Genomic DNA, 57,281 nt, shown 5'->3' with positions numbered 1-57,281 from the left:
TTAAAAGCCTGGGGAAGTATGACTCTCAACAGCTGCTGGGGATAGCTCATTCCCAGTGACATGGCAGCCTCCCACTGTCCCTTTGGTATGGACAGGATGGCGGCCCTGATTATTTCTGAACTGTAGGCGCCAATGCTTAAGGTGAAAACCAATATTCCTGAGGGCATTGGATTAATCACAACCCCTATTTTGGGAAGTCCGAAAAACACAAGGAACAACTGTACGAGAAGAGGAGTGCCGCGTATAATCCATACATATAATTCGCATATTTTGTTTAATACAGGTACTTTGGATATACGGATGATGGCTACGAATACCGCTAACGTTGTTCCAAGGGCGAATGAAATCAATGTCAGAGGTATCGTAAAGGAAATTCCGGCTTTTAAAATAGGCCAAAATGACGAGGTTAATATTTCGATTGAACGTGCATCCATTTCATTCACCCTCCTGATATGTTACTGCTGGATTTCTTCCAAGGTAAGTTCTTTGGAGAAGTCCTTTCCTAAATATTTGTTGGAAAGTTCGGTAAGTGTTCCGTCTGCCTTAAGCTCTGCAATTGCTTTGTTGACAGCCGCCACCAGGTCATCATTTCCCTTTGGAATCGGTACGGCTACCGTGTCGGCCTGCTCCTGTACAGCGGCAATCCTGATTGGAGTATCGGGCTTCTGTGTCAGGAAATCATTAAATGCGATGGTATTGTTGATGACGCAGTCTGTTCTTCCGGCTAATAATAATTCGATATCCTTGCTGAATGTGTCGGAAGCAGTGATGTCCATGTTATACTTTTCTGCAATTAAAGCATAGTTGCTGGATACATTTAAGGATGTCTTTTTTCCACTGGCACTGTCCCAATCAGTGATGTCGCTGTTATCTGTCTTGGTGATAAGGGCAATGTAGCTGTAGAGGTAGGGGTCGGAGAAATCATATTTTTCTTTCCTCTCGTCTGTGACACCTACCTGGTTTAATACCAGGTCAACCGTACCTGTGTCCAGTGAGGTCAGAAGGCCTTCCCAGGTGATTTCGGAGAATTCGGTTTTAACGCCCATTTTTTCGCCGATGGCTTTTGCTACCTCCACATCATACCCGCACAGCTCATTGTTGTCGTCATGATAAGTAAATGGCTTATAAGTTCCTTCTGTACCTACCTTTAATACGCCGCTTTCGAGGATTTTTTCATACCTTGTTTTTTCGGCGGAGACAGCAGCGGTTTCTTCTGCCTTCTGTTCTTCTTTGGTTTCCTCCTTTGGTTCCTCACTCTTTGCTTGCGCCTCGGTGTCTGCTGCAGGCTGGGGATCTGCAGGTTTCTGTCCGCCGCATGCTGTCAGGGAAGCAGTCATGGCAAATAACGCAGCTGTCAGGATTAGGTTTCTTTTCTTCATGGATAAGTCCTCCTTAGTTAAAAATATGGTTTATTTTGTTTAATAAAGTATCAATGGTGGAATGGGGTACTGCTACATTCATGCGTATGAACCCGGCTCCGTTTTCCACGAATTGGTCCCCGCCTTCAATTATCAGTCCGTTTTCGATAAAGCGGTTCTCGACTTCGAGATGGTCTGAACCAAGACTGCCAATGTTAATCCAGGCAAGATAGGTTGCCTCAGGAATCCGGAAATCCATTGCAGGGAGGTTGGCTTTTAAGTACGCCTCCATATTGCGGAAGGTTTTTGCCAGGTATTGGTTCAGCTCTTCCAGCCAAGTTTCTCCTTCGTCATAGGCCGCTGTGGCAGCTGCTACGGAAATAGGGTTGGGCAGGTAGTGATACGTGGAGTTCCACTGGCTGCGGATGATGGGGTCCGGTATGATGATGTTTGCCAGGTGGTTTCCTGCCAGGTTAAAGGTCTTACTGGGAGCAGTGCATGTGATGAGGCGCTTCATGTCCGGATGAAGGCTGGCCAGAGGTGTATGGCAGACGCCTGGCCGGAGTATATCGTTGTGAATCTCGTCGCAAATGATGAACAGGTTATATTTTCGGCAGATATCCATGATATGCCCCAGTTCTTCCCGGCTCCAGACGCGCCCGGTAGGATTATGGGGACTGCATAGTATAAGTACTTTATTATGTTCGTCCTTGGCTTTCTGTTCCAAATCTTCAAAATCAATGATAAACCGTCCGTGTTCGCAGCAAAGTCTGGAAAAAACAGGTATCATTCCCGTTTTCTTAATGGAATTAAAAAACGGTTTGTAGGCCGGAGTATGTATGATGACACCGTCTCCCGGTCTGGCCACCAGTGACAGAGCGTGGGACAGAGCGGGAACCACGCCTGAATCCACCACGATTTCATCCGGCGTTATGTGCCAGTGATGACGTCTTTCCATCCAGTGACAGACGGCCTGATAATAGGAAGCATCGTAAATATCCGTATAGCCAAAGATGCCTTGGTCCACACGCCGGTGCATGGCGGCTATGATTTCAGGTGCTGTCTTAAAATCCATGTCTGCAATCCAGAGGGGGATGCTGTCCTCCGGGGCATCTGGGGCAAATTTTTTTAAACCATCGTACTTTTCGCTGTCTGTGTGCCATCTGTTGATGACTGTGTCAAAATCATATAACATAATAGTCCTCTTTTTGTATTAAGCATATTTATTGTTAATTAGATTAACTGTTAACTAGCTTAATTATAAACACATCATACAAAATAAATCAATACTAAATTTTAATTTTGTCCATAGTGCACAACACAGGCGCTGATAACTGTGCATTATGTTGAAAAGGGAGGGGTATTTCTATTGAAGACCCGGCTGCGGGAAATGTATAAAAAGAATAGCACGGTAAAAAATACAAAGAAGAACCCAGGCCCATCTTGCAACATCTTCAATTATCCGATATAATAAACTTTGGGGTTCGCGCATGTCGCGTGAGAATGAAAATCAATATAATGGGGAATACATATTGTACGGGCATTTCCCCTAAAAACAAGGAGGATTTAAAATGAACGTAATCAGCACAGAAAAAGCACCAGGCGCAATCGGACCATACTCCCAGGGATTTGAGGTTAATGGAGTAATCTACACGTCCGGTCAGATACCGGTAAATCCGGCAGACGGCAGCGTTGCAGAGGACATTGCAGGACAGGCTGAGCAGAGCTGCAAGAACGTAGGCGCCATCCTGGAAGCAGCAGGCAGCGGCTTTGACAAGGTATTTAAGACCACCTGCTTCCTGGCAGACATGGGCGATTTTGCTACATTTAACGAAGTATATGCCAAGTATTTCACTTCCAAACCAGCCAGAAGCTGTGTGGCAGTTAAGACCCTTCCAAAGGGCGTTCTGTGTGAAATCGAGGCAATTGCTGTTAAATAAGGATTGACCTGACATACGCAATAAAAGCCGCAAATCTCTGCATTTTGCCGGGAAGAGCGGCTTTTTTGACCCCGTCGGCGTTCCGTAAGAGAAGGAAGAGTGGAATGGATAAAAAAACGATTCTGAAAAAAGCGGTTAAGGTACTTCTGGTATTGGGACTGGCAGGCTGTCTGGTCCTGTTCCTCGTTAACCTGTACATCATCAGGAAGGAAAAGCCGAATATCATCAGTTCAGATGATGCGGCAGCCCTTGGTGATGTGGACTGCATCATGGTGCTGGGCTGCAGCGTAAGGCCTGACGGCACGCCGTCAGGCATGCTCCGGGACAGGCTGGATAAGGGAATCCAGCTGTACGGGGATGGTGTATCAGACCGTCTTCTCATGAGCGGAGACCATGGGCGCAAGAATTATGACGAGGTAAACCGGATGAAGCAGTACGCCATTGACGAGGGCGTTCCTTCCGGGGACATCTTTATGGACCACGCAGGTTTTTCCACCTATGAGAGCATGTACCGGGCCAGGGATATTTTCCAGGTCAAGAAAATCATCATCGTCACGCAGCGCTATCACATGTACCGCGCCCTTTATGTGGCGCAGGCCATGGGTATGGAGGCATACGGCGTGGAATCAGAGCCAAGGCAGTATGGCGGTCAGAAGATGCGGGATTTGCGGGAGCTGCTGGCCAGGCCCAAGGATTTGCTCTACACGATAGTGATGCCCAAGCCCACCTATCTGGGCGACGCCATACCGGTCAGCGGGGACGGTAATGTTACCAATGATAAGGAAGAAAACCGGGATAAGAATAGGTCTGGCCAGGAGTAGGAAATATCCTGCCAGAAGCCAGATACATCCGGAGGACATGAAAATGCCCCTGAAAACAGCTTATGGGTATGAATCAGCTGTTTTCAGGGGTATTTTATATAAAAAGGAAAATAAGGAGGCTAAAGTTTGACAAAATAGCTGGCATCCTTGCCGCAGACCGGACAGATGAAGTCAGGGGGCAATGTCTCGGATTCCAGAATGTATCCGCATACGGTACAGCGCCATCCGGTCACCTTATCGGTGTCTGCCTGATAGGAAGGGGCCTTTGGCGGAGTGGTTCCGTTTTTCTTCAGATGGTAATTGGAATAGGTGAGGGCTGGTGTCTGGGAATCCAGGACTTCTGCTTCCACTACCTCGCCCACTATAAGCATATGGGTTCCCACATCCATGGAGGATACAACGCGGCAGGTGAACCGTGCACAGACTCCCTCTGTGGGATATGGGTTATACAGACTGTCCCGTCCCTGTGCAATACCGTCAAATTTCTTTACATCCTTGCCGCACTGGAAACCAAAGCGTTTAATCAGGTCCATCTCCACATCGTCTGAAAGCACGACCGCGGAAAAAGTGCCGGATGTCTCAATCAGCCGGAAGGTATAGTTTTCCTTGTTGAGAGCAATGGATACCCTAGCGGGAGATGAGGTGACCTGGGTCAATGTGTTGATGACACAGCCGCTTTCCTTGCCGTCTGCGCTGGTGGAAATGATGTAAACGCCGTAACTTAATTTGAAAAATGCTTTTGAATCCATAAAATGTACCCCTCCTGTGTTTCATTTGCCTTTTCGGCTATAGTTTGATTTTACCACGTATAATTGATAATATGTAAGATATTTGTATTGTACCATAGAAATTCCATAAAATCAATAATAATTACTATTATTATAAAAAATATTGTACACAGATAGTTTCTTATTTGGAGCCTATCTGCTACAATCATAGAAAAGCAGTATGAGAAGTATCTAATACAGTATGATAAATCTAGTCAGCAGTATGAGGAATATGGATAACAGCATGTATGAAAGGCAGGCGGTGAATCGGTATGCTTACACGGGATAAGATTGTCATTATGAATTTTACAGGAGCCTATGAAAAACAGTCATTTTACAGGGGATTGAACGCTGTGTGGCTGGAGCTTAAAGATTTAAAGGGCACCAATTGTTACTGTGACCAGGAGGCGGAAGCAGCCATCAGGAAGAGAATCCGCTTTATGGAGCCCTCCGGAATCCATTTCCTGGACTCCGGGAATTACCATTATGTGAGTAAAATCTGGCTGGATAAGATAGAAGGGGAATTTGAACTGCTGGTATTTGACCACCATACGGACATGCAGATGCCTATGTTTGGAGATATCCTGTCATGCGGCGGGTGGATTCAGTCAGCTCTGGATACGAATCCGGGATTGAAAACGGTCTATCTGGCAGGACCGCCATGTATGGAGGAGGAAACTGACGGGGAACGGGTCATTGGAATCAGGGAAGAGGAATTGAAGATACCGGGGTGCATCAGCAGTCATCTGAAGAACTCCGGACTCCCCCTGTATATATCACTGGATAAGGACATCCTGGGCCAATCCTGGGCTGTCACAAATTGGGACCAGGGAGAGGTCCGGCTGGGGGATGTGCTGGCATGCATAAAAGAGGCTGCGTCCTGCCGCAGTATAATAGGGGTGGATGTATGCGGGGAAGACCCGGAGAACTTGGAACATGAGGGAAGCAGGGCTATTGGCATTAATCAGAATACGAACAGAGATATTGTTTGTAAATTATTGGAAGTCTGTGATATACTGTCTCTATGATAAGGGCGGCAGGACCGGATGATGCTGAACCAACATGGTAATGAAACAGTGTGACGATGAAACAGTGCGGCAATGAAACAGTGCGGTAATGAAACCGCGCGTCATAGGGTATAACAGCAATCAAGGAGGAACGTCGATGAGGAAGATTTTCAGGCAGTATATGTTACAGGCCATAATCTGTATGATTATCATGTGTGTATTGTTTTTCTGGCTTCGCGGCATACCTCTGATGGGACTGCCGGATGCGGATGAAATATCCAGTGTGGAAATTCTGGACAGAGATGCGGGGCAGGAGCCCCGTTTGTTTCAGACCCGGGACAAAATAGATTTGGCTTCAAAGATACCTGGTTTTCTGAACTATGAACTGGGAACCCCGGACAAAGGGGAAGCGGTAATTACGGTTACATATCATAAAAAGGATGGCAGTACTGTGGAAATCTCGGCCAATGAGTCTACTGTGTACTGGCACGGGAGGGCATATAAGATTAAGGGGGAAAATGGCCGGACATTCATCAATGTAACAAGGGGAATATTTTTTCCGGATATATAGGATGAGATGAGGACAGCTATGAAGACGCAGTCATAAAGAGATGAGGTAAGTACACATGAAACGAGGTAAATACACATGAAGCCAGTGATAGGAATCATACCATTATATGACGAGGATAAGGACAGCATATGGATGGTGCCGGGATATATGGAAGGAATCCGCCGGGCGGGTGGAATCCCCATGATACTGCCGCTTGTATGTGACGAGGCGGATTTACGCCAGATAAACAGTATGTGCAGCGGGTATCTGTTTACAGGTGGACATGACGTGGACCCATCCCTATACGGGGAGGAAAAGAACGCTCTGTGCGGACCTGCCTGTATGGAACGGGACAGGCTGGAACAAACCGTGTTTTGCATGGCATGGGAGGACCGCAAGGCGGTGCTTGGAATCTGCCGGGGCCTGCAGCTGATAAATGTTCTTATGGGAGGCACCCTGTTTCAGGACCTGCAGTCCCAATTTCAGGGTACCTGCAGCGTCGGGCACCACATGGAACCGCCCTACAGCCGGTCCTGCCATCAGGTGGAACTGACGGCTGACGGACCGCTATGTAAGCTCTTGGGAAAGAGTACCATGGGAGTGAACAGTTACCACCACCAGGGAATCAGAAAACTGGCTCCCGGGCTTAAGGCCATGGCTGTGGCAGAGGACGGACTGGTGGAAGGAGTATATGCGCCTGACAGGGAATACATACGGGCTGTACAGTGGCATCCTGAGTTCATGCCGCCAGAGGACGCAGATGCAGGAAAAATATTCCAATCATTCATAGAGGGATGTAAGAGACATGCATAGGGATTTGACTACAGGTTCCATCACGGGAACCATGCTGCGGTTCGCACTTCCCATGATAGCGGGGAACCTTCTGCAGCAGTTTTATAATATTGCAGATACACTGATTGTGGGCCGGTATCTGGGAGTGCAGGCATTGGCAGCAGTTGGCGCTGCCTATGCGCTGATGTCATTCCTTACTTCCATTCTCCTGGGCCTGTGTATGGGAAGCGGAGCTGTATTCTCCCTGCGCTTTGGAGAGAAGAATGAGAAGATGCTTAAATCCAGTATGTTTGTATCGTTCGTGCTTGTGGCGGCAGTGGCCCTGATACTGAATACAGCTGTATTCCTGTTCATAGACCCAATCATGCGCCTGTTATGTGTACCTGCGGAAATCTATGGGCTCATGAGAGAATATCTGTGGGTTATTTTCTTTGGTATCAGCGCTGTATTCTTGTACAATTATTTTGCGTGTCTTCTTAGGGCGGTGGGAAATTCCTTCATACCGCTGGTATTTCTTGGCATATCAGCCCTCCTGAATGTGGGACTGGATTTGGTGTTTGTTCTGGTCTTTCAATGGGGTGTGGCCGGCGCTGGTGCGGCGACTGTTATTTCCCAGTTTGTGTCAGGCATTGGAATCTGCCTGTATACATTTTTAAAAATGCCGGAATTCAGGATAAACAGAAGCCATATGAAAATGGACCGGAAGGTTCTGGCGGAAATATCCGGTTTCTCATTTCTGACCTGCGTCCAGCAGTCAGTGATGAATTTTGGTATATTGATGGTCCAGGGATTGGTCAACAGCTTTGGCGCGGCAGTCATGGCGGCGTTTGCCGCAGCGGTGAAAATAGACTCCTTTGCTTATATGCCGGTACAGGACTTCGGAAATGCATTTTCCACTTTCATAGCCCAGAACTATGGAGCTGGCAGGCATGACCGGGTGGAAAAGGGAATTAAAAGCGCTGTCGCTGCTTCCGCCTTGTTTTGTCTGGTGATATCATTCATTGTGTGTGTGTTTGCAAGGGAGCTTATGCTTATCTTTGTACAGCCACAGGAAACCGAAATATTGGCAGTGGGGGTGCAGTATCTTCGGATTGAGGGAACATTTTACTGCGGTATCGGCTGTCTGTTCCTGCTGTATGGCCTGTACCGTGCTGTGAGAAGGCCGGAGATGTCCGTGGTTCTGACGGTTATATCGCTGGGAACCAGGGTAGCCCTTGCCTACGTCCTGTCTGCGGTTCCTTCTATCGGTGTTGCAGGTATATGGGCGTCAGTGCCCATTGGGTGGTTTCTGGCGGATTGTACCGGGTTTGTGTATTATTGGATGAAGCGGAAGGTGATATTGAGCTAAGGGGAAGCTAAAGCCAAACAGGGACCAAACGTGAGCCAAACGTGAAAATTTTCTTGACTTGAAGTTAACTCCAGATGATAAGATACTGGAAGAAAGTTTAATGAGAGGAGATTTACATATGAGTAAAAAAGTATTGGTTTTATCAGCAAGTCCAAGGAAGGGCGGAAATTCAGACACCCTCTGTGATGCGTTTATCCGGGGAGCACAGGAAGCCGGGAACCAGGCGGAAAAGATTTTTCTGGCGGGTAAGAGTATCGGATATTGCAAAGGGTGCGGTGTCTGTAACACAACTCATAAGTGTGTCCAAAAGGATGATATGGCAGAGGTGCTGGATAAAATGGTTGAGGCAGATGTCATCGTGCTGGCCACCCCTGTTTATTTTTACACCATGGACGCACAGATGAAGACATTGATTGACCGTACAGTGCCCAGATATACGGAAATCCAGAATAAAGATTTTTACTTCATAATGGCTGCCGCGGATACGGAACAGAAGATGATGGAGCGCACCATAGAGGGATTCCGGGGATTTACGCAGGACTGTCTGACAGGAGCCAGGGAAAAGGGAATCATTTATGGAACAGGTGCATGGCAGGCGGGAGAGATTAAAGGGTCCCCGGCCATGGGTCAGGCATATGAGATGGGAAGAAATGTGTAGTTAAAATAAAATGCATGATGGCCTCAGGGTGCGTCATGCATTTTTTGATGCTTGTCTGGCGGTTGTAAATGCAGGGATTCCTTAACCAGATATGTTGTTTTAGGAAAGATAAACAGTGGATTAAAGTGGTTATGCGGTCGGGAATGATGAGTACTAGATGAATGTAATTCTCAGAAAAAATTCGACGAGTTTAGTCCGGACGAAATAAAATATTTGAAATGTATGGATATATGTGACTTATAGTCCGTTGATAAATAAGTCACACTCCGCTACGCTTACCTACAAGAGGTGAGTGCGATGGAGTTTTCTGGTGATATAAAAATGGAAGTTGGAAACAGAATACGCCAATTGAGAAAGGAACGATTATTAAGTCAAGAGGCATTGGCATTCAAGGCAGGTCTGGACCGGACCTATATTGCATCCGTAGAAAATGGAAAACGGAATTTATCAATTATGAGTCTTGAAAAGATTACAATGGCATTGGGCTGTTCCATGGCTGAATTTTTTGAGATATTTGAGTAAATATTCTATACTGAGGATGCAATATGAATGGTTGTTTAGAATTATATAGATAGTCTTTTAGTAACTACATGATAAAAAATCGGAGGGCTTCCCATGAGCCAGATTTGGTACGCTGCTTTCAGCGAAGATTTTGTAGAGCAGGCACAGCAGATATTCAAAAAATTGGATAAGGACGTAATTGTCACGGTATGGGACCCGGAGCTGGTTCCGGAAATGCTGAGGCGCGGGGTGAGCGTCATATTGGGGCGGGGGGCCACGGCTTTGCGAATCCGCAAGGTAGTGGACCTGCCGGTGGTGGAAATTCCCATTCCGTTTGAGGATATGGCAGACACCCTGATTGAGGCCAGCCATTACGGCAGAAACATCGGTGTTATTGGCTATAACAATCTTCTCAGCGGTCTGGAACGCTTAAACCCTATCCTGAATGTAAATATACGGCAGATATTTGCCGTGGATGCAGATGATACCTATCATCAGATCCAGAAGCTTAAAGATGAAGGGGTGGACGTGATTGTGGGCGGCCTTATCCAGACCCGTTATGCAAGGGAATTAGGGCTGCCGGCAGTCCGCATTGAGCTGACGGACAAGTCCCTGTCCTATGCGTGCCAGGAGGCAGAGAAACTGATTGCCACGGTCAAGGCGGCGACCAGAAAGGCGGAGGAGCTTAAGACCATACTGAATACCACCAATGAGAAGTATATAGCAGTTGACATAAAAGGAAATATTACCTGGATGAACCGGGTGGCCAAACCCTATCTGCCCAATCCGGGCGGCCGCGTTTATGACATGCCCATAACGGAGGTATTTCCTGCCTTTGAGGCGGTCTGTGACGTACTGGCGACCGGGGAGGAAATCATACAGGAGACAGGCTCCATCAATGGGGCTGATATTCTCTATGACATGATTCCCCTGACATATAAAAACGAGGAGATACTGGGCGCGGTCATCACCTTCAACGATGCGGGGACCATTACAAGAGGGGAACATAAAATCAGGGATAAAGGCATAAAGGGATTCCAGGCAACCTACTCCTTTAAGGACATATGCGGAAGCAGCCAGCAGATGAATCAGTGCATCCAGCATGCAAAGCGGTACGCCCACACGGACCTGACCGTACTTTTGCTGGGGGAGACAGGTTCCGGCAAGGAGATGTTTGCCCAGAGCATGCATAATGCCAGCAGCCGGAGGAAAGGGCCCTTTGTGGCTGTAAACTGTGCAGCCCTTCCGGAAGGGATTCTGGAGAGTGAGCTTTTTGGATATGATGACGGCGCATTTACCGGCGCCAGGAGAAGTGGAAAAATGGGACTTTTTGAGCTGGCCCACAATGGAACCATTTTTCTGGATGAGATAGGGGAAATGCCCATGTCCCTTCAGAGCAGGCTGCTGCGTGTTCTGCAGGAACGTAAGGTTATGCGCCTGGGCGGCGACCGGGTCTTTCCCGTGAACATCAGGATATTTGCAGCCACCAACAAAAATCTCATTGAGCTGGTGAAGGAGCATAAATTCCGGGAGGATTTGTTCTACCGTCTGAACGTGCTGACCCTGAAAATCCCATCGCTGAGGGAACGGGTGGAGGACATTCCTGGCCTGGCTAATCTGTTTCTCAAAGAAGGCGGGGGAAAATGCTGCCTTACTCCGGCTGCACAGAAGGTGCTTACCTCCTACGGATGGCCGGGAAATGCCCGGCAGCTGAGACATTTTATGGAGAAGGTCCGTATCATATGCGATTCCTCCGTTATATCAGGGGAGGCTGCCAGCTATGTGATAGAGAATTATGAACCGCCTTGCGGGATGGAGCAGATTGGAGACTGGACTGCCAGCCAGGAAGGCCATGGAAATGGGAATGACAAGGTATATGGCGGCAGTGGGGATGGCGGCCGGGAGAGCCTGAGTCAGGAGAGTCTAAAGCGGATGGACCTGAGCCGGGAGAGCCTTAGTCAGGAGATAACAGAACAGCTTCTGATGCAGGCAATTGAACAGGCAGGTGGCAATAAAACGAAAGCAGCCCGGATTCTTGGTGTACACAGGAGTACGGTTTGGAGGTATATCAAAAAATATGGAGTAAAGTGATAGGGTATGATTTTGTATATTATGTGCAGTATGAAATATAGCGGTGAGCACCGGATACAGTGCCGCACATGATATCCCATAGGGTGTCGCATGAGACGTCGCATAAAATGTCGCAAGAGATGTTGCGTTAAATGATACGCCACACTTTTGATTTTGAAATGCGACACATGACATGAAACAGCCAAGGTAAGAATCAATTCCAACCGGAATAAATTTGTTTTTTCTACCTTTTTTCGAATCTGAAAACCCAAAAAAACAGCTATATTTTGCAGATATTAACATAAATATCTCTGAATATAGCTGTTTTTTCTCGTATTCCTGTACCAAACAAGAAAAATGGCACAAATATTGCTTGATAATACTGTATAACCATGTACTAGGAGGGAATGAAATGGTAGATTTGAGAAGTGACACCATCAGTATGCCAACCAGAGCAATGTTGGAGACCATACTGGAAGCAAAACTTGGGGATGACGGAAGAACGGATTCCAGAGGAAGGGGTGAGGACCTGGCGGTCAATGAGCTGGAGGACCTGGCGGCAGAGATGACAGGAAAAGAGGCCGCGGTGGTGTTCCCGTCAGGAACACAGGGCAATACATCTGCCATTCTTGCATACTGCAAGCCGGGACAGAAGGTGATGGTAGATGAGATGCAGCATATCTACTTAAGTGAAAAGGTGGTATTTGACCCATCCATCGGGCAGCTTGAGCCGGTTACCTATAAATTGGACCAGGACAATCTGCCGGACCTTGACGATATGCGCCGCATACTGGAGAGCCAGGAAATTGCCCTGCTGTGTATTGAGAATACCCACAACTTTTCGGGCGGTACCTGTGTCCCGCTGGAGCGGATGAAGGCGATTCGTGAACTGGCCCAGGAGTTTGGCGTGCCTGTCCATATGGATGGCGCCAGGATGTTTAACGCAGTGGTGGCCCTGGGTGTGGAGGCACGGGAAATGTGCAAGTATGTGGATTCCGTGATGTTCTGCATTTCAAAGGGTCTGGGAGCGCCTATCGGATCGCTGGTATGCTGTTCAGAGGAATTTTCCAGGAAGGTCAGGGATAAGAGGAAGCTTTTAGGCGGAGCCATGAGGCAGGCAGGTGTGATTGCAGCACCTGGAACGTATGCCCTTAAGCACAACATTGAGCGCCTGGCGGAGGATAATGCCAATGCGGCCTATGCAGCAGAGCAGTTAAAGGATTTAAAGAACACAAAGGTATACGGAAAGGTTATGAGCAATATCATTGTTCTGGATGCCAATGGACTGGGACTTACGCCGGGTGAATACTGCAGCAGGGCGGCTGAAAAGGGGTTATTGATTAAGCCGGTGCTGAAGGATAAGGTAAGACTTGTATTTTACAAGGATATTTCGAGGGAGGACACGGAGACAGCGGTATCAATTATACGTGAACTGGATTCTTTACGATAAAGGGGGATTTGACATATGAAGATTGCTGGTAAAAAGGTAGGTTTATCCACGCAGATATTTGCAGCCATGTTGTTGGGAGCGATTCTGGGAATCGTTATCGGGGAACCAATGACCAAAGTTGGGTTTATTGGAACCATCTGGCTGAATTGTATTAAGATGATTGTTGTGCCAATGGTACTGGTTACCATTGTAACGGGAGTTGTTTCACAGAAGGATATGAAAACACTGGGAAGAATCAGCTTCCGTATCATGGCATATTATATTATCACCACACTGGTTGCCTGTGCCATCGGCATCCTGGTTACATCCATTGTAAAGCCTGGCACCATAGCCAATTTTACAGGGCTGGCGTCCAAAGAGGTAACAGGCAGCGCGGACATAACGGTAGCTGATTTCTTTACAGGCATGTTCTCATCCAATATCATCCAGACCTTTGCTGACGGCAATATTCTTCAGACGGTTGTCATTGCAATCCTGCTGGGCGTGGCGATTTTAAGAATGAAGAATCCGGAGCACAAGGAAAAGGCAATCAAGGGCATGAACGTGCTCAACGACATGGTATTTTCACTGATTAACATGATTATGCTGGTGTCCCCAATCGGTGTATTCTTCCTGATGGGAGATTCTTTTGGAAAGTACGGAGCCGGTATCTTTACAAGTATGGCGACCCTTGTAGGAACCTATTATCTGGCCTGCCTGGTACATGTGGTACTGGTTTACTGTACTGTTATCTGGGTAACTGCGGGAATCAATCCGCTTAAGTTCTTAAAGGACAGCGCGGAACTTTGGGTGTATACCATCTCCACCTGCTCCAGTGTGGCAGCAATTCCGATTAACATCAAGGTGGCAAAGGAAAAATTCAATGTTCCGGAAACCATTTCCGGTTTCACCGTGCCTCTGGGCTCACAGATGAACTATGACGGCAGCGTTATCCTGTACGGCTGTGTCATCCTGTTTATCAGCCAGACCATTGGTGTCCCGGTTACCCTGGGAACCATGGTGAAAATCATACTGATGTCTGCCATTCTTTCCACCGGCGGCGGCGGTATTCCGGGAAGCGGTATTGTAAAACTTCTGGTCATGGTTACTGCCTTTGGTCTGCCTACAGAGATTGTAGGTATCATCGCTGCATTCTACCGTCTGTTTGACATGGGAACCACAACCAACAACTGCCTGGGCGACCTTGCAGGTACTGTGTTTGTGTCCAAGCTGGAGGATAAGGCAGCTGCCAGAGCGAAATCAGCATAGGCGGATTCAATCTAAGAAAATGAAAAAGTCCCGGGTTCTGCATCATGCGGAGTCCGGGACTTTTCCGGTTGGTTTTATGGCTGCAGCTCAAATATGATGCCGTTCTTCGGTTCCATATTCGGTCCCGATTATGATTTTTCCGCAGATATCGCGAAATAGGCCTGTCTCCAATATGCCGGTCATGGCCTTGAGACGGTGGGCTGCCGCGGGATAGTTCATGTCTTTGCTTCCTGTCAGGTCCAGAATATGATTGCCGTTATCTGTGACAAATATATTTCCGTCTTTTAACCTCAGCTTTGGTATAAATCCTGCTTTCTTTACCTGCTCCTCCACATAAGGCACTGCAAAGGAAGGAACTTCCACAGGAAGCACACACCCGCCCAGGGATTTTACAAGTTTGCTCCGGTCCATAATCCATATGACCTGCCGGGCCCTGCATGCAATGATTTTCTCCCGGAACAGAGCGCCGCCCCCGCCCTTAATGGAATAAAAATCCGGGTCAATGGCATCCACACCGTCGATGGCCAGGTGTATGGTTTGTGCATCCCTCAGGGATATGAGGGGAATACCCAGATGCCGGGCCAATGATTCCGTTCCAAGAGAGGTGGCTGCCGCATGGATGTTCAGGCCGCCGCGGATTCGTTCAGACAATTTTTGAATGAGGTAATATACGGTTGAACCGGTTCCAAGGCCCAGTACCATATTATCGGTTACTTCCATGGCCGCCCGCCAGGCAGCCGCTTTTTTCTGCTCTTCTGTACTGTACATATTCTCTCCTCTGTGCCGGCCGTGCCTCGCCGATGTGCCGCCTTCCGCCGATGTGCCGCTTTCTTCCGATGTTCCGCCTTCCGCCGATATCCCGCCTTCTTCCTGCAGACCTCCTACAGCCAGCTATGCCCATGCTGCTCCAGCAGCCGGTCCGCTTCGGCCGGTCCATGGGAGCCTGGTTTATAAGGATACACCGGAAGTTTATTTCCTGCATAGAGTTCCTTCAGACAGCTGATGTAATTCCAGCTCAGCTCTATCTGGTCCCACTGGGAGAACCAGGAGCGCTCCCCCTTCATGCAGGCAGTGATGAGACGTTCATAGGCCTCAGGGGTATTGAGCTGATGAATCAGGCTGCAATTCTGGCAGAAGTCCATTTTGGCCGGGATGATATCTTCTGAGTCGCCGGGGCGTTTGATATTAAACTGCAGATAAACGCCTTCCGTGGGCTGAATCTTTATGATTAGTATATTAGGCTCCACCTCCGGATAAGGGCGGCGGAAAATCACGGCCAGTTCAATTTCGCGCTTTCCTGTCTTTTTTCCGGTCCGGATGTAAAACGGAGTTCCGTTCCAGCGTTCATTGTCAATAAAAAGGCGCAGGGCTCCATAGGTTTCGGTCTGTGAATCCGGTTTTACAAGGGGTTCGTCTTTGTATCCCTCATACTGCCCCAGGACCAGGGTGTTTTCTATGGATGTACCGCCGGCCGGTCGTAAACAGCGGAAGACATCCAACTGGGCGTCGTGCAGCCCCTTGGGGCTGAATTCCTCCGGCTGCTCCATAGCCATGATGGACAAAATCTGGAACAGATGGTTCTGCACCATATCCTTCAGGGCACCGCTGGCGTCGTAGTAACCGCCCCGGGTTTCCACGCCCATGTCCTCCAGAGCGGAAATCTGTACGGATTCAATATAGCGGGAATTCCATACATCCGTAAAAATGGGATTGGAAAAGCGGATTGCCTGGATATTACGGACCATTTCCTTTCCCAGGTAATGGTCGATACGGTAAATATGCTCCGGGCCAAAGAATGCTTCCAGCTCTTTGTTAAGGGCTGTGGCAGCAGCCAGGTTTTCACCAAAGGGTTTTTCCAGTATCACCTTGCCGGAGGCGGAGCCGCGGACCAGCTTAAGCCCCTCTGTGATGGCTTTGAAAAAGCGGGGCGCCACTGCAAAATAAAAGATGTGTGACAGGATATCATTTTTTCTGTAATACTCATTCAGTCCCTGGTATTGTCCTAAATCAGAGAAATCCATCCGGTAATAATCTATTTTTTCTGCAAAACAGCCGAATGTATGTTCCTCAAAGGAGAGCCGGGTGAATTTCTCCACCCAGTCCCTGGCAATCTGACGGTAATGGCTGCTGTCATAGTCACGGCGCCCAATGATGGTGATACGGCTGTCCTGCGGAAGCTTTCCAGTGATATCCATGGTGTAAAGGGCAGGCAGGAGCTTGCGGAAGGTGAGGTCTCCGGTTCCTCCGAATATGGTGAGGTTAGTGCTGATTTTCATTTGCCCACCTCCATTCGTGGTGGAATACGCCTTCGCGGTCGGTTCTCTCATAGGTGTGGGCTCCAAAGCAGTCCCTCTGGGCCTGAATCAGATTGGCGCCTGCTGCCTTTGCCCGGAATTCATCCAGGTAGGACACTGCATTGCAGAGGGCGGGAATGGGAAGGCCGCTCATGACGCCTGTGGAAACGGCCTGACGCAGACTGTCCTGGTGCTCATTGATGCGTGACAGGAAGAAACGGTCGAATATCAGGCTTTCCGGCTTCGGCTCAGCTTCAAAGGCATGGGTGATGTCATTTAAGAAAACAGCCTGAATGATACATCCTGCGCGGAATATGGAAGCAATTTTTCCCAGGTCCAGATTCCAGCCGTACTGTACGGATGCATCCTGCATCAGTGAGAAGCCCTGGGCATATGCAATGATTTTTCCTGTATACAGGGCCTGGCGGACCATGGCTGCAAATGACGCCTTGTCAGGGGACAGGCTGATGGACGGGGAATGAATAAGCCCGGACGCCTTTTCTCTCTCATCCAGATGGTTGGACATGATTCGGGCTGTGCAGGCGGAGGTAATCATAGAGATATCCACGCCCTGTCTCAAGGCTTCTATGCTGGCCCATCTTCCGGTTCCCTTTTGCTTGGCGCTGTCTCTGATGCGGTCGATGAGCGCTCCGCCGGCCAGGTCATCAGCCTCTCGGAAAATACCGGCTGTAATGCCTATCAGGTAACTGCGAAGCTCCCCGTCATTCCAGGATTGAAAGGTATCGGCCATCTCCTGATTGGTAAAGCCGCCTACATATTTTAGCAGGAGATAGGATTCAGCAATCAGCTGCATGTCTGCATATTCAATGCCGTTGTGGACCATTTTTACATAATGTCCTGCCCCGTCAGGGCCGATATAGGCGCAGCAGGGTTCGTCCATGGCCCTGGCAGCAATGGCTTCCAGTATGGGGCGAACTGATTGGTAAGCCCCGGCATCACCGCCGGGCATGATGGAGGGACCAAACCGGGCGCCTTCCTCACCGCCGGAGATGCCAACTCCAAGGTAATGAATCCCTTTGTCCGCCAGCAGGGCTGCCCGCCTTCTGGTATCCTCAAAAAAGGAATTTCCTCCGTCCAGAATCATATCCCCTTTCTCGAGAAGGGGAGTCAGCTGTTCTATAACAGCGTCCACCGGTTTACCGGCCTGAATCATCAGCATAACCTTCCGGGGACGGGAAAGGGCATCTGTCAGATTGGCCAGGTCATAAAAAGGAATCAGGTTCTCATGGGGGTGTTCTTTCATTACCTGGTCTGTGACGGCGGCGCTGCGGTTATAACCGCCCACCTTAAAACCGTGGTCAGCCATATTCAGGGCAAGGCTTCTGCCCATAACGGAAAGTCCTATGATTCCAATATCAAGTTTTGTCATGCTATTACCTCCTATCAGGTGAAAAACGGGTTAATTGGTGTGCGGGGAAAGAACAATGGAAACAGCCTCCGGCGCAGGCACACGGGAACATATTTCCATGAGCTGTCCTGTTTCCGGGTTAATCTGAAAGCTCACAAGGCCGCCCTGGGTCCGGTTTGCAACCAGCAGGTACCTTCCGTCCGGGGTGAGAACCATGTCGCGGGGATGGACGCCTCCGCACCCGGTCTGCTGGATTTGCTCCAGATGCCCCTGGTGTATCCTGAAAACCGTTATGACTTCGGCAAAGCGGGTGGATACATACAAAAAGCACTGGTCCGGTGAGAGACGAATGGCCGCGGACGCAGGAGATTCCTTATACACTGCGTCTGAAGGGAAAAGCGGGTAAATTTGCATAAGCCTCATGGTAAAGTCCGGAAGAGATATACTGCTGCTGTCTGCCCCGGAGGCAGTAGCTTCCGTCAGCCCATAGACAAAGACCTGATTGCTCAGCTCGCTGACAAGGAATAGCTGCGTATGGTCCTTGTCAAAAATTCCGTGTCGGGGGCCTGTGCCTGTGGGAAAGGCCAGTTCAGATACAAGGGCAAAATCCATATGGCGGTCAAACACCATCACTTTATCCAGCAGCAGGCAGGGAACCATCATATAATGACTGTGAAACAAAATCTGATGGCATCCGGCTTTGGGTGCAATGAGAATTTTTTTAACCGGTTCAAGGTACCGGCGGGCCGGACATTTTTCGTGTCCGTGGAAATTGGCCTCATGTTTTATCTCATATATCAGTATGGCGCCTTCGTGGTAGTTGGCCGTGTATATATATCGTTCATCCTGGGCAACGTAGCATGCCGGTGAGGATTCATCGAAGTATTCGCCAACCAGTGGAACAGAGGCATTCTCTTTATTATGGGCTGTATCCAGAAGACATATCCCGGACCTGGCCTCCCTTTTTAAAGGAGAGGCCAGCATGGCGTCCTTAAGGGAAAGATACTTACAATCCGGGGCTTCATAATATAATTCAGGGTAAGACATTGCCCCATTCCTTAAATCAATGGTAAAACGGTAAATGCCCAGGCTGTCAGGCGAGGCATAGGTACCCAGAAATCCGGTGAGGGTGTTGTTCATGGCAGTTCCTTTCTGAATAAACTGTAATCAAATAAATATCAGTTCCTATCTGTAATTATAAAAGTTACAGTACTATATGTCAAGCGGTATTTGAGAATAGTTTCAAGAGCATTTTTTTGTTGTTAGGATGCGCCATATTTACGGATTGATGCAGTGGGAGGAGCTTGGAATGAATGGAAGTAAGAAGATTGGCAGTGGTAAAACTGATAATAATAAAGCTGACGGTAATAAAACAGATAATAATGAAACCAATGGTAAATCAGATAAATCATAACAAAACAGGAAATTCCCCATGTATGACATTTATAGGAAATTTCCTGTTTATAAAAATCATTTATTCCTGTTTTCGAAGATTCATAAATCCGCTGTCAGATTCTACTTTGCAGGATAGAATCCGCTGGGAGCCTCGGACAGATTAATCATGATATTCTTCATCTGTGTATAGTGCTCCAGAATGACCTTATGGGTCTCACGGCCGATGCCGGACTCTTTGTAGCCGCCGAATGGTGAGCCTTCCGGAATCTGATTGTATGTATTCACCCACATACGTCCTGTCTCAATGCCCCGGGATACACGGATTGCACGGTTTAAGTCACGGGTCCAGACAGCGCCGCCCAGGCCGTATGCATTGTCGTTGGCCATACGGATGACCTCGTCTTCATCCTTAAACTTAAGGATACAGGCCACCGGGCCGAAAATCTCTTCCTGGGCAACACGCATGTCATTGGTCACGTCGGCCAGCAGGGTAGGACGCATGAAGCAGCCCTTAGCCAGTTCGCCTTCCGTTATACGCTCGCCGCCGCAAATCAGGCGGGCGCCTTCCTGCTTGCCTATTTCCACATAGCTTAAAATCTTCTCCAGCTGGCGTTCATTAATCTGGCTGCCCATCTGGGTTTCAGAATCCCATGATACCCCTACCTTTACATTATTAAATGCCTTTACTGCGTCCTCAAGGAACTTGTCGTAAATATCCTCATGTACGAATACACGGGAACCTGCGCAGCATACCTGGCCCTGATTGAACAGAATGCCAAGCTGGAGGCCGTCAATGGCTTGCTCCCAGTTGCAGTCCGGGAAGAAGATATTGGCGGATTTTCCGCCCAATTCCAGGGTGGCGGGGATGAGACGGTCGGCTGCTGCCAGGGCTACCTGGCGGCCTACCTCGGTGGAGCCGGTAAATGCCAGCTTGCGGAATCCTTTGTGGTCAAGCATATACTGGCCGGATTTTGAGCCGGAACCGGTAATCACATTGAATACGCCCTTGGGAATGACATCCTGTACTAAACGGGCAAATTCAAGAACGGAAAGGGATGTGTCGCTGGATGGTTTAAATACAGTACAGCATCCTGCTGCCAGGACAGGAGCCAGTTTCCAGGCAGCCATCAGGAATGGGAAGTTCCAGGGAACAATCTGACCTACAACGCCGATTGGTTCACGTAAAATCAGGGAAAGGAACTGCTCATCCAGTACATTGGCGCTGCCTTCCTCTGCCATGATGCAGCCTGCAAAGTAGCGGAAGTGCTTTGCGCTCAGCGGGATGTCGATGGCCATTGTCTCACGGATGGGTTTGCCATTGTCCAGGGATTCCACCATAGCCAGGTGTTCTGTGTTTGCGTCGATGATATCGGCGATTTTATTCAGGATTGCAGCACGTTCGCTGGTGGGAACCTTTTTCCATGTCTCAAACGCTTTCCAAGCTTCCTTAACAGCATCATCCACGTCATCCTTGGTAGCCTGCGCGCACTCGGCCAGCTTTTCACCATTGGCAGGGCATTTTGTGGTAAATACTTCACCATCAGAAGCGTCCCGCCATTGGCCCCCTATGAAAAGCTGATACCTGTTCTGAAGTTCTGGTTTGTTCATGTAATACCTCCTTGTTTTGTGTTGTTACACTCCTATAAATAAGACTTATAAAAGCCTTGCTTCCGTTTACATTAACTACCATATCATTTTCACATAAAAAATGCAATATTTGTTAAATTGTTTTCATAATAGTTTTTATTTTAACAAATTTTCAGTTATTAAAGATTGAAATAAAAGGAAAGTCACGCTATAATGAAAGAAAAAAATAAAAATCAAGGAGGAAAATTAAAATGGAGCAAAAAAGTCCAGATAAAGTATGTTATCAATTTATCTGTCCCAAATATCCCAGGTGCGCGAGGGCAAGAGGAAAGGGGTGCTGCATCGAATACCCGGAGGATGAGACACAGATGGTACAGGCGGGGGAGTGCAGTGCTGAGGATGGCTTTCCGTTGTTTGTGGGGGAGGAGTAAGTATATCTATGTTTATGACAGAATGAATCGGGTTCGTTATTTTAAATAAAAGATGGATATGGTAACATTTGTCAAAAACATTTAATTTCAGACAAAGATATGTTATAATTTGCACTATAATGGGGGAAGGGGGGAACCTATGCAGTACTATGCGCATATCAGTGACGACAAGGTACGCAAGCAGACCGTGAAGGAACATCTGACAGGGACAGCCAGGCTGTCCGGATTGTTTGCAGAGGCATTCCGATGCGGAGAATGGGGGTATGGATGCGGAATCCTGCACGATATAGGGAAATATTCCCAGGGATTCAGAAAGCGTCTGGAGGGCGGTTCCATGATAGACCATGCCACGGCAGGGGCCCAGGAGATGATGCGTTTGTATGCCAGGTCCAATCCGCTGGCTGCTTATTGTACCGCTTATTGTATCAGCGGCCATCATTCGGGCTTGCTGGACGGGGGAAGGACCGGTGACACAGCAGGGGAGGCCACGCTTCAGGGAAGGCTTAAGAAGCAGCTGGAGGATTACAGCCCATACAAAGATGAAATTGCGCTGCCGGATTTTCCAGGGCTGCCCCTGAGACAGATAGGCAGGGGTGGCTTCAGTCTGTCATTCTTTATCAGGATGCTGTTTTCATGCCTTGTGGATGCAGATTATCAGGATACGGAACATTTCATGCTGGGACATGATGGGGGAAGGGGCGGCCATGATGATATGGACGTACTTCTCAGCCGTCTGGAGAGCCATATTGGGCCGTGGCTTTCCAATGATGATTTGGCGACTGTAAACGGGAGAAGAACGGCTATCCTAAAGGCATGCCTGCAGGCTGGCAGCAAGGGACAGGGGCTGTACCAGCTCACCGTACCTACCGGCGGAGGCAAGACGGTATCCTCCCTTGCCTTTGCCCTGCGTCATGCAGCGGAACATGGCCTGAGCCGGATTATTTATGTCATTCCGTATACGAGCATAATAGAACAAAATGCCCAGGTGTTTAAGGAAATCCTGGGAAGGAACAATGTTCTGGAAAACCATTGTAATGTAACATATGAAGACAAAGACAGTGAAAAGGAATTGAAATTGGAACAGATGGCAGCGGAGAACTGGGATAAACCGGTGGTGGTCACTACCAATGTCCGTTTTTTTGAATCGCTCTATGCCTGCAGGACCTCCGGATGCCGTAAGCTGCATAATATAGCCAACAGTGTCATCATATTTGATGAGGCCCAGATGCTGCCGGCAAAATATCTGATGCCCTGCCTTCGGGCTATCAGCGAGCTTATCTGTAATTATCACTGTACGGCTGTTATCTGTACGGCCACCCAGCCATCTCTTCAGCCCTTCTTTCCGCCGAAGATACAGGAACTGCAGGCGGTGGAGATATGCCCGGATGTAAAGGGACAGTATGACTTTTTTAAAAGAACAAAGATACACCTGGCAGGTCAGATATCCCAGGACCACCTGGTGAGCCGGCTGGAGGGGCATCAGCAGGTCCTGTGTATCCTGAACAGCAGAAAGCGTGTGCAGCGCATTTACGAATCCATACAAGGAGAGGGGACGTACCATTTATCCACACTGATGTACCCGAAACACAGAAAGGTGCTGCTGAGAGAGATACGGAACCGCCTGTTATCAGGAGAGCCGTGCCGGCTTATTTCCACCAGTCTGGTGGAAGCAGGGGTGGATTTTGATTTCCCGGCCGTGTACAGGGAGCTGGCTGGAATTGACAGTGTGATTCAGGCTGCCGGAAGGTGCAACCGGGAAGGAAGGAGAAAGCCGGAGGAATGCATGACGGAGATATTTACTCTGGAGGAAGAGGAGGATATCCATATACCCCGGGAATTGAAACTGCCTATTTCAGTTGCAGGACAGATTGTACATAAATACGGGGATATATCATCACCTGAGGCCATAGGCGAATACTTTACCAGACTGTACCGGTATAAGGGGGAGGGATTGGATGCAAAGGATGTGGTGGAGCAGTTTGAACAGGGAAGCCGTTCTTTTATGTTTCCATTTGCATCGGTGGCATCCGGGTTCCGTCTGATTGAGAGCAATACCAGGACCATTTTGATTGATATAGAACCGGAGGCAGTGCAGATTGCCATGCAAATCCGAAGGGGAGAGCATAGCAGACAGCTTATCAGGCAGGCGGGACAGTACTGTGTAAATGTCTATGAAAATGATTTTGAGGCGCTGAACGGAGCAGGCCGTCTTGAACAGATAGACCAGGAATTTTATGTCCTGAGGAATAAGGAACAGTATACAGCCGAGAAAGGGCTTGTAATTGACGTAAGCCGCGGTGATGCCGTCATGTTCTGAGTTAGAGTCCCTTATAGGAAAAGGCGTATGCCGGAGAGGAGTGAAGTGATGAGTCGAGGAGTACGGGTCCGGATGTGGGGAGATTATGCCCTTTTCAGCCGCCCTGAGATGAAAGTGGAACGGTGCAGCTATGATGTGATGACGCCTTCCGCGGCCAGGGGGATGCTGGAGGCGGTCTACTGGCATCCGGGGATGCGTTGGGTGGTTGACAAAATCTATGTGAGAAAACCGATTCAGTTTACCAGCATCCGCAGGAATGAGGTAAAGAGCAAGGTATTGGCAGGAAACGTGCTGTCCGCCATAAATGGGGGAGGAAAACCGCTGTACATAAGCAGCAGGGAGGAAATCGTACAGAGGGCCGCCATTCTTCTGCGGGATGTGGAATATGTGGTTGAGGCCCATTTTGAGATGACCCCTAAGGCAACTCCCGGGGATAACGAGGGCAAGTTTAAAGATATCATCATGCGCCGTCTGCGGCGGGGAGAGTGTTATCACAGGCCGTATTTTGGCTGCCGGGAGTTCCCTGCCCGGTTTGCTCTCTATGAAGAGGAGGATGTGGATACTGCATATGAGGGAACGGAAAAGGATTTGGGGTATATGCTGTATGATTTTGATTATTCAGATACAGAGGACATAAAACCCATGTTTTTCAGGGCTGTTATGAAGGATGGTGTTCTGGATGTGAGGAATTGTGAGGTGGTGCGATGATTCTCCAGGCGCTTGTTGAATATTATGAAGCTCTTGAACAGAAGGGGAAGATAACCAGTCCGGGCTGGTGCAGGGCCAAGGCTGCGTACGGCCTGGATATTTCAAGGCAGGGGGAGCTTAAGGCTGTCATTCCCCTTAAGCAGGAGCAGCAGAGAGGTAAAAAGACAGTCATGGTACCGCAAAACCTTACGGTACCTCAGATGGTTTCCCGTTCTTCCGGCGTATCAGCCAATTTCCTGTGCGACCATTCCGGTTATATGCTGGGAATCGATAATAAGGGGAAGCCGGAGCGGTCCAGGGAATGTTTTGAGTGTGCCAGAAAGCGGCATCAGGACATCCTTGGGAATATCAGCAGTCCTGCAGCCGTGGCGGTGTGCCGTTTTTTTGACTGCTGGGCGCCGGACCAGGCAGCAGATAATCCATGTCTTATGCCGGAACTGGAGGAGATAATATCTGGATGTAATCTGGTGTTCCTGGTGGAGGGAGAGTACGCCCATGAGGACCCGGATATAAGACAGGCATGGGAAGCGTACAGCAGACAGTCCGGTACCGGACCTGTGGGTGTCTGCCTTGTAACGGGGCGCAGGGAGGAAATCGCCAGGATTCACGGCACCATCAAAGGCGTACAGGGAGCCCAGTCCAGCGGGGCTGCGCTGGTTTCCTTTAATGCGCCGGCCTTTGAATCCTACGGAAAGGAGCAGAGCTTTAATGCACCGGTGGGAACATACGCGGCCTACGCCTATACCACGGCGCTCAATTATCTCCTTGCAGACCGGACGCACGGGACAACCATTGGTGATACGGCTGTGGTCTACTGGTCCGAGGACGGTGACGACCTATACCAGAATATATTTGCATCTGTGTCGGAGCCTTCCATGGAAAACCAGGAAATTGTGGATGGGGTATTCAAGAATCTGGCAGAGGGAAAAGCGGTTGTGGCCCAGGATGTCCTGGACAGTCTGGATATGGGCAGGAAATTCTATATACTAGGGCTGGCGCCCAATGCAGCCAGGCTTGCAGTGCGTTTTTTCTATCAGGACAGCTTTGGAAATATATTAAAGCATATCAAAGAACACTATGACAGGATGGCGATTGTACGGCCCGCAGCCGATGCCTTGGAGTACCTGGGGATGTGGCGTATGCTGCAGGAGACTGTCAATAAAAAGTCCAGGGACAAAAAGCCGGTTCCCAGTATGTCCGGGGCTGTGTACCGGGCAATCATATCCGGCAGCCCTTATCCGGCATCCCTGTATCAGGCCGTGCTTGGAAGAATACGGGCAGAGCAGGATGACGGGGACAGCCGGATTTATAAGATAACCAGGGGCAGGGCTGCCATTATCAAGGCATATCTGCTGAAAAATGGAAATAACAGGGAGGAAATAACCATGGCGCTGAATGAAGACAGTAACAATACTGCGTATATCCTGGGAAGGGAGTTTGCTGTTCTGGAGGCAATCCAGGAGGATGCCAATCCAGGGATTAACGCCACCATAAAGGACAAGTATTTTAACTCTGCATGTGCAACTCCGGCAGCAATCTTTCCCATTTTATTTAAATTGAAAAACAGTCATATAAAGAAGATGAACAATGGGGCAAAGGAGGTATATTACGAAAAAATCCTGGTTGATTTACAGGGAAGGCTGAATGTCGCAGAGGGACAGAAGGCAGCCTGCCCAAAGCGGCTTACCCTGGAGGAGCAGGGAATGTTCATATTGGGATATTATCACCAGACTCAGAAGCGATATGAGAAGAAGATAAAGGAGGAGGCTTAAAATGGCAGAGGTAATTAAGAACAGGTATGAATTCGTGGTTTTATTTGATGTGGAGAACGGGAATCCAAATGGCGACCCGGATGCAGGCAATCTGCCGAGGATTGACCCGGAGAGCGGATACGGCATTGTGACGGATGTATGCCTGAAACGTAAGATAAGAAATTACGTTGAAACCCTGAAGGAAGACCAGCCTGGGTATAAGATATACATCCGGGAGGATGTACCGTTAAACAGAAGCGATAATACCGCGTACATAGAGCTGGGAACAGATGAAAAGGGAATCAAGGAACTGAAAAAGAAAGACCCTCTGGTAGACCAGAAAATCCGGGATTTCATGTGCCGAAACTTTTTTGATATCCGTACCTTTGGCGCGGTCATGACCACCTTTGTGAAAGCTGCGTTAAACTGCGGCCAGGTGCGGGGACCTGTTCAGCTGGGCTTTGCCAGAAGCATTGACCCAATTGTAAGCCAGGAAGTAACGATTACCCGTGTAGCCATTACCACGGAAAAAGATGCGGAAAATAAGAGCACAGAGATGGGAAGAAAGAATATTGTTCCCTATGCCCTGTACCGTGCAGAGGGGTACATATCAGCCAATCTGGCCAGAAAATCCACAGGCTTTTCAGAGGAGGATTTGGAACTTTTGTGGGATGCCATCATCAATATGTTTGAAATTGACCATTCTGCGGCCAGGGGAAAGATGGCGGTCCGCAGGCTCATTGTGTTTAAACACAGCAAGGAACTGGGAGACTGCCCTGCATATAAACTCTTTGATGCTGTGGAAGTGAAAAGGAATGAGGATGTGGAGTATCCCAGAAGATATGGGGATTATACGGTCGCAGTCCATATGGAGCAGATTCCGGAAACGGTTGAAGTCTCGGAGAAAATATAATGGATTTCAGGGAAGACGATTTCCTCATGCTATCCGGTATCCAGCATTTTTCCTTTTGCAGGCGCCAGTGGGCCCTTATACATATTGAACAGCAGTGGAAAGAAAATGAGCATACCATAGAAGGAGAACTGCTCCACAAAAAGGCCCATGACCCATATCTGACAGAAAAGCGCGGCGATGTGATTATAAGCAGGGCATTGCCTGTGTATTCCAGGATTATGGGCGTCAGCGGTGAGTGTGATATTGTGGAGTTTCACAGAACAGAGGATGGTATCAGGCTCCATGGGCACAGGGGAACGTTCCGCATATTTCCTGTGGAATATAAAAAGGGGAGTCCGAAGGAATCCGAGGCGGATATACTGCAGCTGACAGCCCAGGCCATGTGTCTGGAGGAAATGATGTCAGCCAGGATAGAAGCTGGTGCATTGTATTATGGAGAGATTCACCGAAGGACGGTGGTGGAGATAACAGATGAGCTGCGAAAACAGGTACGTGATATATTTCAGGAAATGCATGAACTTTATGACAAGGGATATACGCCAAAGGTCAGATGGTCAAAGAGCTGCAGCGCCTGTTCCATGAAAGATATATGCCTGCCGAAACTGGGAAAGGCATTATCCGTCAGGGACTATATCCGCGGGAAGATGGAGGAGGATGTATGAAGAAGTTATTAAACACGCTGTATGTTACATCTCCTGATAGTTATCTGTCGCTGGATGGGGAAAATGTGGTGATTTATGATAAAGAGACGGAGCTGGGGAGGATTCCTCTTCATAACCTGGAAGGAATTGTATCCTTTGGGTACAGGGGAATCAGTCCGGCTCTTATGGGGGGATGCGCGGAGCGGGACATATCACTCTGCGTCCTTTCGCCTCAGGGAAGATTTCTGGCCCGCGTGACCGGACGTGTACGGGGAAATGTTCTGCTGCGCAAAAAACAGTACCAGGTTTCCCAAAATCAGGATATAAGCCTTACAATATCCAGGAACTGTATTCTTGGAAAGGTATACAATGCCAGATGGATACTGGAAAGGGCTGTGAGGGACCATGGGCTGCAGATTGACACAGAGAAGGTAAAGGATGCAGCAGGATATTTAAAGCAATCCCTTAAGCGGATAGAGCAAAGCCGGGACATGGCTCAGCTGCGGGGTTATGAAGGTGAGGCTGCCAGTATTTACTTTGGAGTGTTTGACCAGCTCATATTACAGCAGAAGAAGGATTTTGCTTTCAATGGAAGGAATAAGCGTCCGCCTTTGGACAATGTGAATGCCATGCTGTCATTTGTATACACGCTCCTGACAAACACGGTTGCGTCGGCGTTGGAGACAGTTGGCCTGGACCCTTATGTGGGCTTCATGCACACTGACCGGCCTGGCCGCGTTTCGCTGGCACTGGACTTAATGGAGGAACTGAGACCGGTTCTGGCAGACCGTTTTGTATTAACCTTAATCAATCGAAAGATGGTAAACAAAAAGGATTTTTCCAGGAAAGAGGACGGGGCAGTCATCATGGCAGATGAAGCCAGAAAGATGCTATTGTCGGAATGGCAGAACAAGAAAAAAGAGATGATTACCCATCCGTACCTGAATGAGAAGGTGGAGTGGGGAATGATTCCTTTTGTTCAGGCCATGCTTCTGGCCAGATATCTGAGGGGTGATATTGATGAATATCCGCCGTTTTTCTGGAAATAGGGTGAAATAGGAAGGGGGCGCCGGAGGAGGAAGGCGTATGCTGGTATTAATTACATATGATGTGAACACGGAAACCGCTGCAGGCAAGGCCAGACTGAGAAAGGTTGCAAAGCAGTGCGTCAATTATGGTACCCGCGTTCAGAATTCCGTATTTGAATGTATTCTGGATAATGCCCAGCTGATAAAGCTAAAGGCAATTCTGACAGATATCATTGATGAACAGACGGACAGCCTTAGATTTTATAACTTAGGGAATAAACATAATACAAAGGTGGACCATGTTGGTGTTAGTAAGGGAATTAATGTGGAGGAACCATTGATTTTCTGATATGATGTGCAGGAGTTGAAACGGTAATAGGTGTTCCGGTGCGAACCTGAAGCAAACATGGATTTCCAGGGGGATTCGCACCAGAAAAATTGTATAATGAGGATGGCATTGTGAGGATTTAGGCATGTTTTCCGGGATTTGGAGGGGGTGTTGTATGACCTGTTTGTTGGAATTTAATAAGAAATGATAGGAGTTGTTGTGTATTATTGCTGTCTCCGCCTTCGCGGGTGGAGTGGATTGAAATCATCCATTTAATCTCTTCCTCTTGCTCTCTTATGTCTCCGCCTTCGCGGGTGGAGTGGATTGAAATGCCTCCACCTTGAAATCGTAACTAGAATAAGTTGTCTCCGCCTTCGCGGGTGGAGTGGATTGAAATGCTCACAGTTCCAGGCCATGTTGTGGTTTTGATGTCTCCGCCTTCGCGGGTGGAGTGGATTGAAATCCTCTTAATGTTGATAATATCAAGATTAAACGCGTCTCCGCCTTCGCGGGTGGAGTGGATTGAAATGATACGCTGTTATCAGCAAATGGGGTAGATACATCGTCTCCGCCTTCGCGGGTGGAGTGGATTGAAATCAGGTTTATATGATATTAAACCTGGCACTGAAATTGTCTCCGCCTTCGCGGGTGGAGTGGATTGAAATTCCAATCAACCTTGCGTCAGCTTCATTGTCTGCGTCTCCGCCTTCGCGGGTGGAGTGGATTGAAATAAATGGACACCAGTCCGTTGCACAAAGGACTGGGGTCTCCGCCTTCGCGGGTGGAGTGGATTGAAATGTTGGTCCGTGTGATATCGCACGGAGCTGGGAACGTCTCCGCCTTCGCGGGTGGAGTGGATTGAAATCGTAAAAGAACGAATCCTGTCCTGTCTGGCCGTGGTCTCCGCCTTCGCGGGTGGAGTGGATTGAAATAAGATGGGAAGATGAAATGGCATGTTTATATCGTCTCCGCCTTCGCGGGTGGAGTGGATTGAAATGTCACCCTCCATCCCGCATTGAGCCGTTTTCCATCGTCTCCGCCTTCGCGGGTGGAGTGGATTGAAATTTGACCCACCTGTCAAACGTCACGGATGCCTTATTGGTCTCCGCCTTCGCGGGTGGAGTGGATTGAAATTGGTGTTTGCATTAGTTTGCATTTCAGTGCAATGTCTCCGCCTTCGCGGGTGGAGTGGATTGAAATATAAATTGCACTGTTTACCACGCTACACCTGCTTTGTCTCCGCCTTCGCGGGTGGAGTGGATTGAAATAAAGCATCTGCACTAGATGTTAGTATGCAAATACGTCTCCGCCTTCGCGGGTGGAGTGGATTGAAATAGCGATAAGAAGGGGAGAAAATCCCAGGTCAATGGTCTCCGCCTTCGCGGGTGGAGTGGATTGAAATTCCATGGCAGCCTTTAAGGCGGCGCCTTCCGTGCTAGTCTCCGCCTTCGCGGGTGGAGTGGATTGAAATTCCGTCAAATTTGTGTCTTAGTGACCACGCTCTGTCTCCGCCTTCGCGGGTGGAGTGGATTGAAATGCAGCATTTATCTGACGTCTCAAATGGCGCGTTTAGTCTCCGCCTTCGCGGGTGGAGTGGATTGAAATATATTTACCAGAAGGAGGGAGAGCCCCCTTATTGTCTCCGCCTTCGCGGGTGGAGTGGATTGAAATAAAGCACTGGCTGTCCGGCCTTCTCAAATGCTCCGTCTCCGCCTTCGCGGGTGGAGTGGATTGAAATGTTGGTAAATTATCTAGTGCGGTTGCACGAATAGTCTCCGCCTTCGCGGGTGGAGTGGATTGAAATCAATAAGGGATGATGCACTGTTTCCCTACGAACGTCTCCGCCTTCGCGGGTGGAGTGGATTGAAATTACCTCCGGCAGACCGGCCACTGATGTTCCCAATGACGTCTCCGCCTTCGCGGGTGGAGTGGATTGAAATCCGTAACCTTAATTACAGGCAAGTACAGGATAGTCGTCTCCGCCTTCGTGGGTGGAGTGGATTGAAATTAACGAGTATAATTTCTCAGATGGTTCTGCAATTGTCTCCGCCTTCGCGGGTGGAGTGGATTGAAATCTCCATCCGATTCCAGGCGGCGGCAGGTTCATGGGTCTCCGCCTTCGCGGGTGGAGTGGATTGAAATTCTCCTTCCCTCTTACAGCCTTTGCCGCTCCTGCCGTCTCCGCCTTCGCGGGTGGAGTGGATTGAAATCTCCGTTTGATTTTAAAATGGGCGGGGTTTCCGGTCTCCGCCTTCGCGGGTGGAGTGGATTGAAATTGGTTCATGTAATCATCATAGGCAGGACCATTGGCGTCTCCGCCTTCGCGGGTGGAGTGGATTGAAATTTCGGTTGCGCTTCCTGCACCATAGCTTTTGCATCGTCTCCGCCTTCGCGGGTGGAGTGGATTGAAATCTGCTTGGTTGTCTCCCCATGCTAGCTGGTTTAGGCGTCTCCGCCTTCGCGGGTGGAGTGGATTGAAATGTCCATACGCAGATAGGACTGGATGTAGCCACATGTCTCCGCCCTCGCGGGTGGAATGTATTGCAATAGAACAGTACATAGCTGACCTTGCAGCATAGCGGAATAGAATTAATATATAAAAGAATAGTTATTTTAACTGTATTTTGTATACAGTGCACAGCGGATACTTCCGACTATAAATGCATAACAATAAGGTGGGGCAAGCCCCACCTCTGTTAATCTATAAAATGCTGCAAAAGAGTGCTGACAAAAACCCATATTTCAGCTGCCCCCCATTAGCCCTTCCACGCCCGAATTTCCCTAAGTCCAGGTACCAGCACTTTGGCGCTGGTTTCCAATATAATCCGTCCCTTTTCCGCAGTGGCGCCGGACGGATCTCCGCCGATTCCAATGGGTTTGCCGTCCGCTGTCTTCCAGTCCTCGGATACCCATCCAATGGATACATTCCCGTAAGGCTTCAGCGCTTGATTATCCTTAAATGCATGCGGGATGCCTGCTTCTGAAGTCTCCAGTTTTACCAGAGACGGGTCCACGGCCATGACCATGGAGGTTTCCATTTCGCCGCCATGAAAATCCCATATATTTCCTTCGGAGATGGTGGCTGTCACATCCGGATGACTAAAGGCCCCGGATGAGAGGATGAAGGGAGATATGCCGAATTCGCTGCGGAGTTCCCGGCTTAAGACCTGTACAATGGGGGCGTTTCCTCCGTGGCAAACCAGGAAGGCCAGCTTCTTAAACCCGTGATGGACCAGGCTTGTGCTGATATCATACAGCATATGGTAATAAGTATCCGGTTTAAACGTGACAGAGCCGCAGAAATTCCTGTGCTCCGTGCTGAGTCCTACGGGGATGACCGGAAATATCAGCATGGGAAAATCCGGGTCTTCTGCTTCCAATTCCCTGCGTATATAGTCCGTCATGGCTTCTGCAATGATATCGTCCGTGCCCAGCGGCGCCTGGTTGCCGTGCTGCTCCAACGCTCCCAGGGGAATCAGTATAATGGTCTCCTCCTTGTTGACCTGCTCCATTTCTAAACGGGTTAAATCCCGATAATTCCGAATCATGTGTATATACCTCCTGATTATTTTTGGTAAGCCGGTTATTCCTTATGCCGTTCTTACAGCGGGATAAACCGCCAGAAGACGGGTGTACAGCAGATATCCCACAAAGCAGTTGAGCCCCAGTTTAATCAGGTTAAAGGGGATGGTGGCCATGAAGATGAAGGTGGTCAGATCGCTGATGGCCGGATTCACTGCGGCTACCATAGTAATCACCTGGTTCAGAGGAAGCCCCATGGCCGCTGCATACAGGGGAAGGGTGATGAAGGCATTGCAGAAGCAGGCAAACAGAGTACGGATTGGAACACTGACAACCATGGATGCAATGGCTGCACGGCGGGTCTTTCCGCCTCTTTTGTAAACAGTCCATATGGGAATTACAAATAGTGCAACCCCTATCAAATTAGCAAATTCCCCTACATACATGGAATTGGTACCCACCGTGATGAGTTTAATTATGATTTTGATGATTTCCACCCAGGCTGCAGAGACAGGCCCCATGAGAAACAGGGCGATGATGGAGGGGACATCACTGAAGTCAATCTTGTAAAAGGGCGGCATCATGGGAACGGAAAATTCCAGGGACATGAGGGCGCCGGCAACCGCAGCCAGCATACCGGTGTAGATAAGTTTCTGAATACTCCATTTTGTTTTCATAGCAAAACCTCCTTGATAAATGCTTATTATACGGTGATTCAGCAATGAATGAAGTTCCAGGTAACAAAAAATCTCAGGTTCCGGGGAACCTGAGATTAACTTCATGGTCAATATAAATAAAAGGGAATGCCTGTTACTTATATGAACAAAATTGTCTTCTCTCATCCAGACTATACTGTCGGTTTTGGAATCACACCAAATCAGCCGCATGCAGCGGGTCGCGGACTATACCGCCGGTAGGGAATCACACCCTGCCCCGAAGAACCTATTCATTTGCTTTTCTCATTTAAAATTATCACAAATAACATTGGCTGTCAACAGCAAAAGATGCAGTTTTTTGTTGCTTTTTTTACGATTTTGTTGATAATAGATATAGACGCATTTTTAAGGCTGATTCTGGCATATGAAAGGCAGATTTGACAGGGGAATCGACTTCCGATATACTAGAATGAAATGTATCCCGTTTTTTGGCCTGTCTGCAGTTGGATTTTCCAGCTGGGGCGGATGGTTTGTAAAGGACAGGACCCTGGCGGGAAACCAATAAGGAGGTAAGTATGGATTGGCAGACACTGCTTTGCGACGACCGCATCCGCAGCTACAAGAAACAGTCCTCCACGGACCTGCGGACGGAGTTTGAGAAAGATTATCACCGGATTATTGGCAGTGCATCCTTCCGGCGCCTCCAGGATAAGACCCAGGTGTTTCCTCTGGACAGAAGCGATTTCATCCGTACCAGGCTGACCCATTCCCTGGAGGTTTCATCCCTGGCCAAGTCCCTGGGACAAAACATATCGGAGAGCATCCGTACGATTATCAGGGATGAAACGTTTACGCCTGAGCATAAGGCGGCGGTGTGTGATATTCTCCAGTGTGCCGGATTGATTCATGATATTGGGAATCCTCCCTTTGGCCACTTTGGGGAGACAGCCATCCAGGATTGGTTTAAGAAGAATCTTGAGCAGCTTACTTTTAAAGGGAGAAAGCTTTCAGAGATTCTAAAGCCCCAGATGGTACAGGACTTTTGCCATTTTGAGGGCAATACCCAGGCATTCAGGGTGGTGACCAGGCTCCATTTCCTGGTGGATGAGCATGGCATGAACTTGACAAAAGCGCTTCTGGGAACTATTATCAAGTATCCGGTATCTTCCCTGGAAATTAATAAGGACAGCGGCGATATCCGTACTAAGAAGATGGGATATTTCCATGGAGACAGGGAGAACTTCCGGGATGTGCAGGCGTCAACGGGAACATTGGGAAAAAGACATCCGCTGGCATTCATATTAGAAGCAGCAGATGATATTGCCTATAAGACAGCAGATATTGAGGATGCGGTTAAGAAGGGCTGCATTTCTTATGAACGCCTTTTGGCGGAGTTAAAGGGGTATAAGGCCGGAAACCAGACAGAGCACTATATCCAGATTGTGTCATGGCTGGAGGATAAGTATGAAAAGGCCGTGAGAAAGGAATATGACAGGCCGGACCAATATGCAGTGCAGAACTGGATTATCAGTGTCCAGGGCCAGATGATTTCAGGGGTTACGGAATGTTTTGCCGGCAACTATGATTCCATTATGGAAGGTACCTATACCTGCGACCTTTTTGCAGGCACGGATGTGGAGCTGCTGATGGAGGCGCTGGGAGATATCGCATTCCGGTATGCCTTTTGTACCAGACCTATCCTGAAGCTGGAGATAGCGGCACAGACAATATTCAACTTTCTTTTGGACCGGTTTGTTGACGCTGTGATACCCTACGATACGGACCTGCCCATGACCCAGGTACAGAAAAAGCTGGTTTCCCTTATATCGGACAATTATAAGATGATATATTCCCTCTGTGCCAGGGACAAGGACGATGAGGAACGGCTGTATCTGCGGCTGCTTCTGGTGACTGACTATATCTGCGGCATGACAGACACCTTTGCCAAGGATATGTATCAGGAGCTTAATGGAATCCGTTAGAAGGCAGGAGGCGTCTGAAACAGGTATTCCGGCAAGGACGCGGTTTAAAATAGCCGGATGGAGGTCTAATGGACAGTGGAAATAAATTCAGGGCAAGATGTGGATATCTGGCTGTGGGTATTGTTGTATTTTTGATTGAGTTAATTATCGCCCTGTATGTTCACGACCATATCATCAGACCCTATATAGGGGACATGCTGGTGGTGGTGCCGGTGTACTGTTTTGTCAGGGTGTTCTTACCTGGAGGCATAAAGCGGCTGCCGCTGTATGTGTTTCTCTTTGCAGCCTGTGTGGAGGTACTGCAGTTTTTCCGCCTGGTTGAGATACTGGGGCTTGAGGGAAATGCCGCGGCCAGGATTATCCTGGGTTCAGTCTTCGACTGGAAGGATATTGCCTGTTACGGTGCAGGATGCCTGCTTATACAAATATTTGAAATTCGAAGGAGGGCCTTATGAAAGGTTATCAGTTGAAAATTACCATAAAAGGCAGTAAACCGCCTATATGGAGACGCGTGGTGGTGCCGGAGCAGTTTACGTTTTACCAGCTTCATCAGGTGATTCAGGAGGCCTTTGGCTGGTGTGATTACCATTTGCACGAGTTTGAGTTTAAGAAACTGGGGCTGCTTGTAAGGGACCTGGAAGAGGAAGACGATTTTGCGGAGCTTTGCAGCAGTGAGGTGCTGGAGGAAGGAACACCTATTGGAACCCTCATAACAGAGAACCCTCGTTTTGTATATATCTATGACTTTGGGGACGCATGGGAACACCAGATTCTCATGGAGAAGGAAGTGGAGTATGAAGGCAGTCTTCCCCAGGTGTTAAAATATAAGGGGGACAATATTCCGGAGGACTGCGGCGGCATAGGCGGTTACTATGACCTGCTGGACCAGCTGTCTGACCCTGAGGCAGAGGAACATGACATGATGGAAAACTGGGCCCGCCAGCAGGGAATGGGCGAGTATGACCTGGATGCAGTTAATGCCAGGTTGAAGGCAAATCCGGCATTTAAACAGGAGGCAGCAGGAAACGGACAGCAGGATGCAGCCCGGCAGCAGAAGACAGCGGGGCAGCAGAAGGCCGGTAAGCAGGAATCTCTAAAACCCGCACCTCCAAAGACCGCACCGCAGGCAGTCCATAGTCTGGAGGACCTTTTCTCCAGATTTGAAAAGGCTGAGCTTCTGCGCATTGCCAGAGTACACCATATTGGAGGCTGCGATGAGCTGGGAAAGAATAAGCTGGCCCCTGCACTGGCAGCTGCCCTGCTGGATACGCAGCGCATGGCGGGTTTCTTCGGTACCTTAAGCGATGAGGGTGCGGCGGAGTTTGAAAAAGCTGCCGCAGCCGGAGGTATGGAATACCAGGGAGACCTGGATGCTCTCAGATTTCTGCATTACGGCGGTTACTGCGGATTTACCAGCATGGGAACAGCAGTTGTTCCGTCAGATGTGGCAAAAGCGTACTATGAGCTGGATACGGAGAAATTCCAGTCTGAGCGTCATTACCGCAGCCAGGTGTGGGCTTGCTGTAAGGCAGCGGTCTACCTTTACGGCGCTGCGGATGCAGGTCAGGTGGAGACAATCTGCAAAGCGGCTGGCTGTGAGGCAAAAGCCGGTGATATTACCCGTCTTTACCAGGAGATGAAAGGAATCTGGACTGATTTTGCTTATTGGAACGGCCGGTTTATTGACTGGGAACTGGTTCAGGGAGACAGCTATAAAGATGTTTTGAATTATCAGAGAGGCAAGGAGTTCTATGTGCCCAATGCCGCACAGGTAAAGGAGATTGCCAGAACAGGTGCAGTGGAGCTTAAAAAGCATATCCGGCCATTAAAGGCATTTTTCCTGGCCATGGTGGGCTGCGACGAGGAGACTGCCCAGGAGGCAGCGTCCTCCATTCATCATCATGTAAGACTGGGGACAACGCCCAAAGTAGTAGAAGATATCATGGAGCATTTTGGACTGAACCTGGATTCACAGGAAAAGATGAATGGATTCGATGAAATCATGGAACAGGTATGGAGGGAAACCAGGACGGTTGGCGGCTGTGGCTACAGCCGGGCGGAGCTGGATGCCAAGACAGCCCGGATTGACCCGGATGCGCCCTGTCCCTGCGGCAGCGGTAAGCGCTACCGCCAGTGCTGCGGCCGGAAATAAAAAGCGGAGGTGTGAAGCAGCCATGTTTGAACGTGTGGATTACAGAGTGGAACGGATTGACGGGGATTACGCCTATCTGAAGCGGGCGGATGCTCCGGATGACGATGAGAAATGCGTTGCCAGGGCTCTTCTGCCTGATGGTATCAACGAGGGCAGCAGGCTGGCGTATGAGATGCTGGAGTATACGCTTCTGTAACATGCCGGAGCGGTTGCGGCGATATGGATAAGAGGCAGTATGGATAAGAAGACAGAACGTCTGGTCGGTGTGGCCAGAATGTATTACGAGCAGGACAGGACCCAGAATGAGATTGCAGGCAGATACGGCATATCCCGCCCCATGGTCAGCAAGCTTTTGAAGGAGGCGCGGGACAGAGGCATTGTGTCCATCCGTATATGCGCCCCGCAGGAGGAATCCGGCAGCCCATTGTCCCTCATGGAGCTGGTGGGGCGCTGCTTCGGGATTTACGATGGTGTGGCTGTGCCTGACGGACCCAATGACCAGACCACCAATGAGGCGGTGGCAGAGGCAGCTATCACCTGTCTGGCGGAGCTGGGAGGCTCCAGCCTGGGCATTGGATGGGGCCATATCATAGGGGATGTGGTAAAGCAGATGGAGCAGAGGGAAAAGCTGGTGCCAATAGGAAACTTTGTCTGCCCCCTCATAGGAAACGGCGGTGTGGGACTTAAGAATTACCATTCCAACGAGCTGGTGCGTTCCATTGCAGAGCACAGCGGGGCCCAGCCCAGATTTATCTATTCTCCGGCCTGTGTTCTTTCTGAGCAGGAGCTGAAACTGACAAAGGAGCTGGACACCTATCGTGAGATATATGGTGTGTGGGAAAAATTGGATGTGGCCCTGGTCAATATCGGGAATTTTCCTTCTGTTCCGGATTTCGCGTCGGAGGCCAGATATGGGGACCTGCTCATACGCCATAAGGCAGTGGGACGTATCCTGAATTATTTCATGGACAGCGAGGGACATATCATCCGGTCGGATACGGATTACGCCATCCAGATTCCGCTGGAACTTCTGTCCAGGACAAGGCATGTGGTGGGAATCTGCTCAGCCAATACCAGTCCCAAGGCATTCAGGGGAGCTTTGAAGACTGGTTACATGAAACATTTTATTGCGCCTGAGCATGTGGTCAGGGAAGCGCTGGAATGAGGCGGGGACAGATAAGAACATAGGCCGGATATGCCCCGCCCCTTCAATATAATGTTAATGTCAGTGGAATATAATGTAAAAGCCAATAGAATATAAAGTTACATATGTAACCTGAAATGCGCAGTTTGCTAAAGAGACTGCGCTTTTTTTGTGCATTAGGGCAAAAAACATAGAACAGGGACATGAATAATTGACAAAGGAACTAACAAATGTTAATCTAAAACCATGGGCAATTTGGGGAAAATGCATGAGAGGAGGTTACATATGTTACTTTCGAAACCGGAAATCATAAAAATGTTCAGAAAAGCCGCCCAGGTCTGGAATGAAAACAAGGATTATCTCAGTGAGATTGATTCCAAATTCGGAGACGGGGACCACGGCGTCACTATTGGTAAGATTGCCAGCCTGATTGAGAAGAGCCTGGATGGCTGGGATGACGACAATGTAGAGACATTTCTGGAGGACCTGGGAGACAACACCATGGAAATCGGAGGGGGAAGCGCGGGTCCATTATACGGGACCATGATAGGAGGACTGTCAGGCCCTCTGGAAGGAAATAAGCCCATTGATGCAGGAATCCTGAAGGAGATGTTTACAGAGTGCCTGTCAGCCATGGAAGACATCACCAACGCAGGCATAGGGGACAAGACAATGATGGACGCCCTGATTCCTGCTGTGGAAGCTGCCCAGAACGCTGAAAATGATGTGACGGCTGTCCTGGAGGCGGCAAAGGAGGCAGCAGCCAGGGGAGCAAAGGACAGTGAGCAGTACGTGTCCAAATACGGAAGGGCCAGAAGCTATAAGGAGAAGACCATCGGCACTCCGGATGCGGGGGCAGTCAGTACATCCCTGTTTTTTGCAGGACTTTGCGACGGGCTGAAGTAGATGGCATGCAGATGCAGCTAAAAAATAAAATGGGAGAGGTAAGACAATGAAAATGAAGAAATTTATTAACAATCCTGAGAACCTGACACCTGAGCTGTTAGAGGGCTTTGCCGAGGCGCATAAGGATTTGGTGACCCTGGGCGAGAACCGTATGATTATCAACAATAAGCTGGCGGAGGCTGACAGGGTTACCATTGTGACCCAGGGCGGTTCGGGCCATGAGCCGGCTATCAGCGGATTTGTGGGAGAGGGAATGGTGGATATCTCTGTGGTGGGAGATGTTTTTGCAGCTCCCGGACCCCAGGCCTGCCTGGATGCCATCAAGATGGCTGATAAGGGAAAGGGCGTTCTTTACATAGTTTTAAACCATGCAGGCGACATGCTTACCGGCAATCTTACCATGAAGAAATGCGCCAAGGAAGGATTAAATGTCGTCAAAGTAGTGACCCAGGAGGATATTGCCAATGCACCGCGCTCCAATGCAGACGACCGAAGGGGCCTGGTAGGCTGTATCCCCACCTATAAAATAGCAGGAGCTGCCGCTGCAGAGGGAAGGAGCCTGGAGGAAGTGGCTGCCATTGCACAGCGTTTTGCGGATAACATGGCCACCCTGGCTGTGGCCGTATCAGGTGCTACCCATCCGGCAACAGGAAGTCTGCTTGCAGACCTGGGCGAGGATGAGATGGAAATCGGTATGGGGCAGCACGGTGAGGGAGGCGGCGGACGCCAGACCATGAAGTCAGCGGATGAAACAGCCCAAATCATGCTGGACGGCCTTCTGGCTGACCTGGATATCAAAGAAGGCGAGAAAATCATGCTGATTCTCAACGGTACAGGCGCAACCACATTGATGGAGCTGTTTATCATTTACCGCAAGTGCGTTTCCTACCTGAAGGAAAAGAACATTGAGATTGTGGCAAATTACGTGGGCGAGCTTCTCACCGTACAGGAGCAGGCCGGATTCCAGATGTTCATGGCAAGGATGGATGATGAACTTCTGCACTACTGGAATGCACCATGCAATACACCATATATGAAAAAATAGGAGGATGATGGTATGGCAGCTGAATACATGCACATAGGAATCCCGGTCCTGAACAAAAAAGAGGGAATGACCTATAATGAGGACATGAAGTTCTGGGTAAGCAGGGTTGAGGACTATGATTTTAAGATAGAGTACCTGAAATTCGAGGAGGGCACCCCCTTCCCGGAGATTCTTTCCAAGCAGCCCCATGTGGCTTATAAGGTGGATGATTTAGACCACTATGCAGCACAGGCACAGAGAATTATATTCGGGCCGGCTGACTGCGGCCCCGGCGTGCGCCTGGCGTTTGTAATCTGGGATGATGCCGTCATTGAACTCTACGAGGAAAAGTAAGGAGAAGATGGGATGCTAGTAAATATGAACCATGTTCTGCGGTATGCAGAAGAGAAGCAGTGCTGTATCGGAGCCTTTGACACACCCAATCTGGAGATTCTCATGGCAGTCATACGGGCTGCGGAAAAGCGGGAGGAACCAGTCATCATCCAGCACGCGCAGCTTCATGAGTGCGAAATGCCCATCCACATCATCGGTCCCATTATGGTGCGTATGGCGAAGGAGGCCAAGGTTCCTGTCTGCGTCATGCTGGACCACGGCGAGGATTTGGACTATGTAAGAAAGGCACTGGATTTAGGCTTTTCAGCTGTTATGTACGACGGCTCATCCCTTGCTTATGAGGAAAATGTTGCCATGACCAGGGAAGTGGTGGCCATGGCAAAGGCCTGCAATGCGGATGTGGAGGCTGAAATCGGCATTGTAACAGGCCATGAGGGCAAGACATTTGCCATCAACGATGTGAGCGAAGCCTATACAGACCCTGAGCTGGCTGCCAGATATGTAAGGGATACAGGTATCGACGCCCTGGCGGCTTCGGTGGGAACGGTCCATGGCTTCTACGCCACCAGGCCCAGGCTGGATTTTGACCGAATCGTAAAAATAAAGGAACTGACAGGGCTTCCCCTTGTAATGCACGGAGGCTCCGGAATCAGTGTGGAGGACACCCAGAAGGCCATCCGCTGCGGTATCCGCAAAATCAACTACTTCTCCTACATGTCCAATGCAGGCGTAAAGGCAGTGAAGGCATTGCTGGCTGAAAAGGAAGTGAAGTACTTCCATGATTTGGCTAATGCAGCAGTGGATGCCATGGAGCAGGATGTACTTAGTGCTATGGCTATGTTTGCGTTGGAATAAAGATTCAGAAATGAAGAAAAATTAAAGTCTATGGTGATTAATAAAAAGGACCAGCCAGTTTGGATAAAAATCCGGCATGGGTGGTCCTTTTTTTTGTTTTTTATCTGAGAATGGTATGTAATGCAGCAGAATGTAATTGAAATATAATGTAAAAACAAGAAATGTCTTGAACATAATATGATGTTATGATATGTTATATACATAAATATATTATATCAGGAGGCAAAGGCATGTTTAATTTTGATGAGGCAAAGATTCTTCAGGAACACAGAAACGGTCTTGGCATTGTAAGCGCAGCAGAGAAAGCAGTAGATGAGATTGCTGCCAGAGGATATTCCAATATCTTCTATATTGGAATAGGTGGAACTGTTCTCTATGCCAGCCAGATGGCACATATTGTCCGGGAAGAGGGTTCAACCATTCCGTTATTCGTTGAAAATGCAGCAGATTTTTGTGCCGTACCAAATCCCCATTTTTCCAAAGACTCCGTGGTGGTGATTGAAAGTATATCCGGAGACACCAAGGAAGTGGTAGAAGCTGTGGATAAGGCCCATGAGGCAGGGGCTGTGGTAATAGGATATGTGGAGAAGGAAGGGAGTCCTCTTTACGAAAAATCCGATTACCTGATTACCACCACAGGAGGAGGTTATTATTTCTGGTATACAGTAACACTGCGGTTCATGTATCATGCGGGTCAGTTTCCGAGCTATGACACGTTTTTTGAGGAACTGAAAAATATGCCTGAAAATGTGGTTGAAATCTATAAAAAGTCAGATGCGAAAGCTGCCAAGTATGCTGATACGTATCAGGATGAGCCGATTCAGTATCTGGTAGGTTCCGGGAATCTGGAGGATTGGGCAACCTGCTATGGCATGTGTATCATGGAGGAAATGCAGTGGATGCGTACCAGGCCCATATCGGCTTCCAATTTCTTTCATGGAACCCTGGAAGTAATTGACAAGGATACATCTGTTATTTTGATTAAGGGTGAAGACAGGACTCGTCCCCTTATGGACCGGGTGGAGAATTTTGTACATAAAATCAGTGCAAAGGTAACGGTATTTGACAGCAGAGATTATGAGCTTAAAGGTATCAGTGATGAATTCAGAGGAATCCTTTGCCCAATCATTATGCGCTCGGCATTTCAAAGGGTATCCATTCACCTGGAATATGCCAGACGACATCCGCTGGCAATCAGAAGATATTACAGACGATTGGATTATTAAGACGGAAAACGAGGAGGAGAGAGCTGCTTTCAGACAGCGCTCTCCTTTTAATCTCTGTAAAAATACGGCATGATAAAATGGCGTCCATCATTATATAACGTTATATATATTAAGCTGAATATCCTAAAAGTAAATAAAAAATCAGTGTAATTATCTAAGGGACCATACAATGCATTGTGAAATATATACAAAAATATTTAATAATTAAAAATATATATTGCAATATTTTATAAATATGATATACTTGTGTCAATAGGTTATAAGACGTTATATATCAACAAAATCAAGGAGGAAATCAAGGTGGAAATAACAAGGATAATCGCAGAGATAAAGAAAGAAAGGCCAGATGTAAAGGCTGTATTTTTTGTTGGATGCGGAGCATCCAAGGCAGAATTGTATCCTGCAAAATACTTTCTGGAGGAGAGGGCCAGGACTTTAAGGGCAAGCCTTTATACTGCCAATGAGTTCGTGCATGCCACGCCTGCTGCTGTCAACGAGAACAGTATTGTCATTACCTGTTCCCTGGGAGGCAATACTCCGGAGACAGTGGAAGCTTCTAAAAAAGCCATGGCGTTAGGGGCAAAGGTAATTGCAGTTACCCATGATGGTAATTCGCCCTTAGCCCAGAATGCGCATTACATCATTGTGCATGGATTTGAAGCCAACTATGCTGCAAAGCAGGAGAAGGCAGTGAATGTCCTGGCTCTGGCGGCAGAGATTCTTAACCAGTTTGAGGGATATGAAGATTATGACAGAATGCAGGATGCCATATCAAAAATATATGACCTGGTGGAAAAAAGCGTCAGCTTTGTACTGCCAAATGCAAAGCAGTTTGCGAAGAGCTACAAAGATGATTCTGTTATATATGTGATGAGCAGCGGGGCCAGCCATGAAGAGGCGTATGCTTTTTCCATCTGCCTTTTGATGGAAATGCAGTGGATGAATTCCGGCTCGTTCCATGACGGTGAATTCTTCCACGGTCCCTTTGAAATCGTGGATAAGGATGTTCCTTTTATCCTTTTGATGAACGAAGGGAAAACAAGAGCCCTTGATTCCAGGGCATTGGATTTTTTGAACAGGTTCGGAGCAAAGGTAACCGTGCTGGATGGAAAGGACTTTGGCCTGGGTTCCGAATTACATCAATCGGTAGTCGATTATTTTAACCCCATCGTACTCTCGGCTGTACTCAGGGTATATGCGGAACAGTTAGCTATTGTAAGAAATCATCCCCTGACAAAGAGAAGATATATGTGGAAACTGGAGTATTGATATCCGGGAAGTAAGGCGGCAGAACAGGCTTTACAGAAAACGGAGGGATATATGGGAACGATTGATAAATCCCGGATTGCTATTGGCAATTACCATTATGTGTCATGGTCTTTTGAATATTTTTTGGACTCGGTCAGGAAAATCGGCGCAGAAAACATTGAGTTATGGGGAGCAAAGCCTCACTTTTGTGTAGATGACCAGGACCGGGAGAGCACCGGGCAATTCAGAAAGAGAATAGAGGACAAAGGGCTGAATCTGGTATGCTTTTGTCCGGAGCAGAATACATATCCGGTTGATATAAGCTGTAGGGATGACAGAATCAGACGCCGCAGCATCGAACATATGAAGAAGGCCATTGAGATTACCTCCTGGCTGGGGGCAGACCGGATGCTTCTGTGTCCGGGAAACGGGTATATCGATGAACCGGAAACGGACATATGGCAGAGATGCCAGATTTCCATAAAGGAGCTGGCGGAAACAGCAGGGGATTACGGGGTGTGCCTTATGCTGGAAACCCAATCACAGGAAGAATCGCTTTTTATGAATACAGTATACCAACAGCAGCAGATGATTGCCCAGGTAGGCCACCCAAATCTGAAGGCAATGCTGGATACGGTACAGTTAGCGCAGTTTGACCAGGGGGTGGATGAAAACATCGGGGTATTGGGGATTCATAATGTAAAGCATGTCCATCTGGGTAATACCATTGTTCAGGAAAGGTCATGGTATGACAGGCAGCTTCCCGAGCATTTGAGGAAAGGGCGGAAGGTAGTTGGGCATATCGGCCTGAGGGAAGGAAACCTGCCCATAGGGAAGTATCTCAGAGAGCTGGCTGCGAAAGAGTATAAGGAGTATATTACCATTGAGATATGCCAGAGGGCCTATTTTATGGATGCCCACAGATATGCCATGGAAGCGTTCGAGTATGTAATGGAACAGATAATGAATTAACAATAAACATGATTAAAAAGGAGGAGAACCATGAAAATCAGCACCAGAAAAAGACTAGCGGCTTGGGTTACCATGGGAGCTATAGCGGCAGGTATGCTGTCAGGATGCGGAGGCAGTTCAGCCGCGCCCACCACAGCAGCCGGAGGCGGAGGAGATGCTGCAGCTACGGCAGGACAGACAGCAGGACAGACAACAGCAGCCAACGGCAGCCAGGAAAAACAGGAAATCAATATCTGGCACTATTTTGGAACCGAAAGCATACAGGTAGAGTTCCAGAAATGGGTGGACGAATACAACGCCCAATGTGATACTGCCTTCATAAAGGTGACAGTGCTGCCATTTGCAGACTTTAAGAAACAGTTATCCATGAGCGCTGTGGCGGACAGCCTGCCGGATATGGTATTTATTGACAACTGCGACTGTGCGGCGTATTCAGCCATGGGAATTTTTGAGGATATCACAGAGCGGGTTTCCCAGTTCCCGCAGTTTGACGAGTATTATGACCAAATCATGGCGACCTGTACATATGAGGATAAGATTTATGCACTTCCGGCAGAATCCAACTGCCTGGGTTTGTACTACAATGTGGATATGGCAAAAGAAGCAGGAGTTACGCCGCCTGCCAATTTTGAGGAGCTTAAGGAATTTGCAAAGGCCATGACAACAGATGACCATTATGGATTTTCCTTCTGTGCTCATCCATCTGAAGAAGGAACATCCCAGTTTATCCCCTTCTTCTGGTCTGCGGGCGGTGAATCCATGAAACTGGACAGTGAAGCAGGCATCAGGGCACTGACTATGTTTACCGATATGATTAAAGACGGTTCCATGCCCAAGGATGTGGTTAACTGGACTCAGGGAGACATTCCCACCCAGTTCATCAATGGAAAGGTGGCTTCCATGGTTATGGGATGCTGGAGAATTCAGTGGCTTAAAAATAACGCACCGGATTTGAACTGGGATGTAGTGCCTCTTCCAAGTGATAAAGTGAAGGCAAATGTGTACGGCGGGGAGAACCTGGCAATTGTGAAGGGTAAGAACGTGGATGAGGCATTTAAGTTCATGCAGTGGTTCCTGGATTATGACAGGAACTCCCAATGGAACCTGGCAACAGATGAATTCCCGGCAATGGAGAAAACCCTGACTGACCCTGACTATACAGAGGCAGAGTACTGGCCGGCATTTATTGAACAGATTCCTTACACAAGGGCGCGGGACGTGACTCCCAAGTGGCCTGAAATTTCAGTTGGATATCAGACAGCCCTTCAGAATGCATTGACTTTAAAGCAGACGCCAGAGGAAGCGGTGAAGGAAGGCCAGAAGATTATTGACGAAGCTTTGGCAAAATAGACAGCCGGTAAATGGTTTGATGACGGCAGATGCCATTTAACAGGGGTTTTGTAAGACAACGGATAGTGCTTGTACCATGCCCCGTGCCTGAGCTTTAATTTGGTGGATTTAAGATGCCGCATGTCTTTTCTGACAGGGCCTGCGGCATCTTATGTGATGATTATCCTTAAGGGGGCTTAAAGACTACATGAGACGAAGTGATAAGGTAGGATATTGGTTTGTTGTACCGGCATTTCTGTTTATGGCCATGTTCATGTTCTATCCTGTGATTTACAATGCCATACTCAGCATGCAGCATGTGGATGTTATGACACTGCTGTCAAAAGATAAAAAGTTTGTCCTATTCGATAATTATGTGAAAATATTTAAAGATAAGATGTTCTGGAATGCCATGAAGAATACCTTTATCTTTACAATTGGAAGCATTGTATTTCAATTCAGTATTGGTTTTTTTCTGGCGGTTTTATTTAACAGAGAATCGAAGGGATTCAAGTTCATGCGGGCTGTGATGATGGTTCCCTATATCATGCCGGCCACCGTAAGCGCCATACTGTTTAAGTTCATATTTAATGTGAGCGGAGGTATTGCAAATGAGATTCTCTTAGCGCTTGGCCTTATCCGTCAGCCGATTGAATGGCTTTTAACGGAAAAGACAGCCATGATTTCCGTTATCGTGGGAAATATCTGGTGCGGTATTCCATTTAATATGATTCTGCTTTCTTCGGGACTGGCAGGAATCCCTGCAGAGTTGTATGAAAGCGCGATTTTGGACGGTGCAAATATATTTCAGAAGTTCTTTTATATTACGGTGCCGCAGCTTCGGAGTTCCATCGAGGCAATTCTGGTACTTGGATTTGTATACACATTCCGCTGCTTTGAGATGATTTACGTTATGACAGGAGGAGGACCAGCCAATGGAACTGAGCTTATGACTCTTCTGTCTTACCGTTCCTCCTTCGTGGAATTCAATTTCTCGCAGGGAGCAGCGGTTGCAAATGTACTGTTTCTTATATTATTTGTGGTTGGGCTTTTCTATACCAGGATGCTGGGAAGGGAGGATGCATCATGACAATACGGACTGCTCTTTTTACGCAGAAGCGAATGAAACAGTTACAGACAGCAGTAGCTGTGATATGCTTTCTGTTTATGATATTCCCACTGTACTGGCTGTTTTCAAGTTCTCTCAAGACAGAGGCATCCGTCTTTGCGCGGCCTCCGGAGATATTTCCCCTTCGCCCTACCCTGGAGGCATATATAACACAGCTTAACCAGGTTACCTTTGATATTCTGGGGTCGTTTAAGAACAGCCTGCTCATATCCTTTTGTACCATGGTCATCTCGGTATGTCTTGCAGTGCCGGCAGCCTATGGTCTTGCAAGATTCCGGCTTAAGGGAAAGAACCTGATTGTCTTCCTGTTTCTGGTGTCACAGATGCTTCCTCAGATTTTTACATTAATACCGAATTTCATCATATTCAAGAAAATTGGCATTTACAATACATATTGGGCTCCAATCCTGTCCAATTGTACATTGGCCATTCCTTTCTCACTGATGATGATGCGGGCCTTTTTCGTGGGAATTCCCACGGAAATTGATGAGGCGGCCAGGATTGACGGATGCAATGCATTCCAGTCCTTCATCCGCGTTATGCTTCCCATGAGCGCCAATGGGCTGGCAGTCACCTTTGTATTCAGCTTTCTTTTCGGATATCAGGATATGATGTACAGTCTGACTTATGTAACAGACAGTACCATGTGGCCGGTTACTACTGGCATTTATAATGTGGTAGGGCGTTACGGTGTTGAGTGGTGCCGCGCCATGGCTTTTGGATGCATGGCTGTCCTTCCGGTTATTCTCATTTTTGTCTTCATGCAGAAGTATATCGTCCAGGGACTTACGGCAGGAGCTGTCAAAGGATAGGTGTACCGGAGAAGTGAGAATAAGGAAGCAGCAATGAAGATTTGTAAATGGAACGTTAATTAATAATGAAGAACCAATAATGAAAGGTGGTATAACAATGGTAATTGATATGCATGTACATCCTGGTTTCTATGAAAAAATCAGCGAGGATAAGGATGAGATTGAATTTAGAAAAAAGGCTATGGGATGGGATTTGATGTCCACATTCCCGGTGGATTTAACTCGGGTTCAGATGAAATTCGCAGGAGTGGATAAGCTGGTACTGCTGCCCTTGGACCTGACTACCCAAATGAAGGGATGGGCAGTGACCAACGAGGAGGTCCGGAAAATGATGGACCTGGCTCCGGACCTGTTCTATGGTTTTGCCAGCGTTGACCCTCACCGGCCGGATGCTCTGGAAATTCTGGACTATGCATTTAGGGACCTGAAGCTTATGGGGCTTAAACTGAATCCATCTAAACAGGTATTTTATCCGGCTGATTCCATGATGGATAAAATTTATGAAAAATGTATTGAATATAACAAACCTATTATGTTCCATGCGGGTATGTCCTGGGAGCCGGACTGTCTTATGAAGTATTCCCAGCCCATTAATTTCGAGGAAGTAGCAGTCAGATTCCCGGAACTGAGATTCTGCCTGGCGCACTTTGGATGGCCATGGATTTATGAGACAACGGCCCTTGTACTTAAATACCCAAATGTTTATACAGATACTTCCATGCTGTACATGGATTCCCCGGAAATTTTCCTTCGGGAGGTGCTGACAGAACAGCTGGGCCATCTGTGGATTGAGCACAATATCCAGAATAAGGTGATGTTTGGTTCCAATAACCCGCGTTTCCGCACAGCCAGGATTAAACGCGGCCTGGATTCCCTTGACTGGAAACCGGCTACGAAAGAAAAGGTGCTGGGCGGCAATGCAATAAGATTTTTAGGACTGGAGGCTTAAATCATGGTTAAGATGATGGAGAAAAAATACATAACAGAGAAGGAATTCCAGCTGATTCCGGTAACACAGGTGGTCAGGGACTTTGTAGCAGAGAGCGGGATTAAAAATGGCGTGGTGTTTGTCATTACCTCCCACACAACCACTGGAATTACGGTAAATGAAAATTTGGACTGTCTTTATACAGACATAGAGGAGACTCTGGAACGGCTGATTCCGACTAATTATCCGTATGCCCATGCCCACTTTCTTCCCAGCTATGGGGCTACCGGAGGAAATGCGCCGGGTCATCTGAGGTCCCTGCTCTGCGGTAATCATGCTGTGCTTCCCATCAAGGATGGAGTAATCCAGTGCGGTTTTGCCCAGGATATTTATCTGGCGGAATTTGATGGCCCTCAAGTCAGAAAAATATTTATACAGGTTCAGGGCGAATAGGAGGCCGGATGCATGAAAAATTTAAAAACGGACCAGATAGCGGTATCCAATTATCCTTATTTTAAATATTCACTGGAGTATGCCCTGGATTCACTGGAGCGCATGGGGGCATCAAACATGGAGTTCTATGCATGCTATCCCCATCTTCATGTGGACGATGCAGGACTCTCACAGGTAAGGGCCGTGAAGAGACAATTGCGCGGCCGCCATCTCACCCCTGTTTGTTTTACGCCGGAACAATGCCTGTATCCGGTAAACATAGCTGCCAGGGATGTGGCGGCCAGAAAACGCAGCCTGGATGTATATGTGAAATCTATGGAATTTGCGGCAGAAATGGATATTCAGCTATGCCAGTTTTTGTCGGGATTTGGCTGCTTAGATGAAAAGGATGAAGATATATGGAAACGGTCCGTGGAATCAGTGGCGTATCTGGGCCGGATAGCGGAGGGATATGGCATCACCATTGCTCTGGAAACCTCTCCAAAGGAGTACACTATTACAGAGACAGCAAAGGATATAGCCCGTATGGTGGAAGAGGCGGGAAGCCCGGCTGTTATGGGAATGATAGATACAGCGACATTGGGATTTTCCAATGAAACAATGGAGGGAGCCATTGCAGACCTGGGTCCGTACCTGCGCCATGTTCACGTGGGGGATGGCAGGCCAAACGGCCACCTTGCATTAGGGGAAGGGGAACTGGACCTTCCGCATATGATGAATGAGCTGGATAAGGCAGCCTACCCCTATTACCTCAGCCTGGAGATATTGAATAACCTTTACACGCGGAACCCGGAATATGCCATGAAGAAGTCCTACGACTGGCTGGTATCCTATATATCCGGCTGAACGTAAAATGGAAGGAAGAAGACCCATGAAAGTAATTGGACTGGGAGATAATGTAGTGGACATGTATATGGACAGACATATCATGTATCCCGGCGGTAATGCCATGAATTTTGCTGTATATGCAGGCATGATGGGCACAGAGGCAGCATATCTGGGTGTCTTTGGTTCTGACCTGGCAGCTGCCCATGTTCACAATACGGCCTTAGAACTGGGGCTGGATTTGTCACACTGCCGGTATGAAGACGGGGAAAATGGATATTCCCAAGTGAAGCTGGAGGATGGGGACCGGGTATTTACCGGCTCTAATAAAGGAGGCGTGCTGAGGGAACATCCCTTAAAACTCAGCAAACTGGATTATGAGTACCTGTCCGGTTTTGATATCGTACATACCAGTATGTTCAGCTATGTAGAACAGGAGATGGCCAATCTGCGGCAATGGTGCGGTTTCATATCCCTGGATTTTTCCAACCGGTTCCAGAAAAATCATCTTAGGACATACTGCCCATACATTGACTGCGCATGTCTTTCCTGCAGCCATATGGAGGAGGCGGATATCCTGGAACTGATGGAGGATATTATGGACGCCGGATGCCGGCATATCGTCATAGCTACCAGAGGGAGCAGGGGAGCCGTGGTCATGGTGGATGGCCAGATATACCGCCAGTCCCCATATCTGATAAAAGCAGTGGATACGATGGGGGCAGGAGATTCATTTATAACCAGATTTCTGGTGGGATATTGCGATGGAATGAGGTGGGCTGCTGATTTCCCGGCAGAGTCAGGCATACATGGATTAACAGAGGCAGGCATATATCAGCAGCATCTGGTACGCATATGTCTTAGCCAGGCCGCCGTTTTTTCGTCCGGCACATGTAAGCAGGACGGTGCCTTTGGATACGGAAAAGAGTGGTAAAACAGAGGGGCTGCATTCAACAGCCCCCTGTTGTTTCATAAATCCGGTACAACCGGATTAGAAGTCAGACAGCCGAATACCGGTGGCAGAAGAGGAACAAATCAGATGGGGATGAAGGAGGGCGTGCGTCTTGTAAAACGGGCAATATGCCGGAAACCGCATTCCTCGAGGAATTTTGATGCCAGGTCAAAATGGCTGGCCACATCTCTGGCATTGTGGGAGTCAGACCCCACTGTGATGATAGTTCCGCCCAACTGATGATACAGCTTTAGTATATCAGCGGATGGGTATCCGTCACAGGGATGCTGCCGGAACCCGGAGGTGTTTAGTTCCAGGCCCTTGCCTCTTTGAATGAGCACCTTGAGTATTTTTTCAATGGCAGGCATATAAACATCAGAGCAGTCCGGCAGTCCATATCTGGAGGTATGACGTTTTACCAAATCCAGATGGCCCAGACAGTCAAAGTCGCCTGTTAAGGCCAGACGGTAAAGGCCGGAGTAATATTCACCTGCAATTTCGAGATAGTTATCCTGGGAAAAAGTGAATTGGGAGAGGTCTGTATTATGAAGTTTATGGACAGAACCTATGACATAATCCCATGGGTGGTTTTTAAGGACCGCGGCAGCATATTCCGGCTGAAGGTACATCTGGCCCAGCTCCAGTCCGTATTTGACGGTCAGCCTGCCATCAAAAATTTCTCTGCATTGGCTGAGAGTGTCCAGATAATGGCTGATATAGGACGGAGTGAAGGTAGTATGGATTTTACCAAAGTCAAGGAATTCATAGTGGTCTGTGATGGCGATTTCTATCAGGCCTTTCTGAACGGCTGAAATGCACATTTCCTTCATGGAGGAGGATGCGTCAGGTGAAATGCTGCTGTGTGTATGGTAGTCAAATTGTATCATGGTGGTCTCCTTTGCTTATTTAATATGACGATATAATACATTATATAATGAAAAGGACGAAAGGGAAAGTGAAAATGAAGGAATTAGTAAAAAAAGTTATTAAAATGCGGGAACAGCAGGGAGGAATCAGGAGTGTGGCCTGGATTGCCGCCGGAGGCTCTTATGGAGGTTTTTATCCGGCACAGTATTTCATGGACCATGAGTCGGCGGGTATTCGTTCCCAGATGTATACCAGCAATGAATTTGTGTTTGCCCCGCCTAAATACTGCGGTCCCAATACACTGGCTGTTATCTGTTCCATGAGGGGAACTCCTGAGACTTGTGAGGCTGCCCGGATTGCGAAAGAACTGGGGGCTGTTACGGTGGGACTGTACGTGCAGGATTCACTTCTCACGGAGGTTTGTGATTTTAAGCTTCAATACCAGAGCATTGCTCTGGATGAAAGCAGCCAGGACCAGGTTAATTCCAGCATAGGCCTTAAGCTGGCCATGACCCTGCTGGAAGAAACGGAAGGTTATGCCGGTTATGAGGATGCCATGGCTGCCTTTTCGATTTTAGATGATGTTTACAGAAAGGCAGTGGACTATGCAGCGCCCCTGGCTCAGAAATGGGCCTGGAAAAACAAGGACCAGAAAACCATCTATGTAATGGGCAGCGGACCGGCCATGGGCTCAGCCTATATATTTTCCATCTGCAATATTATGGAAATGCTCCAAATTGATTCTCCTACCGTAAACTGCTGTGAGTTTTTTCATGGACCGTTTGAGGTCCTGGATAAGTCTGTCTCCGTATTCTTACTTGTGGCGGAGGGGAGGACCAGGCCGGCAGACGAGAGGGCAATTACCTTCCTGAAAAAATATGGCGGTGACCAGGTTTACATTCTGGATGCGAAGGAATTGGGAATTAACCGGATAAAAGATTCAGTATGCGAATATTTTAACCATCTTATATTTTCACCGGTTCTTAATAATGTATATATGAGAGCCCTGTCCTTTGCTTCTAAGAAGGATTATAATACCAGAAGGTATATGTGGAAAGTAGAATATTAACAGATTAATAAAGAAAAAAGGGAAGCGTTCTGCGGCTGGCCGCGGATGCTTCCCTTTTTCCAGGAAGAATGTGTATCAGATGAACCCTCTGGCAGTAAACCAGCCAATACTCTGGGCATAGGCCGGTTCGGGATTCTCATGGTACCGGTCGCTTAATATTTCAAGCGTCAGGTACTGGTCATAGCCGAAGCTGTTTAAATCGTTCATATACTGTTCCAGGGGCAGAATTCCGTCACCCAGTGCCAGATGACCTCCCGGCATCCCATCGACAAAGTGTACATGCTGTATTGTATTACCCATGGCCTCCAGATATTCCCTGGGGCCTTCCCCCACACGGGCAGCCATGTCCACATCCACCATTGCCTTCAGGTAAGGGCCTTCAACCTCATCCATCATGCTTTTGAGCTGTGCGGCTGTTACACATAGATTGGTCGTTGTTCTGGTAAGGTGCTCCAGCATAATTACAGTACCCATCTTTCCCGCATATTCAGCTAACTCTAAAAGGGATTCACGGCAGCGTTTCCACGCCTCGTCCCGGGACTCATTCCGGTAGCCCTGGCCGATTGTAACAAGGGTCCTGGGGGACTCCATCTGACTGGCAATTTCCAGAGAGCGTTTCAAATAGCGGAGGCTCCACGCATGAATAGTCTTATCCCGGGAAGCGATGTTCACAGGATACATACATTGCTCCGGGGTGTAGCAGATGACCTGTAAATCATGTTTACGTATCTTTTTGACGATTTTCTCAACATCAGAGACAGAACATTCATCCTGATAAAGGTGTGGGCCGGCGCCCCAGAATTCGATGTTGGTCTGCTCCAGCCGGTTCATGGATTCTAAAAAATAGTCCAGGCTGTATAGACCGTAGGAATAGTTACCGCACACAATACTGCTCCTGTTCATAGATAGTCCTCCTTGTATCTTGTTGTAGCCAGACTTGAAATGTATGACTGTGATTATATTGTATCATAACGTCATAATATTATCAATTTATTTATTAGATTATCACTAGAATATAGGGGAAACAGTTGACATGATATCATGACAATGTTATACTGTAATCAGGCAATATGTTATATAACGTTATAATAATGGGCAGGAGGATTTGGTTATGAACATGGCGGCAATTGGTTTTTGCTGTATTGACGTGTACGAGAATATCGGTAGAAGGTATGCTACAGGAAATGGGGTTGACTGTATTGTCCATCTGGCAAGGCGCGGGGTATCTACTGCAGTGGTATCGGTAGTGGGAACCGATGAATATGGAAAGGAGATGTTTGATTTATGCCGGGAATACGGCATGGATACGTCACACCTGCAGATGAAGGAGGGAAAGACCTCCGTTTACAGAATGGCTTTGAAAGATGGTGTGGACAGGGTACATCTGGAGAACATACCCGGCGTGATGGAAAACTATGTTCCAACCCGCAAAGATATTGAATATACAAAGACGTTTGATTATGTTCATACAGATTTAACCGGAAAGGTTCTCCATCTTCTCCCGGAGTTTAAAGAAGCGGGATGTAAGGTCATCTTTGATTTCTCTGTCAATAGAGATGAGGCAAACATGGAAAAAATATTGCCATATGTACATTGTGCATTTTTTTCCTGTGAGAAGAAGACGCCGGAAATCAGGGATTTCCTGATAAAGGCCAAATCGTACGGACCTGATTACGTAGTTGCAACCTTTGGGGAAGAAGGCAGCATGTGTTACGATGGAACCCGGTTTTATGAGCATGGAATCAATGTAGTGCCTGTGGTCAATACAGTGGGGGCAGGGGATTCGTTCATAGCCGGCTTTACCTGGGGCCTTATGACAGGAAAGAAAATAGAGGATTGTCTTGGGGAGGGGGCTATATTGTCCGCGCAGATTGTACAAAAGTTCAATCCTTATTGATAGAAAAATCCCCCTGCCTTCATTGATTTTTATGTTTTAAGATGTTATACTTCCATTAGTAACATCATAAAGTGATGCGCCTGTGGCAGACAATAGGGAGAATTCGTATGAGCAAGTTAAACAAAAATTCAAGCGTTCCTCTGTACCAGCAGTTGGTAGATGAAATTAAGTCCCAGATAGACAGTGGTATATTAAAGGAAAATGACCGTATTATGACAGAAACCGAGTTGAGTGAGGAATATGAGGTCAGCCGAATAACGGTGCGCAAAGCCATATCCATACTTGTAGATGAGGATTATCTGGTAAAGCAGCAGGGAATAGGGACTTTTGTAGGGGTCAGGAAGCTGAGCCGGTCCATCAATTCTTTCATGGGTTTTACGCAGTTCTGTGAAGCCATGGGCAAAAAAGCATCCTCCGTGCTTTTAATTGCCAATTCAATCGAGGCCACAATCAGTGAATGCAGGAAACTGGACATTCCGGAAGGAAGCAGGGTCATACGCATTAAAAGGGTCAGGTATTGTGACGGTATGCCTGTGATAGTAGAGGAGAATAAATTTCCATCAAAGTACTCTTTTCTGATTGCAGAAGATTTGACAGGTTCTATCTATGAAATACTGGGTGAGCATGGAATATATCCCGTAGGCGGAACCAAAGTAATTGATGTGTGCTATGCCACGGAGGAAGAGCAGAAGCTTCTGAATCTGGAGCCACACCAGGCATTGCTTCTTCAGAGGGATACTGCACACAATGCTGAGGGTGAGCCAATCCATATTTGTAAACAGGTAGTGAATCCGGTGCGCTATAAGGTAGAAATCAACTGGTAATATCAGTCCTCAAAACCAAAAGGGCGGCTGCATTTTTTGGGCGGCTCTTTTTTGATATCCTGACAGACTGCCTGCAGCGATATAACAGGACAAAATTAAGAATAAAAAATCTCCCCGGAGAAGCGGGATAAGTTTCATCTGCGCTCTCAGGGGAGGTTTTTATTATTGCACAAAATATTCAGGATAAACCTTTACCAGTTCCGACTTCTCCACCCTGTGGCGTGTAAGGTGGCGGGTCATCAGCATCTCAGCCAGTTCTGCATCGCGCCGCTCAATGGCATATAGAATGTTTTCGTGGTCCTCCACGGTCTTATCAGGCTTGACGGTCTTTAACGAAAGAGTCCGGAGACGGTCAAAATGCACCATCTGGGAATGTATGATTTCATAAGTGCGGGCTTTGTCCACGGAATGGAAGAGGAGCTTGTGGAACTCATTATCCAGTTCAAAGAGCCGTTCCGGCTTGCCTTCCTTCAGGGTCTCCCCTTCCTTTTTTAGATTCTCTTTCAGTTTGTCCATGTATTCCTGGGAAATGCCTTCGCAGGCCAGCTTTAACACTGCATTTTCCAGCACCAGGCGCATGAACCGGGATTCTTCAATCAGTTCATAGTCAATCTTGGCGATATAGCTGCCTTTCTGGGGCTGTATCTCCACCAGCCCCACCTTGCTCAGCTCAATGAGGGCTTCACGCACAGGGGTGCGGGAGAGCTGCAGGACGGCGGAAAGCTCATTTTCGCTTACCGCGCTTCCAGGAGCCAGCTCCAGATTGATAATATTATATTGAAGGACCCTCAGGGCGTAGGTCCGGGCATTCTCAGCAGACAGCCTTTCCAGTACTTTCATGTGTTCCTCCTTGCTTTTAAATCCTTTAACATACCAGCATACT

Annotated in this window: 57 protein-coding genes, 1 CRISPR repeat array and 1 riboswitch (1 of these 59 running past the window's edge); of the genes, 43 read left to right on the top strand and 14 right to left on the bottom strand. The window is 48.1% G+C overall.

Features of this window, described 5'->3' with window-relative positions:
- The 3 genes in view from I2H39_RS09780 to I2H39_RS09770 are tightly spaced (at most 21 nt apart) and all read right to left on the bottom strand, a layout consistent with a single transcriptional unit that may run on beyond the window.
- Window positions 1-434: the 5' portion of an amino acid ABC transporter permease gene (locus tag I2H39_RS09780; RefSeq protein WP_195626338.1), read on the bottom strand. 271 nt of this gene lie to the left of the window's left edge; only the first 434 of its 705 coding nucleotides appear in the window; its start codon is at window positions 432-434; the stop codon falls past the left edge of the window.
- A gap of 21 nt (window positions 435-455) precedes the next feature.
- Window positions 456-1,379, bottom strand: a complete 924-nt coding sequence (locus I2H39_RS09775; protein ID WP_195626337.1) for a transporter substrate-binding domain-containing protein — start codon at window positions 1,377-1,379, stop codon at window positions 456-458.
- 13 nt (window positions 1,380-1,392) lie between these two features.
- A complete protein-coding gene (locus I2H39_RS09770) occupies window positions 1,393-2,553 on the bottom strand; it encodes a PatB family C-S lyase (RefSeq protein WP_195626336.1) in 1,161 nt (386 codons plus the stop codon).
- 376 nt (window positions 2,554-2,929) lie between these two features.
- On the opposite strand from I2H39_RS09770, the gene I2H39_RS09765 reads away from it, so the two are divergent.
- The 3 genes from I2H39_RS09765 (at window position 2,930) to I2H39_RS09755 (ending at window position 4,249) form a co-directional block, all read left to right on the top strand.
- Window positions 2,930-3,298: a RidA family protein gene (locus I2H39_RS09765; protein ID WP_002566105.1), complete on the top strand. Its 369-nt coding sequence runs from the start codon at window positions 2,930-2,932 to the stop codon at window positions 3,296-3,298.
- A 104-nt stretch (window positions 3,299-3,402) separates the two neighbouring features.
- A complete protein-coding gene (locus tag I2H39_RS09760) occupies window positions 3,403-4,119 on the top strand; it encodes an ElyC/SanA/YdcF family protein (protein ID WP_195626335.1) in 717 nt (238 codons plus the stop codon).
- Window positions 4,073-4,249: a hypothetical protein gene (locus tag I2H39_RS09755; RefSeq protein WP_171042706.1), complete on the top strand. Its 177-nt coding sequence runs from the start codon at window positions 4,073-4,075 to the stop codon at window positions 4,247-4,249. The genes I2H39_RS09760 and I2H39_RS09755 overlap by 47 nt, the downstream gene beginning before the upstream one ends.
- Here the strand turns inward: I2H39_RS09755 and I2H39_RS09750 are convergent.
- Complete coding sequence (locus I2H39_RS09750) at window positions 4,239-4,868, bottom strand: flavin reductase (protein WP_178332152.1); 630 nt, start codon at window positions 4,866-4,868, stop codon at window positions 4,239-4,241. The two genes, I2H39_RS09755 and I2H39_RS09750, sit on opposite strands and share 11 nt — an antisense overlap.
- Window positions 4,869-5,158: 290 nt before the next feature.
- Between I2H39_RS09750 and I2H39_RS09745 the strand changes: the two genes are divergently transcribed.
- From I2H39_RS09745 to I2H39_RS09705, 9 genes are all read left to right on the top strand, one after another.
- Window positions 5,159-5,914: a hypothetical protein gene (locus tag I2H39_RS09745; RefSeq protein WP_195626334.1), complete on the top strand. Its 756-nt coding sequence runs from the start codon at window positions 5,159-5,161 to the stop codon at window positions 5,912-5,914.
- 136 nt (window positions 5,915-6,050) lie between these two features.
- Window positions 6,051-6,464: a hypothetical protein gene (locus I2H39_RS09740; RefSeq protein WP_178332153.1), complete on the top strand. Its 414-nt coding sequence runs from the start codon at window positions 6,051-6,053 to the stop codon at window positions 6,462-6,464.
- 75 nt (window positions 6,465-6,539) lie between these two features.
- Entirely contained in the window at window positions 6,540-7,256 is a 717-nt protein-coding gene (locus I2H39_RS09735) for a gamma-glutamyl-gamma-aminobutyrate hydrolase family protein (protein WP_195626333.1), read from the top strand.
- Entirely contained in the window at window positions 7,249-8,583 is a 1,335-nt protein-coding gene (locus I2H39_RS09730) for an MATE family efflux transporter (protein ID WP_195626332.1), read from the top strand. The genes I2H39_RS09735 and I2H39_RS09730 overlap by 8 nt, the downstream gene beginning before the upstream one ends.
- Before the next feature lie 118 nt (window positions 8,584-8,701).
- On the top strand, window positions 8,702-9,241 hold the full coding sequence (locus I2H39_RS09725; protein ID WP_195626331.1) for a flavodoxin family protein: 540 nt from the start codon (window positions 8,702-8,704) through the stop codon (window positions 9,239-9,241).
- 297 nt (window positions 9,242-9,538) lie between these two features.
- Entirely contained in the window at window positions 9,539-9,763 is a 225-nt protein-coding gene (locus tag I2H39_RS09720) for a helix-turn-helix transcriptional regulator (protein WP_138310847.1), read from the top strand.
- A 93-nt stretch (window positions 9,764-9,856) separates the two neighbouring features.
- Complete coding sequence (locus I2H39_RS09715; protein ID WP_138310848.1) at window positions 9,857-11,833, top strand: sigma 54-interacting transcriptional regulator; 1,977 nt, start codon at window positions 9,857-9,859, stop codon at window positions 11,831-11,833.
- A gap of 391 nt (window positions 11,834-12,224) precedes the next feature.
- Window positions 12,225-13,262, top strand: a complete 1,038-nt coding sequence (locus I2H39_RS09710) for a GntG family PLP-dependent aldolase (RefSeq protein ID WP_195626330.1) — start codon at window positions 12,225-12,227, stop codon at window positions 13,260-13,262.
- 15 nt (window positions 13,263-13,277) lie between these two features.
- Window positions 13,278-14,510 (top strand): dicarboxylate/amino acid:cation symporter, encoded by a 1,233-nt coding sequence (locus I2H39_RS09705; protein ID WP_138310850.1) that lies wholly within the window; start codon window positions 13,278-13,280, stop codon window positions 14,508-14,510.
- A gap of 87 nt (window positions 14,511-14,597) precedes the next feature.
- On the opposite strand, the gene rpiA is transcribed toward I2H39_RS09705, so the two are convergent.
- The 5 genes from rpiA to I2H39_RS09680 form a co-directional block, all read right to left on the bottom strand.
- On the bottom strand, window positions 14,598-15,278 hold the full coding sequence (rpiA, locus tag I2H39_RS09700) for a ribose-5-phosphate isomerase RpiA (protein WP_195626329.1): 681 nt from the start codon (window positions 15,276-15,278) through the stop codon (window positions 14,598-14,600).
- Window positions 15,279-15,391: 113 nt separating this feature from the next.
- Window positions 15,392-16,786 (bottom strand): glucose-6-phosphate dehydrogenase, encoded by a 1,395-nt coding sequence (zwf, locus tag I2H39_RS09695; RefSeq protein WP_195626328.1) that lies wholly within the window; start codon window positions 16,784-16,786, stop codon window positions 15,392-15,394.
- Window positions 16,770-18,194 (bottom strand): NADP-dependent phosphogluconate dehydrogenase, encoded by a 1,425-nt coding sequence (gene gndA, locus I2H39_RS09690; protein ID WP_138310852.1) that lies wholly within the window; start codon window positions 18,192-18,194, stop codon window positions 16,770-16,772. Before gndA ends, zwf begins: the two co-directional genes overlap by 17 nt.
- A 30-nt stretch (window positions 18,195-18,224) precedes the next feature.
- Window positions 18,225-19,313, bottom strand: coding sequence for a beta-propeller fold lactonase family protein (locus I2H39_RS09685; RefSeq protein WP_195626327.1), 1,089 nt, complete (start codon window positions 19,311-19,313; stop codon window positions 18,225-18,227).
- Between the two features lie 375 nt (window positions 19,314-19,688).
- The gene (locus tag I2H39_RS09680; RefSeq protein ID WP_195626326.1) at window positions 19,689-21,176 is read right to left on the bottom strand and encodes an aldehyde dehydrogenase family protein; all 1,488 of its coding nucleotides are present in this window, start codon (window positions 21,174-21,176) and stop codon (window positions 19,689-19,691) included.
- A gap of 230 nt (window positions 21,177-21,406) precedes the next feature.
- Between I2H39_RS09680 and I2H39_RS09675 the strand changes: the two genes are divergently transcribed.
- From I2H39_RS09675 to cas2, 8 genes are all read left to right on the top strand, one after another.
- Complete coding sequence (locus I2H39_RS09675; RefSeq protein WP_138310855.1) at window positions 21,407-21,586, top strand: hypothetical protein; 180 nt, start codon at window positions 21,407-21,409, stop codon at window positions 21,584-21,586.
- 139 nt (window positions 21,587-21,725) lie between these two features.
- Window positions 21,726-23,903 carry a CRISPR-associated helicase Cas3' gene (gene cas3 / locus I2H39_RS09670; protein ID WP_195626325.1) on the top strand — a complete coding sequence of 726 codons (2,178 nt, stop codon included), beginning with the start codon at window positions 21,726-21,728 and terminating at the stop codon, window positions 23,901-23,903.
- 48 nt (window positions 23,904-23,951) lie between these two features.
- The gene (cas5c, locus tag I2H39_RS09665) at window positions 23,952-24,611 is read left to right on the top strand and encodes a type I-C CRISPR-associated protein Cas5c (RefSeq protein WP_138310857.1); all 660 of its coding nucleotides are present in this window, start codon (window positions 23,952-23,954) and stop codon (window positions 24,609-24,611) included.
- A complete protein-coding gene (gene cas8c / locus I2H39_RS09660) occupies window positions 24,608-26,383 on the top strand; it encodes a type I-C CRISPR-associated protein Cas8c/Csd1 (protein WP_195626324.1) in 1,776 nt (591 codons plus the stop codon). Before cas5c ends, cas8c begins: the two co-directional genes overlap by 4 nt.
- Before the next feature lies 1 nt (window position 26,384).
- A complete protein-coding gene (cas7c, locus tag I2H39_RS09655; RefSeq protein WP_195626323.1) occupies window positions 26,385-27,275 on the top strand; it encodes a type I-C CRISPR-associated protein Cas7/Csd2 in 891 nt (296 codons plus the stop codon).
- Window positions 27,275-27,937, top strand: coding sequence for a CRISPR-associated protein Cas4 (gene cas4 / locus I2H39_RS09650; RefSeq protein WP_138310860.1), 663 nt, complete (start codon window positions 27,275-27,277; stop codon window positions 27,935-27,937). The genes cas7c and cas4 overlap by 1 nt, the downstream gene beginning before the upstream one ends.
- On the top strand, window positions 27,934-28,965 hold the full coding sequence (cas1c, locus tag I2H39_RS09645; protein WP_195626322.1) for a type I-C CRISPR-associated endonuclease Cas1c: 1,032 nt from the start codon (window positions 27,934-27,936) through the stop codon (window positions 28,963-28,965). The genes cas4 and cas1c overlap by 4 nt, the downstream gene beginning before the upstream one ends.
- 37 nt (window positions 28,966-29,002) lie before the next feature.
- Complete coding sequence (gene cas2, locus I2H39_RS09640) at window positions 29,003-29,293, top strand: CRISPR-associated endonuclease Cas2 (RefSeq protein ID WP_195626321.1); 291 nt, start codon at window positions 29,003-29,005, stop codon at window positions 29,291-29,293.
- Between the two features lie 211 nt (window positions 29,294-29,504).
- Window positions 29,505-31,820: a CRISPR direct-repeat array (repeat unit 33 nt; unit sequence GTCTCCGCCTTCGCGGGTGGAGTGGATTGAAAT).
- A 208-nt stretch (window positions 31,821-32,028) separates the two neighbouring features.
- Here cas2 and I2H39_RS09635 read toward each other — a convergent pair.
- Entirely contained in the window at window positions 32,029-32,820 is a 792-nt protein-coding gene (locus I2H39_RS09635; protein ID WP_195626320.1) for a creatininase family protein, read from the bottom strand.
- Between the two features lie 42 nt (window positions 32,821-32,862).
- Window positions 32,863-33,471 carry an ECF transporter S component gene (locus tag I2H39_RS09630; RefSeq protein WP_138310864.1) on the bottom strand — a complete coding sequence of 203 codons (609 nt, stop codon included), beginning with the start codon at window positions 33,469-33,471 and terminating at the stop codon, window positions 32,863-32,865.
- A 149-nt stretch (window positions 33,472-33,620) separates the two neighbouring features.
- A riboswitch (FMN riboswitch) is annotated at window positions 33,621-33,739 on the bottom strand.
- Window positions 33,740-33,874: 135 nt separating this feature from the next.
- Here I2H39_RS09630 and I2H39_RS09625 point away from each other — a divergent pair.
- The 20 genes from I2H39_RS09625 (at window position 33,875) to I2H39_RS09530 (ending at window position 51,723) form a co-directional block, all read left to right on the top strand.
- Window positions 33,875-34,015 (top strand): hypothetical protein, encoded by a 141-nt coding sequence (locus I2H39_RS09625; protein ID WP_195626319.1) that lies wholly within the window; start codon window positions 33,875-33,877, stop codon window positions 34,013-34,015.
- Window positions 34,016-34,025: 10 nt separating this feature from the next.
- The gene (locus tag I2H39_RS09620; protein WP_195626318.1) at window positions 34,026-35,432 is read left to right on the top strand and encodes a deoxyguanosinetriphosphate triphosphohydrolase; all 1,407 of its coding nucleotides are present in this window, start codon (window positions 34,026-34,028) and stop codon (window positions 35,430-35,432) included.
- 68 nt (window positions 35,433-35,500) lie between these two features.
- Window positions 35,501-35,887, top strand: coding sequence for a DUF2809 domain-containing protein (locus I2H39_RS09615; protein ID WP_138310866.1), 387 nt, complete (start codon window positions 35,501-35,503; stop codon window positions 35,885-35,887).
- Window positions 35,884-37,584 (top strand): SEC-C metal-binding domain-containing protein, encoded by a 1,701-nt coding sequence (locus I2H39_RS09610; RefSeq protein WP_195626317.1) that lies wholly within the window; start codon window positions 35,884-35,886, stop codon window positions 37,582-37,584. The genes I2H39_RS09615 and I2H39_RS09610 overlap by 4 nt, the downstream gene beginning before the upstream one ends.
- A 22-nt stretch (window positions 37,585-37,606) precedes the next feature.
- Window positions 37,607-37,780, top strand: a complete 174-nt coding sequence (locus I2H39_RS09605; protein ID WP_138310868.1) for a chorismate--pyruvate lyase — start codon at window positions 37,607-37,609, stop codon at window positions 37,778-37,780.
- Window positions 37,781-37,819: 39 nt separating this feature from the next.
- Window positions 37,820-38,749, top strand: coding sequence for a sugar-binding domain-containing protein (locus tag I2H39_RS09600; RefSeq protein ID WP_138310869.1), 930 nt, complete (start codon window positions 37,820-37,822; stop codon window positions 38,747-38,749).
- A gap of 264 nt (window positions 38,750-39,013) precedes the next feature.
- Window positions 39,014-39,634 (top strand): DAK2 domain-containing protein, encoded by a 621-nt coding sequence (locus I2H39_RS09595; protein WP_138310870.1) that lies wholly within the window; start codon window positions 39,014-39,016, stop codon window positions 39,632-39,634.
- A 46-nt stretch (window positions 39,635-39,680) separates the two neighbouring features.
- Window positions 39,681-40,679 (top strand): dihydroxyacetone kinase subunit DhaK, encoded by a 999-nt coding sequence (locus tag I2H39_RS09590; protein ID WP_138310871.1) that lies wholly within the window; start codon window positions 39,681-39,683, stop codon window positions 40,677-40,679.
- 12 nt (window positions 40,680-40,691) lie between these two features.
- Entirely contained in the window at window positions 40,692-41,012 is a 321-nt protein-coding gene (locus tag I2H39_RS09585; RefSeq protein ID WP_138310872.1) for a hypothetical protein, read from the top strand.
- Window positions 41,013-41,024: 12 nt separating this feature from the next.
- A complete protein-coding gene (locus tag I2H39_RS09580; protein ID WP_138310873.1) occupies window positions 41,025-41,867 on the top strand; it encodes a class II fructose-bisphosphate aldolase in 843 nt (280 codons plus the stop codon).
- A gap of 230 nt (window positions 41,868-42,097) precedes the next feature.
- Window positions 42,098-43,093 carry an SIS domain-containing protein gene (locus tag I2H39_RS09575; protein ID WP_138306596.1) on the top strand — a complete coding sequence of 332 codons (996 nt, stop codon included), beginning with the start codon at window positions 42,098-42,100 and terminating at the stop codon, window positions 43,091-43,093.
- Between the two features lie 300 nt (window positions 43,094-43,393).
- A complete protein-coding gene (locus I2H39_RS09570; RefSeq protein ID WP_138306597.1) occupies window positions 43,394-44,362 on the top strand; it encodes an SIS domain-containing protein in 969 nt (322 codons plus the stop codon).
- A 51-nt stretch (window positions 44,363-44,413) separates the two neighbouring features.
- Entirely contained in the window at window positions 44,414-45,313 is a 900-nt protein-coding gene (locus I2H39_RS09565; RefSeq protein ID WP_138306598.1) for a sugar phosphate isomerase/epimerase, read from the top strand.
- A gap of 30 nt (window positions 45,314-45,343) precedes the next feature.
- On the top strand, window positions 45,344-46,663 hold the full coding sequence (locus tag I2H39_RS09560) for a sugar ABC transporter substrate-binding protein (protein ID WP_138306599.1): 1,320 nt from the start codon (window positions 45,344-45,346) through the stop codon (window positions 46,661-46,663).
- Window positions 46,664-46,850: 187 nt separating this feature from the next.
- Window positions 46,851-47,732 (top strand): sugar ABC transporter permease, encoded by an 882-nt coding sequence (locus tag I2H39_RS09555; protein ID WP_138306600.1) that lies wholly within the window; start codon window positions 46,851-46,853, stop codon window positions 47,730-47,732.
- Window positions 47,729-48,583 carry a carbohydrate ABC transporter permease gene (locus tag I2H39_RS09550; protein WP_138306601.1) on the top strand — a complete coding sequence of 285 codons (855 nt, stop codon included), beginning with the start codon at window positions 47,729-47,731 and terminating at the stop codon, window positions 48,581-48,583. The genes I2H39_RS09555 and I2H39_RS09550 overlap by 4 nt, the downstream gene beginning before the upstream one ends.
- A gap of 97 nt (window positions 48,584-48,680) precedes the next feature.
- On the top strand, window positions 48,681-49,532 hold the full coding sequence (locus I2H39_RS09545) for an amidohydrolase family protein (protein WP_138306602.1): 852 nt from the start codon (window positions 48,681-48,683) through the stop codon (window positions 49,530-49,532).
- Window positions 49,533-49,535: 3 nt separating this feature from the next.
- Complete coding sequence (locus I2H39_RS09540) at window positions 49,536-49,964, top strand: secondary thiamine-phosphate synthase enzyme YjbQ (protein ID WP_138306603.1); 429 nt, start codon at window positions 49,536-49,538, stop codon at window positions 49,962-49,964.
- Window positions 49,965-49,976: 12 nt separating this feature from the next.
- Window positions 49,977-50,810, top strand: coding sequence for a sugar phosphate isomerase/epimerase family protein (locus I2H39_RS09535; RefSeq protein WP_195626316.1), 834 nt, complete (start codon window positions 49,977-49,979; stop codon window positions 50,808-50,810).
- Between the two features lie 25 nt (window positions 50,811-50,835).
- Entirely contained in the window at window positions 50,836-51,723 is an 888-nt protein-coding gene (locus I2H39_RS09530; protein ID WP_138306605.1) for a PfkB family carbohydrate kinase, read from the top strand.
- Between the two features lie 101 nt (window positions 51,724-51,824).
- Here I2H39_RS09530 and I2H39_RS09525 read toward each other — a convergent pair whose 3' ends face one another.
- On the bottom strand, window positions 51,825-52,628 hold the full coding sequence (locus I2H39_RS09525) for a histidinol-phosphatase HisJ family protein (protein WP_195626315.1): 804 nt from the start codon (window positions 52,626-52,628) through the stop codon (window positions 51,825-51,827).
- Between the two features lie 74 nt (window positions 52,629-52,702).
- On the opposite strand from I2H39_RS09525, the gene I2H39_RS09520 reads away from it, so the two are divergent.
- Window positions 52,703-53,677, top strand: coding sequence for an SIS domain-containing protein (locus tag I2H39_RS09520; RefSeq protein ID WP_138306607.1), 975 nt, complete (start codon window positions 52,703-52,705; stop codon window positions 53,675-53,677).
- A gap of 75 nt (window positions 53,678-53,752) precedes the next feature.
- Here I2H39_RS09520 and I2H39_RS09515 read toward each other — a convergent pair whose 3' ends face one another.
- Entirely contained in the window at window positions 53,753-54,580 is an 828-nt protein-coding gene (locus tag I2H39_RS09515; RefSeq protein ID WP_195626314.1) for a sugar phosphate isomerase/epimerase family protein, read from the bottom strand.
- Window positions 54,581-54,788: 208 nt separating this feature from the next.
- Between I2H39_RS09515 and frlD the strand changes: the two genes are divergently transcribed.
- Together frlD and I2H39_RS09505 are read left to right on the top strand one after the other, a co-directional pair.
- Window positions 54,789-55,574, top strand: a complete 786-nt coding sequence (gene frlD / locus I2H39_RS09510; RefSeq protein WP_195626313.1) for a fructoselysine 6-kinase — start codon at window positions 54,789-54,791, stop codon at window positions 55,572-55,574.
- Between the two features lie 107 nt (window positions 55,575-55,681).
- Entirely contained in the window at window positions 55,682-56,398 is a 717-nt protein-coding gene (locus tag I2H39_RS09505; RefSeq protein ID WP_195626312.1) for a GntR family transcriptional regulator, read from the top strand.
- 162 nt (window positions 56,399-56,560) lie between these two features.
- Here the strand turns inward: I2H39_RS09505 and I2H39_RS09500 are convergent, their stop codons facing one another.
- Window positions 56,561-57,238: a GntR family transcriptional regulator gene (locus tag I2H39_RS09500; protein WP_138306611.1), complete on the bottom strand. Its 678-nt coding sequence runs from the start codon at window positions 57,236-57,238 to the stop codon at window positions 56,561-56,563.
- Window positions 57,239-57,281 lie beyond the last annotated feature (43 nt).

The organism is Clostridium sp. 1001283B150225_161107_B6 (assembly GCF_015556325.1).
In the GTDB taxonomy this organism is placed as follows: Bacteria; Bacillota; Clostridia; order Lachnospirales; family Lachnospiraceae; genus Enterocloster.
Note: the sequence above shows the minus strand (reverse complement) of the source record. Positions and strands in the feature narration are given on the sequence as shown.

Excerpts from the sequence above, each read along its gene's own strand:
- I2H39_RS09565 (WP_138306598.1), top strand. The coding sequence starts at position 44,414 with ATGGGAACGATTGATAAATCCCGGATTGCTATTGGCAATTACCATTAT.
- I2H39_RS09775 (WP_195626337.1), bottom strand. The coding sequence starts at position 1,379 with ATGAAGAAAAGAAACCTAATCCTGACAGCTGCGTTATTTGCCATGACT.
- I2H39_RS09735 (WP_195626333.1), top strand. The coding sequence starts at position 6,540 with ATGAAGCCAGTGATAGGAATCATACCATTATATGACGAGGATAAGGAC.
- I2H39_RS09635 (WP_195626320.1), bottom strand. The coding sequence starts at position 32,820 with ATGATTCGGAATTATCGGGATTTAACCCGTTTAGAAATGGAGCAGGTC.
- rpiA (WP_195626329.1), bottom strand. The coding sequence starts at position 15,278 with ATGTACAGTACAGAAGAGCAGAAAAAAGCGGCTGCCTGGCGGGCGGCC.
- I2H39_RS09750 (WP_178332152.1), bottom strand. The coding sequence starts at position 4,868 with ATGGATTCAAAAGCATTTTTCAAATTAAGTTACGGCGTTTACATCATT.
- I2H39_RS09760 (WP_195626335.1), top strand. The coding sequence starts at position 3,403 with ATGGATAAAAAAACGATTCTGAAAAAAGCGGTTAAGGTACTTCTGGTA.
- I2H39_RS09765 (WP_002566105.1), top strand. The coding sequence starts at position 2,930 with ATGAACGTAATCAGCACAGAAAAAGCACCAGGCGCAATCGGACCATAC.
- gndA (WP_138310852.1), bottom strand. The coding sequence starts at position 18,194 with ATGACAAAACTTGATATTGGAATCATAGGACTTTCCGTTATGGGCAGA.
- I2H39_RS09675 (WP_138310855.1), top strand. The coding sequence starts at position 21,407 with ATGGAGCAAAAAAGTCCAGATAAAGTATGTTATCAATTTATCTGTCCC.
- zwf (WP_195626328.1), bottom strand. The coding sequence starts at position 16,786 with ATGAAAATCAGCACTAACCTCACCATATTCGGAGGAACCGGAGACCTC.
- I2H39_RS09595 (WP_138310870.1), top strand. The coding sequence starts at position 39,014 with ATGTTACTTTCGAAACCGGAAATCATAAAAATGTTCAGAAAAGCCGCC.
- I2H39_RS09610 (WP_195626317.1), top strand. The coding sequence starts at position 35,884 with ATGAAAGGTTATCAGTTGAAAATTACCATAAAAGGCAGTAAACCGCCT.
- I2H39_RS09505 (WP_195626312.1), top strand. The coding sequence starts at position 55,682 with ATGAGCAAGTTAAACAAAAATTCAAGCGTTCCTCTGTACCAGCAGTTG.
- I2H39_RS09680 (WP_195626326.1), bottom strand. The coding sequence starts at position 21,176 with ATGAACAAACCAGAACTTCAGAACAGGTATCAGCTTTTCATAGGGGGC.
- cas7c (WP_195626323.1), top strand. The coding sequence starts at position 26,385 with ATGGCAGAGGTAATTAAGAACAGGTATGAATTCGTGGTTTTATTTGAT.
- I2H39_RS09535 (WP_195626316.1), top strand. The coding sequence starts at position 49,977 with ATGAAAAATTTAAAAACGGACCAGATAGCGGTATCCAATTATCCTTAT.
- I2H39_RS09740 (WP_178332153.1), top strand. The coding sequence starts at position 6,051 with ATGAGGAAGATTTTCAGGCAGTATATGTTACAGGCCATAATCTGTATG.
- I2H39_RS09500 (WP_138306611.1), bottom strand. The coding sequence starts at position 57,238 with ATGAAAGTACTGGAAAGGCTGTCTGCTGAGAATGCCCGGACCTACGCC.
- I2H39_RS09725 (WP_195626331.1), top strand. The coding sequence starts at position 8,702 with ATGAGTAAAAAAGTATTGGTTTTATCAGCAAGTCCAAGGAAGGGCGGA.
- I2H39_RS09555 (WP_138306600.1), top strand. The coding sequence starts at position 46,851 with ATGAGACGAAGTGATAAGGTAGGATATTGGTTTGTTGTACCGGCATTT.
- I2H39_RS09540 (WP_138306603.1), top strand. The coding sequence starts at position 49,536 with ATGGTTAAGATGATGGAGAAAAAATACATAACAGAGAAGGAATTCCAG.
- I2H39_RS09600 (WP_138310869.1), top strand. The coding sequence starts at position 37,820 with ATGGATAAGAAGACAGAACGTCTGGTCGGTGTGGCCAGAATGTATTAC.
- I2H39_RS09745 (WP_195626334.1), top strand. The coding sequence starts at position 5,159 with ATGCTTACACGGGATAAGATTGTCATTATGAATTTTACAGGAGCCTAT.
- I2H39_RS09580 (WP_138310873.1), top strand. The coding sequence starts at position 41,025 with ATGCTAGTAAATATGAACCATGTTCTGCGGTATGCAGAAGAGAAGCAG.
- I2H39_RS09730 (WP_195626332.1), top strand. The coding sequence starts at position 7,249 with ATGCATAGGGATTTGACTACAGGTTCCATCACGGGAACCATGCTGCGG.
- I2H39_RS09720 (WP_138310847.1), top strand. The coding sequence starts at position 9,539 with ATGGAGTTTTCTGGTGATATAAAAATGGAAGTTGGAAACAGAATACGC.
- I2H39_RS09605 (WP_138310868.1), top strand. The coding sequence starts at position 37,607 with ATGTTTGAACGTGTGGATTACAGAGTGGAACGGATTGACGGGGATTAC.
- I2H39_RS09590 (WP_138310871.1), top strand. The coding sequence starts at position 39,681 with ATGAAAATGAAGAAATTTATTAACAATCCTGAGAACCTGACACCTGAG.
- cas5c (WP_138310857.1), top strand. The coding sequence starts at position 23,952 with ATGAGTCGAGGAGTACGGGTCCGGATGTGGGGAGATTATGCCCTTTTC.
- I2H39_RS09575 (WP_138306596.1), top strand. The coding sequence starts at position 42,098 with ATGTTTAATTTTGATGAGGCAAAGATTCTTCAGGAACACAGAAACGGT.
- I2H39_RS09515 (WP_195626314.1), bottom strand. The coding sequence starts at position 54,580 with ATGAACAGGAGCAGTATTGTGTGCGGTAACTATTCCTACGGTCTATAC.
- cas1c (WP_195626322.1), top strand. The coding sequence starts at position 27,934 with ATGAAGAAGTTATTAAACACGCTGTATGTTACATCTCCTGATAGTTAT.
- I2H39_RS09715 (WP_138310848.1), top strand. The coding sequence starts at position 9,857 with ATGAGCCAGATTTGGTACGCTGCTTTCAGCGAAGATTTTGTAGAGCAG.
- I2H39_RS09620 (WP_195626318.1), top strand. The coding sequence starts at position 34,026 with ATGGATTGGCAGACACTGCTTTGCGACGACCGCATCCGCAGCTACAAG.
- I2H39_RS09520 (WP_138306607.1), top strand. The coding sequence starts at position 52,703 with ATGAAGGAATTAGTAAAAAAAGTTATTAAAATGCGGGAACAGCAGGGA.
- cas2 (WP_195626321.1), top strand. The coding sequence starts at position 29,003 with ATGCTGGTATTAATTACATATGATGTGAACACGGAAACCGCTGCAGGC.
- I2H39_RS09525 (WP_195626315.1), bottom strand. The coding sequence starts at position 52,628 with ATGATACAATTTGACTACCATACACACAGCAGCATTTCACCTGACGCA.
- I2H39_RS09545 (WP_138306602.1), top strand. The coding sequence starts at position 48,681 with ATGGTAATTGATATGCATGTACATCCTGGTTTCTATGAAAAAATCAGC.
- I2H39_RS09530 (WP_138306605.1), top strand. The coding sequence starts at position 50,836 with ATGAAAGTAATTGGACTGGGAGATAATGTAGTGGACATGTATATGGAC.
- cas8c (WP_195626324.1), top strand. The coding sequence starts at position 24,608 with ATGATTCTCCAGGCGCTTGTTGAATATTATGAAGCTCTTGAACAGAAG.
- I2H39_RS09770 (WP_195626336.1), bottom strand. The coding sequence starts at position 2,553 with ATGTTATATGATTTTGACACAGTCATCAACAGATGGCACACAGACAGC.
- I2H39_RS09755 (WP_171042706.1), top strand. The coding sequence starts at position 4,073 with ATGATAAGGAAGAAAACCGGGATAAGAATAGGTCTGGCCAGGAGTAGG.
- I2H39_RS09630 (WP_138310864.1), bottom strand. The coding sequence starts at position 33,471 with ATGAAAACAAAATGGAGTATTCAGAAACTTATCTACACCGGTATGCTG.
- I2H39_RS09615 (WP_138310866.1), top strand. The coding sequence starts at position 35,501 with ATGGACAGTGGAAATAAATTCAGGGCAAGATGTGGATATCTGGCTGTG.
- I2H39_RS09705 (WP_138310850.1), top strand. The coding sequence starts at position 13,278 with ATGAAGATTGCTGGTAAAAAGGTAGGTTTATCCACGCAGATATTTGCA.
- cas3 (WP_195626325.1), top strand. The coding sequence starts at position 21,726 with ATGCAGTACTATGCGCATATCAGTGACGACAAGGTACGCAAGCAGACC.
- I2H39_RS09550 (WP_138306601.1), top strand. The coding sequence starts at position 47,729 with ATGACAATACGGACTGCTCTTTTTACGCAGAAGCGAATGAAACAGTTA.
- cas4 (WP_138310860.1), top strand. The coding sequence starts at position 27,275 with ATGGATTTCAGGGAAGACGATTTCCTCATGCTATCCGGTATCCAGCAT.
- I2H39_RS09710 (WP_195626330.1), top strand. The coding sequence starts at position 12,225 with ATGGTAGATTTGAGAAGTGACACCATCAGTATGCCAACCAGAGCAATG.
- I2H39_RS09625 (WP_195626319.1), top strand. The coding sequence starts at position 33,875 with ATGAAAGGCAGATTTGACAGGGGAATCGACTTCCGATATACTAGAATG.
- I2H39_RS09560 (WP_138306599.1), top strand. The coding sequence starts at position 45,344 with ATGAAAATCAGCACCAGAAAAAGACTAGCGGCTTGGGTTACCATGGGA.
- frlD (WP_195626313.1), top strand. The coding sequence starts at position 54,789 with ATGAACATGGCGGCAATTGGTTTTTGCTGTATTGACGTGTACGAGAAT.
- I2H39_RS09685 (WP_195626327.1), bottom strand. The coding sequence starts at position 19,313 with ATGAACAACACCCTCACCGGATTTCTGGGTACCTATGCCTCGCCTGAC.
- I2H39_RS09585 (WP_138310872.1), top strand. The coding sequence starts at position 40,692 with ATGGCAGCTGAATACATGCACATAGGAATCCCGGTCCTGAACAAAAAA.